This is a genomic window from Streptomyces sp. NPDC001858 (genome assembly GCF_053594615.1).
On the sequence record NZ_JBSFEV010000040.1, the window covers coordinates 1 to 55,430 of the forward strand.

General features: G+C 69.7%; 64 protein-coding genes and 2 pseudogenes (1 of these 66 running past the window's edge). 51 read left to right on the forward strand and 15 right to left on the reverse strand.

Translation table 11 applies throughout. The annotated features are described in order from the left end of the window. Positions 1-260 precede the first annotated feature (260 nt). The 3 genes and pseudogenes from ACWCPF_RS37120 to ACWCPF_RS37130 all read right to left on the reverse strand — a co-directional run. Positions 261-425 (reverse strand): annotated as a pseudogene (locus tag ACWCPF_RS37120) (IS110 family transposase); the annotation flags it as partial. Positions 426-670: 245 nt separating this feature from the next. After that, positions 671-994: pseudogene (locus ACWCPF_RS37125) on the reverse strand (IS110 family transposase); the annotation flags it as partial. Next, positions 991-1,158, reverse strand: coding sequence for a hypothetical protein (locus ACWCPF_RS37130; protein ID WP_451049536.1), 168 nt, complete (start codon positions 1,156-1,158; stop codon positions 991-993). The gene ACWCPF_RS37130 and the pseudogene ACWCPF_RS37125, both read right to left, overlap by 4 nt. A 158-nt stretch (positions 1,159-1,316) precedes the next feature. On the opposite strand from ACWCPF_RS37130, the gene ACWCPF_RS37135 reads away from it, so the two are divergent. Together ACWCPF_RS37135 and ACWCPF_RS37140 are read left to right on the forward strand one after the other, a co-directional pair. Further along, positions 1,317-1,655 carry a PadR family transcriptional regulator gene (locus ACWCPF_RS37135; protein WP_451049537.1) on the forward strand — a complete coding sequence of 113 codons (339 nt, stop codon included), beginning with the start codon at positions 1,317-1,319 and terminating at the stop codon, positions 1,653-1,655. Between the two features lie 5 nt (positions 1,656-1,660). Beyond that, positions 1,661-2,293: a hypothetical protein gene (locus tag ACWCPF_RS37140; protein WP_451049538.1), complete on the forward strand. Its 633-nt coding sequence runs from the start codon at positions 1,661-1,663 to the stop codon at positions 2,291-2,293. A 491-nt stretch (positions 2,294-2,784) separates the two neighbouring features. On the opposite strand, the gene ACWCPF_RS37145 is transcribed toward ACWCPF_RS37140, so the two are convergent. Together ACWCPF_RS37145 and ACWCPF_RS37150 are read right to left on the reverse strand one after the other, a co-directional pair. Continuing rightward, positions 2,785-3,759: a hypothetical protein gene (locus ACWCPF_RS37145; RefSeq protein WP_451049539.1), complete on the reverse strand. Its 975-nt coding sequence runs from the start codon at positions 3,757-3,759 to the stop codon at positions 2,785-2,787. 58 nt (positions 3,760-3,817) lie between these two features. After that, complete coding sequence (locus ACWCPF_RS37150) at positions 3,818-3,973, reverse strand: hypothetical protein (protein WP_451049540.1); 156 nt, start codon at positions 3,971-3,973, stop codon at positions 3,818-3,820. Positions 3,974-5,196: 1,223 nt separating this feature from the next. Here ACWCPF_RS37150 and ACWCPF_RS37155 point away from each other — a divergent pair. The 4 genes from ACWCPF_RS37155 (at position 5,197) to ACWCPF_RS37170 (ending at position 8,537) form a co-directional block, all read left to right on the forward strand. Then, positions 5,197-5,535, forward strand: coding sequence for a hypothetical protein (locus ACWCPF_RS37155; protein WP_451049541.1), 339 nt, complete (start codon positions 5,197-5,199; stop codon positions 5,533-5,535). After that, the gene (locus ACWCPF_RS37160) at positions 5,525-6,472 is read left to right on the forward strand and encodes a hypothetical protein (protein WP_451049542.1); all 948 of its coding nucleotides are present in this window, start codon (positions 5,525-5,527) and stop codon (positions 6,470-6,472) included. The genes ACWCPF_RS37155 and ACWCPF_RS37160 overlap by 11 nt, the downstream gene beginning before the upstream one ends. Before the next feature lie 238 nt (positions 6,473-6,710). Next, positions 6,711-7,694, forward strand: coding sequence for an endonuclease/exonuclease/phosphatase family protein (locus ACWCPF_RS37165; protein WP_451049543.1), 984 nt, complete (start codon positions 6,711-6,713; stop codon positions 7,692-7,694). A 348-nt stretch (positions 7,695-8,042) separates the two neighbouring features. Beyond that, on the forward strand, positions 8,043-8,537 hold the full coding sequence (locus tag ACWCPF_RS37170) for a lamin tail domain-containing protein (protein ID WP_451049544.1): 495 nt from the start codon (positions 8,043-8,045) through the stop codon (positions 8,535-8,537). Positions 8,538-8,814: 277 nt separating this feature from the next. On the opposite strand, the gene ACWCPF_RS37175 is transcribed toward ACWCPF_RS37170, so the two are convergent. Next, entirely contained in the window at positions 8,815-9,540 is a 726-nt protein-coding gene (locus tag ACWCPF_RS37175) for a hypothetical protein (RefSeq protein ID WP_451049545.1), read from the reverse strand. Between the two features lie 116 nt (positions 9,541-9,656). On the opposite strand from ACWCPF_RS37175, the gene ACWCPF_RS37180 reads away from it, so the two are divergent. Beyond that, positions 9,657-9,965, forward strand: coding sequence for a sigma-70 family RNA polymerase sigma factor (locus tag ACWCPF_RS37180; protein WP_451049546.1), 309 nt, complete (start codon positions 9,657-9,659; stop codon positions 9,963-9,965). A gap of 451 nt (positions 9,966-10,416) precedes the next feature. Next, entirely contained in the window at positions 10,417-11,523 is a 1,107-nt protein-coding gene (tcmP, locus tag ACWCPF_RS37185) for a three-Cys-motif partner protein TcmP (protein ID WP_451049547.1), read from the forward strand. On the opposite strand, the gene ACWCPF_RS37190 is transcribed toward tcmP, so the two are convergent. The 3 genes from ACWCPF_RS37190 to ACWCPF_RS37200 all read right to left on the reverse strand — a co-directional run bounded on the left by ACWCPF_RS37190 (position 11,520) and on the right by ACWCPF_RS37200 (position 15,534). Next, positions 11,520-12,278, reverse strand: a complete 759-nt coding sequence (locus ACWCPF_RS37190; RefSeq protein ID WP_451049548.1) for a DUF5131 family protein — start codon at positions 12,276-12,278, stop codon at positions 11,520-11,522. The genes tcmP and ACWCPF_RS37190 overlap by 4 nt on opposite strands. Positions 12,279-12,508: 230 nt before the next feature. Continuing rightward, positions 12,509-13,339, reverse strand: a complete 831-nt coding sequence (locus tag ACWCPF_RS37195; RefSeq protein ID WP_451049549.1) for a DUF721 domain-containing protein — start codon at positions 13,337-13,339, stop codon at positions 12,509-12,511. After that, positions 13,336-15,534, reverse strand: coding sequence for a hypothetical protein (locus ACWCPF_RS37200; RefSeq protein WP_451049550.1), 2,199 nt, complete (start codon positions 15,532-15,534; stop codon positions 13,336-13,338). Before ACWCPF_RS37200 ends, ACWCPF_RS37195 begins: the two co-directional genes overlap by 4 nt. A gap of 1,167 nt (positions 15,535-16,701) precedes the next feature. On the opposite strand from ACWCPF_RS37200, the gene ACWCPF_RS37205 reads away from it, so the two are divergent. Beyond that, complete coding sequence (locus ACWCPF_RS37205) at positions 16,702-17,352, forward strand: HAD family hydrolase (protein ID WP_451049551.1); 651 nt, start codon at positions 16,702-16,704, stop codon at positions 17,350-17,352. A 4-nt stretch (positions 17,353-17,356) separates the two neighbouring features. After that, on the forward strand, positions 17,357-18,199 hold the full coding sequence (locus ACWCPF_RS37210) for a DUF1932 domain-containing protein (protein WP_451049552.1): 843 nt from the start codon (positions 17,357-17,359) through the stop codon (positions 18,197-18,199). A 7-nt stretch (positions 18,200-18,206) separates the two neighbouring features. On the opposite strand, the gene ACWCPF_RS37215 is transcribed toward ACWCPF_RS37210, so the two are convergent. The 3 genes from ACWCPF_RS37215 to ACWCPF_RS37225 all read right to left on the reverse strand — a co-directional run bounded on the left by ACWCPF_RS37215 (position 18,207) and on the right by ACWCPF_RS37225 (position 20,750). Then, entirely contained in the window at positions 18,207-18,776 is a 570-nt protein-coding gene (locus ACWCPF_RS37215) for a guanylate kinase (RefSeq protein WP_451049553.1), read from the reverse strand. Then, positions 18,773-19,807, reverse strand: coding sequence for an AAA family ATPase (locus tag ACWCPF_RS37220; protein ID WP_451049554.1), 1,035 nt, complete (start codon positions 19,805-19,807; stop codon positions 18,773-18,775). The genes ACWCPF_RS37215 and ACWCPF_RS37220 overlap by 4 nt, the downstream gene beginning before the upstream one ends. Positions 19,808-19,994: 187 nt before the next feature. After that, positions 19,995-20,750, reverse strand: a complete 756-nt coding sequence (locus ACWCPF_RS37225; protein WP_451049555.1) for a GntR family transcriptional regulator — start codon at positions 20,748-20,750, stop codon at positions 19,995-19,997. A gap of 201 nt (positions 20,751-20,951) precedes the next feature. On the opposite strand from ACWCPF_RS37225, the gene ACWCPF_RS37230 reads away from it, so the two are divergent. From ACWCPF_RS37230 to ACWCPF_RS37315, 18 genes are all read left to right on the forward strand, one after another. Beyond that, positions 20,952-21,371, forward strand: a complete 420-nt coding sequence (locus tag ACWCPF_RS37230; protein WP_451049556.1) for a hypothetical protein — start codon at positions 20,952-20,954, stop codon at positions 21,369-21,371. 43 nt (positions 21,372-21,414) lie between these two features. Continuing rightward, a complete protein-coding gene (locus ACWCPF_RS37235) occupies positions 21,415-21,726 on the forward strand; it encodes a hypothetical protein (RefSeq protein ID WP_451049557.1) in 312 nt (103 codons plus the stop codon). A gap of 267 nt (positions 21,727-21,993) precedes the next feature. Then, positions 21,994-22,740, forward strand: a complete 747-nt coding sequence (locus ACWCPF_RS37240; protein ID WP_451049558.1) for a hypothetical protein — start codon at positions 21,994-21,996, stop codon at positions 22,738-22,740. Between the two features lie 265 nt (positions 22,741-23,005). Continuing rightward, complete coding sequence (locus ACWCPF_RS37245; protein WP_451049559.1) at positions 23,006-23,140, forward strand: hypothetical protein; 135 nt, start codon at positions 23,006-23,008, stop codon at positions 23,138-23,140. A gap of 276 nt (positions 23,141-23,416) precedes the next feature. After that, the gene (locus tag ACWCPF_RS37250; protein ID WP_451049560.1) at positions 23,417-23,737 is read left to right on the forward strand and encodes a hypothetical protein; all 321 of its coding nucleotides are present in this window, start codon (positions 23,417-23,419) and stop codon (positions 23,735-23,737) included. Beyond that, entirely contained in the window at positions 23,737-24,006 is a 270-nt protein-coding gene (locus tag ACWCPF_RS37255; RefSeq protein WP_451049561.1) for a WhiB family transcriptional regulator, read from the forward strand. The genes ACWCPF_RS37250 and ACWCPF_RS37255 overlap by 1 nt, the downstream gene beginning before the upstream one ends. Before the next feature lie 508 nt (positions 24,007-24,514). Continuing rightward, positions 24,515-26,284, forward strand: coding sequence for a DUF2637 domain-containing protein (locus ACWCPF_RS37260; RefSeq protein ID WP_451049562.1), 1,770 nt, complete (start codon positions 24,515-24,517; stop codon positions 26,282-26,284). Between the two features lie 147 nt (positions 26,285-26,431). Next, positions 26,432-26,704 (forward strand): hypothetical protein, encoded by a 273-nt coding sequence (locus ACWCPF_RS37265; RefSeq protein ID WP_451049563.1) that lies wholly within the window; start codon positions 26,432-26,434, stop codon positions 26,702-26,704. Between the two features lie 183 nt (positions 26,705-26,887). Continuing rightward, positions 26,888-27,355, forward strand: a complete 468-nt coding sequence (locus tag ACWCPF_RS37270; protein ID WP_451049564.1) for a hypothetical protein — start codon at positions 26,888-26,890, stop codon at positions 27,353-27,355. A 17-nt stretch (positions 27,356-27,372) separates the two neighbouring features. Then, positions 27,373-28,656: a hypothetical protein gene (locus tag ACWCPF_RS37275; RefSeq protein ID WP_451049565.1), complete on the forward strand. Its 1,284-nt coding sequence runs from the start codon at positions 27,373-27,375 to the stop codon at positions 28,654-28,656. Continuing rightward, positions 28,653-29,378 (forward strand): hypothetical protein, encoded by a 726-nt coding sequence (locus tag ACWCPF_RS37280; RefSeq protein WP_451049566.1) that lies wholly within the window; start codon positions 28,653-28,655, stop codon positions 29,376-29,378. Before ACWCPF_RS37275 ends, ACWCPF_RS37280 begins: the two co-directional genes overlap by 4 nt. Positions 29,379-29,550: 172 nt before the next feature. After that, positions 29,551-31,626, forward strand: a complete 2,076-nt coding sequence (locus ACWCPF_RS37285; RefSeq protein ID WP_451049567.1) for a hypothetical protein — start codon at positions 29,551-29,553, stop codon at positions 31,624-31,626. Positions 31,627-31,726: 100 nt separating this feature from the next. Beyond that, a complete protein-coding gene (locus ACWCPF_RS37290) occupies positions 31,727-32,332 on the forward strand; it encodes a hypothetical protein (protein ID WP_451049568.1) in 606 nt (201 codons plus the stop codon). A 126-nt stretch (positions 32,333-32,458) separates the two neighbouring features. Next, positions 32,459-32,668, forward strand: coding sequence for a hypothetical protein (locus tag ACWCPF_RS37295; RefSeq protein ID WP_451049569.1), 210 nt, complete (start codon positions 32,459-32,461; stop codon positions 32,666-32,668). Positions 32,669-32,775: 107 nt separating this feature from the next. Then, positions 32,776-33,303, forward strand: a complete 528-nt coding sequence (locus ACWCPF_RS37300; protein WP_451049570.1) for a hypothetical protein — start codon at positions 32,776-32,778, stop codon at positions 33,301-33,303. Continuing rightward, on the forward strand, positions 33,300-33,587 hold the full coding sequence (locus ACWCPF_RS37305) for a hypothetical protein (protein ID WP_451049571.1): 288 nt from the start codon (positions 33,300-33,302) through the stop codon (positions 33,585-33,587). Before ACWCPF_RS37300 ends, ACWCPF_RS37305 begins: the two co-directional genes overlap by 4 nt. A gap of 134 nt (positions 33,588-33,721) precedes the next feature. After that, positions 33,722-33,937, forward strand: a complete 216-nt coding sequence (locus ACWCPF_RS37310) for a hypothetical protein (protein ID WP_451049572.1) — start codon at positions 33,722-33,724, stop codon at positions 33,935-33,937. A gap of 20 nt (positions 33,938-33,957) precedes the next feature. Next, positions 33,958-34,692, forward strand: coding sequence for a hypothetical protein (locus ACWCPF_RS37315; RefSeq protein WP_451049573.1), 735 nt, complete (start codon positions 33,958-33,960; stop codon positions 34,690-34,692). A 183-nt stretch (positions 34,693-34,875) separates the two neighbouring features. On the opposite strand, the gene ACWCPF_RS37320 is transcribed toward ACWCPF_RS37315, so the two are convergent. Next, positions 34,876-35,319, reverse strand: coding sequence for a GIY-YIG nuclease family protein (locus tag ACWCPF_RS37320; RefSeq protein ID WP_451049574.1), 444 nt, complete (start codon positions 35,317-35,319; stop codon positions 34,876-34,878). Positions 35,320-35,329: 10 nt separating this feature from the next. Continuing rightward, the gene (locus tag ACWCPF_RS37325; RefSeq protein WP_451049575.1) at positions 35,330-35,560 is read right to left on the reverse strand and encodes a hypothetical protein; all 231 of its coding nucleotides are present in this window, start codon (positions 35,558-35,560) and stop codon (positions 35,330-35,332) included. A 99-nt stretch (positions 35,561-35,659) separates the two neighbouring features. Here ACWCPF_RS37325 and ACWCPF_RS37330 point away from each other — a divergent pair, with 99 nt between their 5' ends. From ACWCPF_RS37330 to ACWCPF_RS37430, 21 genes are all read left to right on the forward strand, one after another. Beyond that, positions 35,660-36,094, forward strand: a complete 435-nt coding sequence (locus tag ACWCPF_RS37330; RefSeq protein ID WP_451049576.1) for an RRQRL motif-containing zinc-binding protein — start codon at positions 35,660-35,662, stop codon at positions 36,092-36,094. 50 nt (positions 36,095-36,144) lie between these two features. Continuing rightward, positions 36,145-37,344, forward strand: coding sequence for a hypothetical protein (locus ACWCPF_RS37335; RefSeq protein ID WP_451049577.1), 1,200 nt, complete (start codon positions 36,145-36,147; stop codon positions 37,342-37,344). A gap of 168 nt (positions 37,345-37,512) precedes the next feature. Continuing rightward, positions 37,513-38,439, forward strand: coding sequence for a DUF6919 domain-containing protein (locus ACWCPF_RS37340; protein WP_451049578.1), 927 nt, complete (start codon positions 37,513-37,515; stop codon positions 38,437-38,439). A gap of 17 nt (positions 38,440-38,456) precedes the next feature. Then, entirely contained in the window at positions 38,457-38,852 is a 396-nt protein-coding gene (locus ACWCPF_RS37345) for a RapZ C-terminal domain-containing protein (protein WP_451049579.1), read from the forward strand. Positions 38,853-38,952: 100 nt separating this feature from the next. Then, entirely contained in the window at positions 38,953-39,741 is a 789-nt protein-coding gene (locus tag ACWCPF_RS37350; RefSeq protein WP_451049580.1) for a hypothetical protein, read from the forward strand. A gap of 97 nt (positions 39,742-39,838) precedes the next feature. Beyond that, positions 39,839-40,729 carry a hypothetical protein gene (locus tag ACWCPF_RS37355; RefSeq protein ID WP_451049581.1) on the forward strand — a complete coding sequence of 297 codons (891 nt, stop codon included), beginning with the start codon at positions 39,839-39,841 and terminating at the stop codon, positions 40,727-40,729. Positions 40,730-40,865: 136 nt separating this feature from the next. After that, the gene (locus tag ACWCPF_RS37360) at positions 40,866-41,363 is read left to right on the forward strand and encodes a hypothetical protein (protein ID WP_451049582.1); all 498 of its coding nucleotides are present in this window, start codon (positions 40,866-40,868) and stop codon (positions 41,361-41,363) included. 94 nt (positions 41,364-41,457) lie between these two features. Further along, positions 41,458-41,913, forward strand: coding sequence for a transcriptional regulator (locus ACWCPF_RS37365; RefSeq protein ID WP_451049583.1), 456 nt, complete (start codon positions 41,458-41,460; stop codon positions 41,911-41,913). Between the two features lie 56 nt (positions 41,914-41,969). Continuing rightward, positions 41,970-43,001: an AAA family ATPase gene (locus tag ACWCPF_RS37370; RefSeq protein WP_451049584.1), complete on the forward strand. Its 1,032-nt coding sequence runs from the start codon at positions 41,970-41,972 to the stop codon at positions 42,999-43,001. Beyond that, positions 42,998-43,384: a hypothetical protein gene (locus ACWCPF_RS37375; protein ID WP_451049585.1), complete on the forward strand. Its 387-nt coding sequence runs from the start codon at positions 42,998-43,000 to the stop codon at positions 43,382-43,384. Before ACWCPF_RS37370 ends, ACWCPF_RS37375 begins: the two co-directional genes overlap by 4 nt. Continuing rightward, a complete protein-coding gene (locus ACWCPF_RS37380; RefSeq protein WP_451049586.1) occupies positions 43,381-43,710 on the forward strand; it encodes a hypothetical protein in 330 nt (109 codons plus the stop codon). The genes ACWCPF_RS37375 and ACWCPF_RS37380 overlap by 4 nt, the downstream gene beginning before the upstream one ends. After that, entirely contained in the window at positions 43,707-44,129 is a 423-nt protein-coding gene (locus ACWCPF_RS37385; RefSeq protein WP_451049587.1) for a hypothetical protein, read from the forward strand. The genes ACWCPF_RS37380 and ACWCPF_RS37385 overlap by 4 nt, the downstream gene beginning before the upstream one ends. Before the next feature lie 110 nt (positions 44,130-44,239). Then, positions 44,240-44,815, forward strand: coding sequence for a hypothetical protein (locus tag ACWCPF_RS37390; protein ID WP_451049588.1), 576 nt, complete (start codon positions 44,240-44,242; stop codon positions 44,813-44,815). Positions 44,816-44,909: 94 nt separating this feature from the next. Further along, complete coding sequence (locus ACWCPF_RS37395; protein WP_451049589.1) at positions 44,910-45,203, forward strand: hypothetical protein; 294 nt, start codon at positions 44,910-44,912, stop codon at positions 45,201-45,203. After that, the gene (locus ACWCPF_RS37400) at positions 45,200-45,832 is read left to right on the forward strand and encodes a hypothetical protein (protein ID WP_451049590.1); all 633 of its coding nucleotides are present in this window, start codon (positions 45,200-45,202) and stop codon (positions 45,830-45,832) included. The genes ACWCPF_RS37395 and ACWCPF_RS37400 overlap by 4 nt, the downstream gene beginning before the upstream one ends. 102 nt (positions 45,833-45,934) lie before the next feature. After that, entirely contained in the window at positions 45,935-47,059 is a 1,125-nt protein-coding gene (gene dnaN / locus ACWCPF_RS37405) for a DNA polymerase III subunit beta (protein ID WP_451049591.1), read from the forward strand. A gap of 149 nt (positions 47,060-47,208) precedes the next feature. Then, positions 47,209-47,931: an NUDIX domain-containing protein gene (locus ACWCPF_RS37410; RefSeq protein ID WP_451049592.1), complete on the forward strand. Its 723-nt coding sequence runs from the start codon at positions 47,209-47,211 to the stop codon at positions 47,929-47,931. A 146-nt stretch (positions 47,932-48,077) separates the two neighbouring features. Further along, a complete protein-coding gene (locus ACWCPF_RS37415; protein WP_451049593.1) occupies positions 48,078-48,752 on the forward strand; it encodes a hypothetical protein in 675 nt (224 codons plus the stop codon). Positions 48,753-48,827: 75 nt separating this feature from the next. Further along, a complete protein-coding gene (locus ACWCPF_RS37420) occupies positions 48,828-49,193 on the forward strand; it encodes a hypothetical protein (RefSeq protein ID WP_451049594.1) in 366 nt (121 codons plus the stop codon). After that, positions 49,186-50,382 carry a DUF5131 family protein gene (locus ACWCPF_RS37425; protein ID WP_451049595.1) on the forward strand — a complete coding sequence of 399 codons (1,197 nt, stop codon included), beginning with the start codon at positions 49,186-49,188 and terminating at the stop codon, positions 50,380-50,382. The genes ACWCPF_RS37420 and ACWCPF_RS37425 overlap by 8 nt, the downstream gene beginning before the upstream one ends. Beyond that, on the forward strand, positions 50,382-50,663 hold the full coding sequence (locus tag ACWCPF_RS37430) for a hypothetical protein (protein WP_451049596.1): 282 nt from the start codon (positions 50,382-50,384) through the stop codon (positions 50,661-50,663). Before ACWCPF_RS37425 ends, ACWCPF_RS37430 begins: the two co-directional genes overlap by 1 nt. Positions 50,664-50,694: 31 nt before the next feature. On the opposite strand, the gene ACWCPF_RS37435 is transcribed toward ACWCPF_RS37430, so the two are convergent. After that, complete coding sequence (locus tag ACWCPF_RS37435; protein ID WP_451049597.1) at positions 50,695-51,630, reverse strand: alpha/beta fold hydrolase; 936 nt, start codon at positions 51,628-51,630, stop codon at positions 50,695-50,697. 129 nt (positions 51,631-51,759) lie between these two features. Here ACWCPF_RS37435 and ACWCPF_RS37440 point away from each other — a divergent pair, with 129 nt between their 5' ends. Beyond that, positions 51,760-54,573 carry a tetratricopeptide repeat protein gene (locus ACWCPF_RS37440; protein WP_451049598.1) on the forward strand — a complete coding sequence of 938 codons (2,814 nt, stop codon included), beginning with the start codon at positions 51,760-51,762 and terminating at the stop codon, positions 54,571-54,573. 614 nt (positions 54,574-55,187) lie between these two features. Continuing rightward, a protein-coding gene (locus ACWCPF_RS37445) for a ParA family protein (protein WP_451049599.1) crosses the window boundary here: on the forward strand, positions 55,188-55,430 show its start. 1,020 nt of this gene lie beyond the right edge of the window; the window shows 243 of its 1,263 coding nt (coding positions 1-243); the start codon lies at positions 55,188-55,190; its stop codon lies off the right edge, out of view.

Consider the following 55,430-nt stretch of genomic DNA (forward strand, 5'->3'; position numbering starts at 1 on the left):
CACGGCAGAGGGCAACTCTTCAGGTCTCACGAATCCATCCCTGTCTGGTTGATGTAAAGAACCAGTGATCGATTCGCAAAGTAGTCCGGGACGCAACACCGCCAAGATCACTTAACGGCCGCTACCGGACACCCCCGACCCCACCCCCGCAGATGACCTTGATCACATGACGTAGCGTCACAAATACGGAAAGACACATTCCACACCCGGCGGCAAGCCACAGCGCTCCTGTTTGCGCCTCGACGGCCAACGCCAAGGTCGGGGTAGTACTCCCGCAGCAGGGAGCGGAGCTGGTTGGCGATCTGCTGGCGGTTCCAGGTCGCGTCCTGCTGGGCACGGGCCAGGACCGCGATGGCACGGGCGAGATCGGTGCCGGCCGACGGCGGGCGGTGCATGGGCATGTCGGTCCGCAGGATGTTGGCCAGTGTCCGGTCTCCGTGATGTCCGGGCAGTCCCAAAGATCTCCGGGCATCAGGCCGGGCGTCCCACACGATTTCGGGCACCTTTCGGCATTCGCGCCGGTCGCGAGCGCAGCGACTCTTCCGACCCGACCCGCCGCACGGACGACTGCCCGGACTCCTCCGGGACGCAGGGTGCGCTGGGTGTCTCACTCAGGTTTGGGCACCGCAGGTCGAAGAGGGGTCGTACCCGGAGATATCTGCGACCAGACAGCCAGCACGAAGGCGTCACCGGGGTCGGACTTCTTGCGGCAGACACCGTGCCGGTCACGGTAGCGGGCGGCGGCCATCGGGTTGACCGCGAAGACATGCCGCTTGCCCGACCGCAGTATGGCAACCAGGAGACGGCGGCTGGTTTTGATGGCGACCGGAATGGGTGTCTCCTCGGTGCCGCCGTACTCGGCGAGGAGCTCCAGCAGCAGCCGGTAGCCGGACACGTCGTTGCTGATGCGGCGTTCGGCGTGCAGCTGCCCCGTGTTGTCGACCAGAGCGACGTCGTGCTGCTTCTCGGCCCAGTCGATCCCGCAATAGATCACGGTCTTCCTTCCCCTTCCCTCCAGGTGGCGTTGGTGTAGGCGGCGTGCAAACGGGTGCGCTCGTTGCTGCCCAGCGGGCGTATCAGGTGGTCGGCCAGGGAGCTCAGGCCGGCCAGGTTGCCGTACTCGGGCAGATCGGGGTCGTCGAGTTTCCTGGGCGCCACGGCGTCGGCAACTTCGCGGACCCCGTGGCGATGAGGATCTCTGGAAACTTAAAGAGCGTGGACGGTCTCGGAACGCTCAGCACCTCAACCCTATGTCGGGCAACGACAATGCTGATGAAAGCTATATCGAGCACCGTCGCAAGGTGTAGCTTCAGCGCATGGACTTCAAACTGACGCCCGCCGTGGTGAGGATCCTCCAGGCGTTCCTCACCGCGCCGCAGACTCCCCGCTACGGCATGCAGTTGATGGAGGAAGCCAAGGTCTCCAGCGGCTCGCTCTATCCGGCGCTGACCCGGCTGGAGCGGGCTGGATGGATTGTCGGCGCCGACGAGGACATCGACCCCAGAACCGAAGGGCGTCCCGCTCGCCGCTACTACACGATGACCGGCGAGGGCGCGCGCACCGCCCGCCTCGAACTCGCCGAGCTCAGCGAGCAGATGCGCCCGCCGGCCCCGGCGTCGGACTGGACTGCTGGTACCGATCCGCAGGGGGCCTGAAGTCCGTGGACACGTTAGCGACGGCGAGCCGACTTCTCGCGTCGGCGGCTGAGGGCGAAACGCTGTTCCTCGGCGAGGACCTTGTGGGATGGCGTACGGCGCTCATCGCAGCCGTAGCCGCTGCGGTCGCCTACGAGCTGGCCATGACCGTGACGCGGCGCGTCACCTTGCGCCTGCCGTTCCTGATTCTCTATCTCACCCGGATCGGCATGTCTCACGATGTGTGGAAGTCCCTCCACCGCGAGTGGGTGGCCGAACTTCACTCGGTGCTCGGCGACCGCGGCACCCCCTGGATCAAGCAGTTCCTCGACGGCCTGCGCTTCGCCGTCCCCCTGGCACTCGGAGGCGCCCGCCGCACCGGCCAGGCCGACGCAGAGACATCGGCCAGGCGCCGCCTCGCCGCGCAGCCGCAGCCGGACCATGCGTTCGCGCGCCTGGGAGGAATAGTCTGTGGGTGCACACTGACTCTGACGATGGGGTCACTGCCGCTGTCGGCTCCGACCCGGGGAAGTCTCCTGATCGGCTTCGGCCTCTCCGTCCTCCTCGGGCTGGGATCCTGGTACGCAGTGCTGCGGTTCAGGCTCAGGCGGCGCTTCCGCGTCCCCGACACTCGCCGCGAGCCGGAACGAAGCGCTTAGCTGCGACTGTGTGAGTTCGCATTTCAGCAGCCCGTGGCGTCAGCGTCATGCCGTCGACGCTACGGATGGCCAAGGTGGCTGAGTCGATCCTGCGGCAGCGCCGGCAGCACATCGTCGTGACCCTGAACGAACGCGACGGCATCAGCTACACCGACATGGCACCTCACCTCAAGGTCAAGCCGTAATGGGTCAGCAGCATCGCCCGGGGACACAGCCGCTCACCACGCAAGAAGGGGACTGCAGCACCGACGGAGCCCGAGGCGACGTAGCCCGATGCCTCCATTACGTCGGCACACCTCGTGCGAAACGGGAGCTGGCGGCACGGTCTGTACGCCAGCCCGTACCGGACTTGCCCGCCATCACGTACGGCAACGATCGTTCGGCTGCAGTCCCCTTATGGAGCCTTCCGCCGCAAGGCGCCCGCCCCGGCCGGTCTCCCTCGTCCAGCCGGGGCGTCGTGCCCTGGGGTGCACGGCCCTCGTGGTGAGTGGTCAGTAGTCCTCAGGTGCGCGGGGGGCCGCCGAGCCGGCCTGGTCGTAGAGTCCGCGGATCACGTCCACGAGGTCCTGGTGGTCGCTGAGGTCGACGTTGTCGCTGTCGATGGCGTAGCCGACGAGGCTGAACATCTGGTGGATCAGCCGGGCGTGCTTGACCGGTGTCATCGGTGCGGGCGCGGGTGCTGGAGGGTCTTGGCCTGGGGCGGTGGGAAGTTCCCGCAGGGCTGCTTCGGCCTTGCGGTGGGCGTCCTCTGCGGCGACCGTTTCGATGAGCTTGTCCGGCCACGGCGTGCGCACGGGGGCCGGGTCGCTCTCGTCGCCGTTGCGGCGTGCATGCAGGATGGCGACCTGGTTGGCGCGGGCGACCTTGGGGCAGGAGTCGGCCCGCTGCTGAAGGTCGGGAAGGGCGGCCAGGCGCCGGGCCGCCTCGGTAATCTCGGGGGCGTGATCGGCAGCCCAGCGCTGTTCGGCCCTGCGGTCGCGCTGGGTTCGGGCGGCTTCGACCCGGTCGCTCTGGGTGAGAGCGTGGCCGACGATGCCGTCGATGTCCTGGCGCAGTTGCAGATAGCGGCGTTCGGCCGACTGCCGACTGCGTACCTCCATGGCCGGGGCGAGGCGTGACCAGGTGATGTTCTTGCGGCGCGCGGCGGCGATCAGGCGTGGTTCGTCGATCTGGAGCTTGTCCCGCAGGGCGCGCTGGACGAGGAGGGCCGCGAGGATCTTGGTCTCGCTGAGGTCCTCCAGAGCGCCGAACTCGATGCTCTCGAGGATCTGGTCGTACTTGGCCGCGATCTCCCTCAAGGTGCCGGTGTGGTTCAGGGGTCGGGGAATCTTGGCGAGTTCGCCCAGCCAGGTGTCCGGGTCGACTAACGCGGGTTCTTTCAGGTAATTCCAGGCGTCGATTCGATGCGTTTCCGCTTCCGGATGCCTTGATGTCGTCTTGCGGACGACTTTTTTTGTCGTCTGCAAGACGACGTTATGGGATTCAAGCACAGGAAACCTCCGGTGAAATCAGGGTCAGGGAAAGTCACTCGCTGCTGTCGGCAACGGTTTCGCGGTCCTGTCGAAGCCGTCTGCGTCGGCGCCAGGCCCTGGCCAGTGCGCTGGTTGCCGCACCGGTGGCCAGGACCAGCACGCCGGCGATGTACTCGGGCCAGGCCTCGGTCATGAGTTCGTTCAACATGGCAGTTCAGCGCGCCTGCGGGTGCGCCCGCTCCTTTGCTGGGTCGAGGGAGAGCGTCGCGCTTCCCTAGCGGTCAGGCAGGCCCACCCCGTTCTTTTTGTCGGAGTCCCGCCAGGGAATTACCCGATGCAGGCGGAGCGGAGCCGGTGCCGCCGAACATTCTTAGGCCACGGGCAAGTGCCTCACTGCTGGTTGCCAGAGAATGAAGGGGTGGCGAACGGTGGCGAATAGCGAGGCTGTACAGAAAAGACGCATAACGCCCGGTATGGATTTTCCGGAACCCATCAAACGGAATTGGCCATTCAATTCCGCCCCGTGTCGAGGGCGGCCCAGTTGGCACGCAGCACGACATCGCCACCGATCCCCAACAGGCATGCCCGATCCGGGGCCAGCCGCCGGCCCTGCCCTGGATCCCCGGCCAGACCCTCTGGACCTCGGCAGCGACGACCTCAAAGACGGCTGGACCGACCAGCTTGCCGCTACGGATGATGGCGGCTCTGACTCTCGTCGCCCGGTCGGTGCTTCGCAGGATCACCGAGATGGGAGGCACCTCCACGCGCTCCAGCAGCACTTCGCCAACTACCCGACCACCCCGATCCCGCTAAGGGCTGGGCCGTAAACGTTGCCTTCGCCGCTGCGGTCCTTGTTCTCCAGCAGCGCGGTTGCGCCAGCCAAGGACCTGCTCGCAGGGCAGGTTCTGGGACGACGTCGGCCTCCGGCCGCGGTGCGGGAGCAGCGGTTCCGGGCGCGGCGCGGGCAGCGCGTTATCTGCCTCGGCTGCCACCACGCCCAGCCCAAGAAGAATGCCGCACCCACCTTCCGCCGCATGATCGCCAGCCATATCCGTGCCCTGCTACGCGCCCACGACAGCGGCGAACTTGCTGGCCAGATCGCAGTTGCCGCGGAGTCGGTCTCCCTCCGCGGACCAGGGGCCGTCCGGGTGCGGTGCCGACGTGATCTGCGTCGGTCGCGTCCATTGGCGGTGACGCGGAACGGAGCGGCGGAGAAACCTGGAATATTTCGTCGCGTATGCGGTGAGCTGCGGAAAAGCCGAAATCTGCACGACTCCTGCGTGGGGTTAATGTTCCAGGTTTGTGAGTGATGTGGTCATGTGTGCTTCGCGCGCTAGATCCTTGTGATGCGTTCCCCGACGGCTTCGGTGGGCGCCCGGGAGGTCCTCTTCTCGGCCTGGGCCACGTCAGATCCGCTTCCTGGAGGCATCGGTGACTGAGCGTTACAAGCTGATCGTTATAGGGGTGTCGCTGGCGATCCTGGCAGGGGTGGCCGTGGTTCTTCTGGCGATGGGCCAGGCCGTAGCAGTGGTTGTTCCTCTGATTCCTCCGTTTCTTCTGGGAGTTGAGCGGATTGCCCAGGTACTGAAGCCTTCTGCCCGTAGTGCCGGCCGTCCGAACGTTGTCAGGCCGGAGCTTGCTGCGGCTGAGGCTCAAGGGGGCGAGAGTGGGCTGGCCGGGACGGCGGACGGCACCCAGGTCTTCCTCTCCGCCCCCGACTCCACCGTCGCCGACGATGTGGGGCGCCACAGGGAGCGTCATGAGCGCTGACGTTCCACCGCGAGACGACTCCGAGGACACGGCAGCGGCCAGGTCCAGCGGGGTGCCTGAGCACCCGAAGGGTGGCTATTACAGCACCATCGGTGCCATCTGGGACGGCCGGCGGTGGCTTGACACAGCCGAGAGGGGGGCGAAACGCGGCCCGAGGCCCGGGGAGATCGAGCCGTGGGTCAAAGAAGCTCACCGGGCATGGCTCGAGCCGCTGAACCGTGCCTACCGCGCCAGCGGCATGAGCCTGCAGGCGATCGTCGACATCTCCGAGATTACCCAGCCGACGCACCTGTCCTACCTCCTGCGCGGGAAGAGCCCCTATCCGCGATGGGAGCGTGTCCGGTCGATCGCCGAAGCCTTGAAGGATCACCTGGACCTGACCGAGGAAGAGCTTCGACAGCTATGGGTCAACGGCGCCCGCGAGCGCGGCAAGAGTGAACGGTGGATCCACCAGAAACTGGGGGAACGGCAGCGGACATGGGGGCTCGGAGGAGGACTTGCGGTGGCCGTCGCCCTGGCCGGCTCACTCTTGAGTCTGCTCAGCGCTCCTGGAGGTGGGGAAGCGGCCCGCAGCCCGGTGGACCTGCCGCGCGCCGCACCGTCGTCGTCGGCTCACCCTGTGGCACCCGCGCCCACCTACGGCCCGGGTGATCCGCAGACCTCTCCGCGGCTTCCCCGCTACATTCCGGCGGATACCCGTACGTCCGCGCTCACGGTCGCTTTCAAGCGCGACACGGATGTGCTCACGCCCAGGGATTCGTCGGGCATGACACCGGTAGGCACTCTCCCCCGCCGTACCCCGGTCGGTGTCGAGTGCGCGACAGCTGACGGAGACGGTACCGAGTACCTGAAGATCGCCAACGAGCCCAGGAACTACTACGTCCCGGAGAACGGATTCCGGTTCACCGTGACGCTTGAGGGCCTTGACGACTGCTGACCGCACGTCGTCCCGCCCGGCAAGTGAAGCCATCGGGAGGGGCACAGGATGGTGCCCCTCTTTGTCATATCGGCCCCCGCCCGCCCTCCTCGTCGGAGACCAGGTGCCGTGGTGCCGCAGCGAGACGGGTGGGCGCCGGGGTTGGGCTGGATGGGGCAGGTCACCAGAATGGGTCTTGTTCCCTACCAGGGCGGTCTTGGAGGCTCGTAAGACCCCGCCCCCGTGTCGAGGAGGATCCATGCCGTCCGAACCCGACATTCTGGCGCCGCCGCCACGGGTGAGCGAACGCATCGCCCGCTGGGAGACATTCCTCAACGGGGCGGTGCCGACGAAGAAGGACGACGTCGGCGCCAACCTCCTGATCTCGACATGGAACCTGCGCGCCTTCTCCGACCTCACCAAGGCCTGGACCACCCCGGACGGCGCCTCACCGAAGCGGAACTTCACCGACGTCCACCTGATCGCGTCGGTGATCCGACGCTTCGACGTGGTCGCGGTGCAGGAAACGCGCGGAAACCTGCGGGCCCTGCGCCACCTCCTCAAAGTCCTCGGAGACGACTGGGCGTTCATCCTCACCGACGTCACCCTGGGCAAGGAAGGCAACGGGGAGCGGCTGGCGTTCCTGTTCGACACCCGCCGGGTGAAGCCGTCCGGCCTGGCCTGCGAACTGGTCGTCCCCATCGAACAGGACGCGGGCGTGAGCGCCAGGGACCTGGAGCGGCAGTTCGCCCGCACCCCGTACGCGGTCAGCTTCCTCTCCCAGGGCCAGACCTTCACCCTGGTCACCCTGCACGTCCTGTTCGGGGAGAACGCCGCCGGCCGGGTCCCGGAACTGAAGGCCATCGCAGAGTGGCTGGCCACGTGGGCGGAGCGGGAGTTCGGCTGGGACCACAACCTCATCGCGCTGGGCGACTTCAACATCGACCGTGCCGGAGACCCTCTGTTCGAGGCGTTCACCTCCACCGGCCTGGTCCCCGCACCCCACCTCGCCGGACTGGCACGCACAATCTTCGACGACCCCGGCGCGGAGCACTTCTACGACCAGATCGCCTGGTTCACCAAGGGACAGAAACACCGCCCCGTGCTGACCTTGGAAGCCACTGCCGGCGGTCACATCGACTTCGTGCCCGACCTGAAGGGAGAACGCACCCTGACGGAGCTGTCCTGGCACATCTCCGACCACTACCCGCTCTGGGTGGAATTCGCGATTCCCGGACCATGACGTGTCCAACGCCGCGTTGCCTCGCCCGACCTTGCGGACCAGGTCGGACAGGGAACGCCGCCTCGGCACGGCTGTGCCGGGCGAGCAGGCGCGGGTAGGACACGAGCGCCATCGGGTGTCCGGCCTCCATGCGGACCCGGGTGATCTCGTCCGGCGTGCAGCTCCACCACGTCGATTTCGAAGTCTCACCCCGCAGGCGCAGGTGCCGCGTATGTCGGGGGCGCGGCACGAGGGGAGCCACTTACGACACCCTCACCTTTCACGATCCATACGCACTGTCCGCACGCTGTGATCACGTTCGGTATGCTCCAGGCGTTCCAATTCGCACCACTGAGGGGGGATTTCCTCATGCGTTTGCGCCACGCGCTCGTCGCTGTCGCCGGGGCGGGCATGGTCGCCGCCGTCACCACCGTTCCGGCCCAAGCCGCCGAGTACTCGTCCGCGCTGAAGGTGAAGGGCGTCCAGTACGACGCCCCCGGCACTGACTCCAACCGGTGCTCCGGCGGAAACACCAAGAACGAGTACCTGACGATCAAGAACTACTCGAGGACCGCGAAGGTCAACCTCAAGGGCTACGTCGTCAAGGATGCCGCCGGCAACAAGTACACCTTCACCGCCAACCACACCCTCGAGCCCGGCGACTACGTGACCCTGCGCGGCGGCCGCGGCACCGACTCCGACGCCGGCAACGTGGCTTACCGCCAGAACTGCAACTTCATCTGGAACAACGACAAGGACACCATCTACCTGCTCAAGCCGGGCGGGGCCAAGGCCGACGTCCACTCCTACACGAAGCGCGCCAACGACGCTGACGGCAACGGCTACATCAACTACCACAGCTGAACATGAGACACCCCGCAGCGGCGCGTCGGGCCCCGAGCAGACGTCGGACGCGCCGCTGACTCGTGCGGCCACGCCGGGCGGCAGCAGCATCAGCAACACGCCGACTGACCTGGTCACAGGGCACGTGCCGGCCATCGAGGAACCCTTGGAGGCCTGTACGTGCACGCCCGGCGGGATAAGGCTCTGCACGCTGGCATGCCGAACCCCCCCAGCGCGCGGCCGGGGGTTCGAGGCGCGGGGCTACCAGGATCTCGGGGCGTACTTCTCGATCAGGCCGTCAGCCACTCGGGCGTGGCCTCCACGTCGAAGGGGCTCGTGCTGCGCAGCGTGATGCTGGCGGCGTCCATGTCGACCACGCCGTTGCCCAGGACGCGATAGCGGAGACGGCGGCCTCCCAGGTGTGCTCCGAGGCGCTGGCCTCCAGGCGATACGTCCATACAGAGTACGGAGCGATCGTCGTGCGGAGGCCGTCGCTCAGGTGAGGCTGGTCCGCCAGGCGCAGGACCTCGACGTGCTGCTGCGCGAGCCGCTCGACGGGCAGATCCTCGGGCCGGACCCGGTCCGCGGTGGTGACGCGGGTGGCGAGCTCGCAGAAGAACCTGTCCTGCGCCTTGCCGGTCCTCGCGCCGGCCACCATCAGCTCGCCCAGGAACTGGCAGAACGCCCACGGGCTGAGGTTCTGCACGTATTCCAGGGCGGCATCGGTGGCCTGCTCGCGGTAGATGAACCGGCGCCAGGCGCAGACGGCGGTGAAGCTGGCCGCGAAGGCAACGTCGCCGTCCAGCGGCGCCTGGTCCTGGACGCGTCCGTGGGCGAGGCGGATGAGGTGGTCGGCACGGAGGTGCTGGTCGTGGCCACGGTGGAAGCGGGGCGTGGCGGGGGTCAGCATGAGCAGGTCCCGCAGCCGGTCCGCGAATGTCTCAGCGGTCTCCCGGTCGGCGGCGCGGGCCGCTTCGTTGATGACGGCGGGCGTCTTCTCCGGGGTCTCGATTGCGTTCTGCACGGTCTCTCTCCACTTCGCGGGACGGGGTTGACGCCTCAAAAATTAGTGGGTACCCATCAATTCGGTCAAGTGGGTACCCACTGGATTTTTTAGCGGGTACCCACTACGGTGGTCGCATGGACGAACTCCCCGAACTCCCCGACGTCTTCAAGCCGCTGGCCAGCCTGATCGAAGGACCCGAGACCATCGATCAGGCCGCGCTGCTCAGCGTCGCCCTCCTGGCGATCCCCGACCTGCAGAAGGCCCTGCGGCAGCGCCGGCAACACGTCGTCGTGACCCTGAACGAACGCGACGGCATCAGCTACACCGACATGGCACCTCACCTCAAGGTCAAGCCGGAACGCGTCAGCGGCATCGCCCGGGGACACAGCCGTTCACCGCGCAAGAAGGGGACCGCAGCACCGACGGAGCCCGAGGCGACGTAGCCCAGGCGACGACGGCGGCGCACGCGGCGCGAGCAGCATGTGGTGAGGCTGCGCACCCGGGGCACCCGTGTCCCTGCCTGACGTTGGAGAGAGGGAACCGGCCGACGAGACCGCAGGTCACGCACTGGGCGGTCCACGGTGCCGTGACAGAGTGGGCCGGACAGTCGGCCACACGATGGCCGACTCGATGCCCAACGCGCAGGCGCCCCCCTGTGAGGCTGAACGAGTCAGTGCCCTCCCTGGGCGTCGTCAGCTCAGGGAGGGCTGCCCACCCGAACGGAGTAGTGCCGGAACCGGGATCGGCGCCCTTGCTCTCTCCTGCCGCGCGGCCGAAGGCCGTGCGCCGGGTCCAGCCGTGCTTGATGAAGATGGCTGATCCGGTGTTATAGACAACAAGTCCCACAGCAGTGACGCTGGGTGTCCAACCGGTGTGGGGTCAGGGGGAGGGACCATGCGGCGAGTGGAGGAACTGCGGGAGCGGACTGTCTGGAGGAGCGATCCGCACACGCAGGTCAAGCACCTCGTGTACCGGCACTACCTGCAGTGTTGGATGGGCAAGATCCTCCAGACGTTCCCCGAGGCCACCATCGTCGACGCCTTCGCGGGCCCGGGCGTCTACACCGACGGCCCGCCAGGCTCCCCCATCGTGGTCGCCAAGACCTTCCTCGAGCACACCGCGTACCGGCGCTTCAACAAGCTCAACCTAGTCTGCCTCGAAGAACGCCCCGACCGGGTGGAGGAGCTGCGGCGGCAGTTCGCCAAGCTGCCCCCGTCGCCGCAGTTGAAGATTAGCGTGCAACCGCCCGGCGTCTTCGCCGAACAGCAGCCCCGGCTGTCCAAGCTCGCCCACCGCGGCCGTGCCGAGACTCCAGTGCTGTGGCTGATCGACCCGTTCGACCTGAAGAGCGCACCGTTTTCACTGATCAGGCAGTGCCTCGCCGGACCCCGTGACGAGGTGCTGTTCACCCTCTTCACGAACGAGCTGCACCGCTTCTGCCAGCGCGAAGGCTTCGACAAGACCATGAGCGCCTACTTCGGCGGGGACCACTGGCAGGCGGCGAAAACCGAGCGGCGCGGCCGCAGAGAGGCCTTCGCGACGGCCTATCAGCACGGCCTGAAAGCCCAGGGCCTGTTCACCGGCGGCTTCGGCATCAAGGTCAGTAACCAGAGCGCCCGCTACCACCTGGTCCTGGCCACCCACAGCGAAGCAGGCCTGAAGTGCTGGGCTCCCGTGACCTGGAAACTGGACCACTACAGCGGCCAGGGCGCATCGGCCGAGACGGCAGGCGCCCTGTCGCTGTTCGACGAGACCTCGGTTGTGGACCGGCTGGACGTCGCACTGCGCGCCTATGCCGGCACCGAGCAACGGTGGGAGACGCTGTCCAGCCAGGCAGCCCGGCTGAATCACATGGACAAGCACCTGCGCCAGGTCCTGGACAATCTCGCCGCCCAAGGCCTGGCTTTCCGCGTCGACCCGGTCCGCGCGCGCACCGCCTGGCCGGAAGGGTGCACCGTGCGCTTCTACGCCCCCGAGGACGTCGCCGACGAAGCCTCCTAGCCTGAGGGAAGCACCAACTGGCGCTCCGGCATGTCATCCCAGGTGCGGCCGTCCAGCTCGCGGCCGCCGGCCTTCGGCGTGCGGCCGCCCCACTGCTTGAAGAAGAAGGACACCTCAGCCTCCTGGCAGATGTCCCGGATCTGCGTCACCCAAGCCCCATCCATCGGCCGGTGCCCGGGACCGGACTCGCCTCCGGCGATGACCCAGTCGACCCCCGTCAGTTCCAGCCCGTCCAGCGGCCCCAGCAGCGGCTCGCACGACAGGAACTTCACCGCCGCCGGCACCTGCCGCAGGTCGTCGACGCGCGGCAGCTCCTTCGCGCTCTCCACGGACACGCCCATCCACAGATTCGCTGGCCACTCCAGCCGGTCGGCGACCTGCCGCAGGCGCCGCGCCCGCTTGGTGAGCACCTGGTAGGTGTGCTGCGGGGTCTCCGCGATCACGTCGAAGACACGGCGCACGTAGTCGAGCGGCACCCGCGCGTGGAACAGGTCGCTCATGGAGTTCACGAACACCGTCCGCGGGCTCTTCCACCCGTATGGCACGAGCAGGGCGTCCGGATGCACCGTCAGCCCGAACCCGGGCCCGGACGTGCGCGGGTCACCGTCGGCCTGGTACTTCGGTGATCCCATCGCCTTCAGTCGCTTCGCCAGCGTCAGCGCGTAGCAGTTGTCGCACCCCTCGGAGACGCGGTCGCACCCCGTGGTCGGGTTCCACGTCGCCTCGGTCCACTCGATCGCACTGCGGTCACTCACCGGCCGGCCCTCCATCCCCTCGAACCGAGCCTCATCCCCGACGGCGCGGTCGCGGCCCGCTGCAACCCCAACGACCCGCCGCACCACCGGGTACTGGCATCCAACCATCCGACGTCCGCACCGTACTCACTACCCCAAAAATGAAACATATGTTCCCTTCCTTGTGATGGTCTACGTACTGCAAACCGGCCATCCTCTGGGCGCTGGCCTGCTGCCAGTCCCCGCCCTGTTCACGCTGTGGGCCGCAGTGCCGCCGATCCCGGCACTGCGGCAGCCATCCCGGAATCCCGTCCTGCTCGTTCCGCGCGGGCCCGGCGCAGGGCGGCGGCCTCGGTGGCAGCTGCTGCGCGGCGCCGCTGAGCGCGGGTCACCTCGATCAAGGGCGGCGCGTCGTCAGGGACGACTTCAGGTTCGGGGAACGCGCGGCGGCTGAGTTCGCGCATCGCCCGGGTCTGCCGCTCCGCCGCTTCCCCGATGTCCGGGTCCACGCGGCGTGGCAGCGCGGCCTCCTGGTGCGCGGCGAGCGTTCGGCGGTAGCCGTCGCACGCCGTCTCCCTGGTCCTTGCCGGGCCCGTGGGCGGGGCCGGGACTTCCGGGGCGGCGTCGTCCGGGGTGAGCGTGGGCACGGAGCCGGGCGTGAGGATCCGCAGGGAGCGTACGACCGTGCGGCCGGCCGACGTGTTGGCGGCCGCGATGATCCGGGTCTGTTCCAGCCGGGCCTTCGTCGCCCATGCCGCAGACTCCGGGCACACCGTGAGCCGGCCGAAGTCAGGGTCGTAGCCGACCGCCATGACGTGCCTGGCGAGTTCGGGGGCGATGGCCTCCCACTGCTGGCGCAGCGTGGCGCCGGCGGCCGGGAGTTCCCAGGCCTGCTCGGTCACCAGGGCGCCGATCGCCGCACCGAGTCCCATCGGCTCGCGGCCGTCGCGCCGGACCACCGACGTCGTCCGGGGCTTCGGCTTCGGCGTACGGGTGTTGCCGCCGTTCTTGCGTGCCGTCTCCAGCGCGGCGCGCAGCGCGACCCTGGCCAGGTCGACGCCCGACAGCTCGCCGCCGCTCATGACCGCTCCCAGGTGGTGTAGCCGAGGTTCAGGTGCCCGAGGCGGGACAGGCGCTGTACGTCCGTGACGAAGGCCCTGGTGAACAGCCGCTGTGCCGACGTCTCGCCGTACCGGTCGATGTGGTCGAACACGACCCGGTGGTCGCGGGCGGCGCGGGTGCGCCAGTCCAGGACCTGCTCGCGGGTCAGGTCCTCGAGGACCAGGTCTTGGTCGACGTCGTCGGCTGCCGGCTGCGGTGCGGGCACGGCGGGGGCCGGGCGAGGGGCGGGCAGCACGACCGGAGCCGGCGGCATGGCCAGCCCATCGTGGGCAGGGTGCGCGGCTGCGACGCGGGCCTTAGCTACCACCTGCCGGGCCCTGACCTGTTCCCACTCGTGTTCGCGTGCCCACGCCCGGGCGGTCACGGTCTCGTGCAGCTGCCGGTCGACCGCTGTACGGCGCTCCGTCTCGGAGGCGTATGGCATCGCGTCGTCGACGGCGGCCGCGACCGCATGGCGCAGGGCACGGCTGGCGGCCCGCCGGTCTTCGCACCGCGGGCAATCCCGGCCGGAGTCGAGCAGCATGCGGTCGTCGCACAGCCGTTCGCCGCACTCCTGGCGCTGCGGCAAAGCCTTGCCGATCAGCCAGCCCACCGGGTCCTGGATCGGACCACCGAGGCACAGCTGATCGGCAAGGCGTCGGGCGAGCCGGTCGGTGAGGACCTGCGGCGCGTCGATCCGGCCGACGAACCCGCTCACCGTGACCAACTCGGAGCGGGCGGCGGCCTCCACCAGACGGCGGGCGGCGGGACGCTTCAGACGCGCCCAAACAAGCCGCACCGGCTCCAAGATCACCTGCAGGTCATCCGCCGGCATGACCACCCTCCCCCGCTGCTGCCTGCTCTGACCGGCACCGTCCACGACCCGCACCGGCAGGCTGGCCAACGGCCCGCGGCCGCCCATCTTGCTGCTCGACGACGGGGACTTCTTCGGCTGTTCCCCGCGCAGCGGGCCGTCCTCGCCGTCGACCAGGCGCAGCCCGTCGAGAGCATCTGTATCCACGGGCTGGCCCTCGCGCTCGCGTGCGTACTCCGGCCGAAGGCCTTCCCCATGACGGCCTTCGCCGGAAAACCCGCCAGAGAGCGAGAGAGAAGTGACGGAAGTACCCACAGGAGGGTGATCAGTGTGAAGGGCTGCCGCAAGCGCGGGGTTTGTCACCCCAGCCTCGTCCACCACGCGTACACCGCTGACCTGCGGATCTGTTTCCGACTTGGAGGCCTCACTACCCCCTGCCGCAAGCGCGGGGTCTGAAAGCTCGGGCTCGGCAGCTTCCAAACGGTCGTCCCGGGCGTCGGCGACTCCATCCTGGCCGTGCGCGGCAGCGACCGCTGGCACCACCAGCCGCGTCCGGTGACGCAGCTTCGACGCGGTCCGCACACGGACCCGCGCCACCAGGTCGCGGTCCTCCAGGCGCTCCAGCACCCGCTCACCCGCCGACGCCTTGCAGCCCAGCAGCCGGGCCACCGTCGCCGCCGCGCGGCCGCGCTTGGTGTCCACCGTGCCGCCGCACTGCCGCACCCGGCCGTTCTCCCGCGCCTCGAGCACCAGCAGCAGCAGTGCCAGCCGGTCCGTCGCCGCTGCCCGGCCCGTACGTGACCCGAGCAGGCCGGCCGGAGTCACCGATCCGTCCCGGTGTACCCAGCCCGGCGCCATCACGGCCTCCAGCAGCCGTAGCAACGTCGCGAGCTCCTTCTTCGCCAGGGCCAGCGGGTGTCCGACCGTGCCGTGCGCGGCCCACATCGGTAGCACCTTGCACTCCAGCCCGACGTCCTGGCCGAACTCGCCCTCCGCCGTGGCGACGTCGACGACGCCCGAGCGACGCAGCGCCGGCACGACGTCCGAGGCGACGTACGACGCCGACAGCCCCAGCCACCGACCGAGCTCCGGCGTACGGATCTCCACCACACCCGACTCCGACGGCGTACGCGACGCCAGCACGATTACCGCGAGACGGACCGCGTCCGACATGCCGTCCAGTCCGGGGATGTTCAGTAGCGCGCGCACTGCACCACCCAGCCGGGCACGGGCATCCCGCCCCAACGCGAGCGGATGCGCCGGACCGCGCACCGGCGCCGGGCCGGCCTGCGCGGGCACCGACCGCAGCCGACGACGCGGCACACCGTTGTTCGCGGTGGCCGACGCTGCCACCGCGATCACCGGGCACCCCGGAAGGACGTCAGGACATGATCCATCCGGCGACCATGGACCAGGTCACCTGTGGACAGAGTCTGGCGAGCTGCAGCAGGCCTGTGGATGACGGTTCCGGACGCGGGCGCGACGGGAGCCGGGAAAGAGAGGTGCACACCTTCTAGGGGTGTTGCGATCGAGTCCCGTGTGACACCGGACGGGCGCGAGATCGGAAAGGCATCCTGAATAGCGGGATGTACCAGGCAAATCAGTCTGTGAGATTGAGCCAGACCGGACGTTGCGGGCGGGCAAAAGTGCATGAAACAGGCATAAGCGGGCTGGCGAAAGCCCGCGCGGTCGTGCAGAATGACGACGTCCTCCTTCTATGAAGGTGGGTACGACGAAGCCCCTAGTGGTGCTTCGTGGTTCGGTGAGAACCAGGAGTTGAACCGTTCGGCCGGGTGCGAACCGGTCGGGCGATCCCTTCGGAGGGCCTGCGAAGCTCTCCGGTGGCAGATGGGGTGCCAGCCGAGGTGACTGCGAATCACCTGGGGGCTGGTCCCCGGCGGCGACGCCGCCTCTCGACTAACTCACACCGCTCCCCTCAACCGGGGGACTGACGGCTGTGCGCAGCACAAACGCCCCGTCGAAGGGCCAGCGGTCGCTCATGCGCTGCTGGCACCACGGCGGGGTGCTGTGTGTCTGGGGCAGGGTACGGGTACCCTGGATCATGTCGATCACCTTGGACTCGCTGAAAAGGACGGGTGGTCGGCTGGCCGTCGGACTCCTTCCACAAAGTCCCTCGGCTCGCCCCCTCGACTTGCTGAAGGTCGTGGGGGCCATTTTTTTATTGATCAAGCTCGGGGACACGATACTCCCCTGCCTCTCCGATACGGGCCCCAGGGGCTCACGTGTCGCACGGCCCCACGCTTGATGTCGGCCTGTCAAAGGCCCCACGTCCTTCGCAAAATGAAGCACCTCCAGGTGCAGGAACGCCCTGATGAACAGGCGAGTTCCATTGATTCGAGCATAATCTGATTGCACATCAAAAGCCCTTTGAACAGGCTGATCTGGCAATCCCGCCTGGCGGTCATTTTTATGCCCGCGCGTCCCGTGCCACGGGATGCGGTTCGGCTCAAGCCCGCCGAAGGCACGTCCAGACAGAGGCGATGCCGCGTCGCGGATAGGGTCACTTTCGTGCAACAACGACTGGCGCTCTTCGACCTCGATGGCACGCTGGTCGACCGGCAGTCGGCCGTGACCGGTGCCGTGACAGCCCTGTGCCGAACCCACGGATTCAATCCCACAGTCGAACAGTGGCTGCTCGCCAGGCTGGCCGACCGAGCGAACGCGAGTGACTTCGCCCAGCTGCGCGCTGTCTTCGGCCTGCACGAGCCAACCGCGGAACTGTGGCACGAGTACGTCGACCTGATGGCAGCCACGGTCTCGTGCCGTCCACCCGTTCTCACGGGCCTGGCCCGACTCCGGGAAACGGGATGGACGATCGGCATCGCTACCAACGGTGCCTCCGAGATCCAGCGTGCAAAGCTTGCAGCGGCTGGCATCAGCGACCTGGTCGACGGCGTTGCCGCCTCCGGCGACCAGGAGATTCGAAAGCCCGACCGGCGCCTCTTCGAACTCGCTGCCTCCCGCTGCGGCGTGAGCCTTGCACGTGGTGGCTGGATGATCGGCGACAACCCGGCCGGCGACATCGGCGGCGGCCACCAAGCCGGCCTGCACACCATCTGGCTGCGCGGCCGTCCCTGGCCCAATGGCCTCGCCGCCGCGGACCACAGCGTCGGCGATGTCACCGACGCCATTACCATCCTGCTCAACGAGACGGAGTAGAGCCATGCTCACCCAGTCCACCGTCGGCATGCTCCACCCCGGCAGCATGGGTGCCGCCGTCGCTGCCTGCGCCGCGCCCAACGCGGCCGTCGTCCTGTGGTGCACAGAAGGGCGCAGCCCGGCGAGCATCGCTCGAGCCGAGCGGTTCGGCCTGGAGCCGGTGCCCACGCTGCAGGAGCTGCTCGACCGGTGCGACATGGTCATCAGCCTCTGCCCGCCGGCCGCAGCCGAGGATCTTGCCCGTGAGGTCGCGGCGCACCGGTTCGAGGGCGTGTATGTCGAGGCGAACGCCATCAACCCCGAACGATCTGTACGGATCGCGCGATTGCTCGAAGGGACAGCGACCGTCGTGGACGGCGGCGTCGTCGGCTCCCCGCCAATGGGAGGCAGGACGCCAACGCTGTACCTGTCCGGGCCAGCTGGCGCGACGGCCTGTGTGGAGGAGCTCTTTGCGGGCACCGACGTCCTGACCAAGGTGCTGGGCACCGACGTGGGCCAGGCATCCGCGCTGAAGCTGGCGTACGCCTCGTTCCAGAAGACGAGCCGCGTGCTGGTGGCCCTCTCGGTGGGGTTGGCGCGCGAGCACGGCGTCGACCAGGAACTCATCGACGTCGCCTCACGGCGCACCGACTCGTACCTCTCTGAGCCGGAATACATCGCCAAGACGGCGGCGCGCGCCTGGCGCTGGGGCCCCGAGCTGGAGGAAGCAGCCGACACGCTTGCGGCCGCCGGCCTTCCTCCCGAGATGCTGCGTGCGGCGGCGTCGACGCTGGCACGGTGGAACGACTCCAAGGACGACGGCGAGCTCACGCTCACCGACGCCCTCAACCGGCTCGCCCGGCTGTAGCCCGCTCTCATGCCGTTGCCGCCCCTGCCCGCTGCGTCAGCAGCTGGTCGATGAGCAGGGCTGACTCCTCCGGTGCCGTGACCAGGGTGTCCACCGTGAGGTCCCAGTTCAGGTCCGGGTGCCCGTCCAGGTCGTCGCGGGTCGTCCGCCACGCGGCGAGCCGGGCCGCGGTGTCACTGTCGCCGCGGCCGACGGACCGCTGTGCGGTCACCTCCTGCGAGCACCACAGCAGCACCACAGCCCAGCCAGCCGCATAGCCCTCGACCAGGGCGCCGATGCCGTCGACCTGGCCAAGGTGCACCACCGGCACTCCAGCCGAGAACGCGGCGTCCAGACTGGGGCGGTCGATGACGTACGTGTTGCCGTACCGGCTGTTCGTGTAGATGATGTCGTCCGCGGCTTCAAGGACGCGCAGCTGCTCTGCCGTGCCCATCCGGTAGCCGACGCTCTTACCGGCGCCGATCTTGAGTCGCGCGAACGGCCGGTACCGCGAGTCGAGCGCGGTGAGCGCGGTGGTGACGGTGTCCTTGCCCGACGCTGGCGGGCCGTACAGGATCACGCCTTGCTTCAGGTTCATACGGACATCACGCCCAGCGCCTGGCGGGCCTGGTCTGCGAGCGAGACCGCAGTGCCCAGCCTGTTGTCGACGACCAAGTGCGGTACCGACGGGCGTAGTTCCAGGTCGATCGTGGCCATGTACTCATCCCATCGCTGCAGCTTCCAAGCGTCACGGGCCGCGGAGCGGAAGCCGATGTACTCGCGCATCGACTCTTCATCGCAGCGGACCCAGACTGGGAAGACGTCGACCCCCATGGCGTTGCAGCGATTGGTCAGCCGTTGCATCCAGCCCGCGTTCGTCATCTCAGCAATGAATGGCGCGGTCAACACGGTGGAAATGCCGCATTTGATGTTGGCCATGGCGGACTGCATCAGGCAGTCGTACTCCAGCGGCCGGACCTTATCCCGGTAGATGTCGGTGTGCCGGTCGTTGGCGTCCGCGCCCAACGCGACCAGAAGCCGCTCCACCAGAGGACGGGTAAGCGGGTCCTTGTCGAGCAGCGGCCAACCGGTGAGCTGGACGAAGAACCTGGCGAGCTCCGTCTTGCCGCTGCCGGCGTATCCGCCGACCAGGATCAGGACGGGCCGGTGCGGATCGCCGCCGGTGTGCCTACGCTTCCAGGCGTCGATGATCCGCTGCTGCAGAGCGAAGTGGTCGGCAGACTCGGTTCCGGGGCCGATGCGGTGGATAGCCCGTTCCACAGCCAGGACATGGGCACCGTTGACCCGATCGTCCGTCGGCGTGAGTTTGAACGAGGTCTCCTCACCCGGCAGGGCACTGCGAAAGCCGAGATCAGGCTCGGTGGCTCTGTAGAGCAGGCAATAGGCACGACGGTAGTGGGGACCGGGGTAGACCTCTCCCTGCTCGTGTTGCCACAGGGTTTGAGGGTTTGCCGCGGGAACCCCCTTGAGCTTTGCCTTCTCGGCAACAGCTCGAACGCGCTCCCCCGCCTGCTCCAGCGTCAGCCCGTGCGCTTCGCGATGCTCGCGTAGCTGCTCGGGGCGCCAGCCGACATGGTTCTTCCCCACCCTCTGATCCTCCGTCGTCATGATCCGGAGCCTAGGACCAGACCCCGAATTCCCATGTGTACGCGGATGTTGAAAACCCGTGAACGAGCAGGTGAACGAGCTTCGACAACCGTTCGTGATGTTGCGCTGAAGCTACGGCCGGTGTGATGGCCCCCACAAGACGAACAGTCAGGAGGGAGCCACGGTGCGTGCAGGCCGCAGAGCTGATTTAGGCATTGCTGCTGTGCCACATGCCTGGCCGAAGGATGTCCTCCCAGACCTCCAGCGGCCCGTCATCGTCGGAGTAGAGGGAGCGCAAGACCAGTACAGGTACTGGCACGTCGGGTGGTACCTCGATGCCGAACTCTGCGAGTTCGTTGTCGGACGCGAGGCGCGCGGTGCTCTGTTCAGGGCCAGCCGTGATGACCTTCCCAGTGCGCTCGGCATACAAGTCGTGGCGGAACTTTTCCATCGGCCCCTCATGGAGCAACTCGGGGAGAGCGATCAGTGCCCGCATGTGGATGACGTTCAAGGCAAGCACGGTGGGCTTGTCGTCGCGTACGAAGGTCCGGCTTCTGAGCACGACCTCGTCATACAGGTCGATACCGAGAAGATTCGCGACCTGTGGGTCTGCACACGACCGAAGCACGGAGCGCGAATTTACGTAGGTCTCCCGGAAGGCGAGAGGTCTGCCGGTCCGTCGCAGACGCTCAAGTCGTGCGGCGCCGGTCAGGATGCTCGAGGGCATGCTGTCGGGCCCCAAGACCGTTGTGCCACTCCCCTGAGCTGTGCTTACGAGTCCTTCCGCTTCCAGCGCCTGATAGGCGCGGTGGACGGTCGCCGTTGCCCCCTTCCCTTGCCTGACCAGGGCTTGCACAGAGGGAAGCCGGTCACCGGGTGCGTACACCCCCTCGGTGATCTGAGCTGCGATGTCGTCTGCGAGCTGGCGCCACTTTGGTGGTCGCTTGGGGACTTGGGGAGACAAGGCGGCGACTCCTTCCTGGTCGGGCCCTGCCCAGTCAACTTCATTCTAGAAGGGTTGACAAGTCTTCTAGAAGACTCCATCGTCTACTTGTCACCGCTCCGGAGGGACGAGCCGCCGGAAGGCGCCTGCTTGGCCTGCTCGAACGCACCTGATCGTCGTGTTCCGCCTCTGTGGCGGACTCCACCGAGAGGAAGCCACCCCATGAACGTCACCGGCCGCCCCATCGCCAGCCTCGCCACCGAGTCCTTTGATTGCGAGACCCTCGCGCTCCTGGACGAGCTGGAGGTGGAGCTCCCGGAGTTCGGCAACGTCGACCTGGACGTGGCGTTCGGGACGCCGCTGGAGATGCACGAGCTGTGGGCGACCCCGCAGGAGCTGGCCCGCTTTGAGGCCGGAGCGGGCCTCAAGGACGAGGCGGAGCGGGTGCGGGAGCTGTGGGCCGACTTCCTGGCGAGGCGGCACGCGGCGTTGGACATCGTTGCAGTCGACCCGTCGGTCACCGCCCTGGTCCGCGAGCGCCTGATCGACGTTCTCCTCCCGTACGCCTCCGAGCTCAACCCCGCGAACACGGACGTGTCCGCTCTCCACGGCGCCGTGACCGCCGCCCCGCTCGCCGCCTGAACCCCGCCGATCCGCCGATCAACACCGAGAGGACCTGATTGCGATGCAGACTCCGGACTCCTTCCGCGCCGCGCACGGCGATGTCACCACCTGGTCCACCGCCGAGATCGAGGGCTACGAGCACACGGTCGAGGCCGCGAGCCCGGCCTTCGCCGAGGCCATCGCCACCAACCGGTTCGTCCTCGGCCGTCACGCCGAGGGCGGTCAGGTCGTCGTGGACCTTGCCACCGCCGAGGACCTGGCCCAGCGCCGCGACGCCGGCATGCTCCACCCGCTCATCGGCGGCACCTCGCGCAGCGGCAAGACCAGCGCGGCCGCGCTCCACCAGGCGCAGTTGGAGCACCTCGCCAGCTGAACCCTGCCCGGAGGCCTTCTATCAGGACCGCGCCCTGCTCGGTCCTGGTGGTGGGAAGCCGGACCCACGGTCTGATCCCAATCAACTTCATATGTCTGGCTGTCCGTGCTTACACGCCGGCCTTTGGTGACGAGTTCGACGCGGTCCCTTGGAGCCACAGCCAGATGAGCCATCCGCAGCTATTGCGCTGCCCGCCGGTCAGGAAGCTCGGGCCCGCCCGACTCCTGGCTGAAGGAGAACGCAATCGCTATCCCTGGGAGTCACTCAATGCGCCACAACGGCCGCGCCGCCATCAAGGCCAGCAGCCTTCGTCCCGAGCACCTCAACCTCCGTGAGGGCGAGACCCGCAGGGTCGTCTGCCCAGACTGCAAGACCTGGCACCGCATGACCCGGTCGATGATCCACCCCCACCGCGACGGCGTTGCCCAGCCGAAGCCCGAAGGCCGCCGCTACCGCGACGCCTCCGTCAAGGACAAGCCGTCCAACGGCCGCCGCTGCCCCGGCAGCGCGCAGCGCATCGAGATCGACATCACCCCCGAGCAGTGGACCGAGCGGCTGCTCGCCGCCGAGGGCACGGCGTCCAGCCGACGCACCACCAGCCCGGTTCGCAAGCCCCGTCCTCAGGCCGCGCCCGCGACCGCGCAGATGAACGCTGCTGCCCGCGGCCCGCGCGAGCAGCTTGCCGAGCACCTCCAAGACGACTGCTCGCAGTGCCGGCTCGGGCACTGTGCCCGGGTGATCGAGCTGCGCAAGCTGATCAGCCGCATCGCCCGCGCCGAGGTTCCCGAGCTGTACGGGCAGCTGCGCACTGCGCTGCAGCAGCACCGCGCCAACTGCTCGCGGTGCGAGGCGGACACGCCGTGCGAGGCGGGTCGTCGGCTTGCTGCTCGGATGTCCGGGCTCGCCCAGGAGCAGATGCGCAGCACGCGCCCCGACCTGTACCGGACCGTCCGTCAGGTCCCGACGGTCCACATGACGCGCGAGGGCTTCGTCGTCCGGACCGCGACTTCCTGATCACGAAGCCCAAGAACACTACGAACGACCACGGCCGCCGCCCTCCTGACATACGGGGAGGGCGGCGGCCGTGGCTGCTCGTACGGCAGTTGACCGTCGACCAGAGAGGAGCCCCGCCGTGGGCCTGTTCACCCCGAAGTATCCGACCAGCGACACCCGCAACGCCACCGGCCAGCCCGTAGAGCGCACTCGCCGATCCAGGCGAACCTCCGGTTCCGGGAGTACCTCCGTGGCCTCTGGCCTGACCGCTGATCAGATCCGTGGCTTGTCGTCCCAGCCCGGCGTCACCGTGGACATCCGAGGAAACACCGCCAAGATCACGGTCGATGAGTGGGACACCCACGCCCGAATCACCAGCCAGGTCTACACCCGGCAGTCCGACGGCACCTGGACCTGCTGATCCTCGCTGTCCAGCAGCCAGCCGGACTGGTATCTCGCTCGGAACGGCGCCCTGGCAGTCCGCCGTCCTGCTTGCCCGTGCTCAGCGCCCGCGTGACGAGCCGCGGGCGCTGAGCACGCGCACGAACGACCACGGCCGCCGCCCTCCCTGACGAACACGGGAGGGCGGCGGCCGTGGCTGCTCGTACGGCAGCCGACCGAAAAGGCGACAGCCCCCGGGGGCCACCGGGGGCTGTTCGAACGGACCTATCTGGAGGCCCTGTTGCACACCCTCAGCATGACACACCCGCTCCCCCCGCCTGCGGCCGCGAGCGGTGAGACGACGACCCTCGAAGCCCTGCGCCGGGTCGTCGACGAGCAGATCGGTCCCCGCGACATGGGCGCGATCTACCAGAACAGCGACGGCGCCTTCGAGGTGCTCGCCGTGGTCCGCGACCCGCAGCGGGCCCGCGAGCTGCTCAAGCGCCGCTGCGCCCAGTGGGCGCTGATCGTGAAGGACGTGCTCCGCCCCGGCGGCGAGCCCTTCGCGATCGGCACCGTATGGACGGCGTCGGACCACCTGGTCCGCGAGGCCGGCGTGGACGGAGGCGCGAAGTAATGGACTGGCGGTTCCGCGCTCAGTGCGCCAACGAGGACCCGGAGCTGTTCTTCCCGATCGGCAACACCGGCCCGGCCCTGATCCAAATCGAAGAGGCCAAATCGGTCTGCCGTCGCTGCCCCGTCATGGAGACCTGTCTCCAGTGGGCGTTGGAGTCCGGCCAGGACTCCGGCGTGTGGGGCGGCCTGTCCGAGGCCGAGCGGCGCTCGCTCAAGCGGCGCGCAGCCCGCAACCGCGCCAGCCAGGCCAAGAAGGGGGCGACGGCATGAGCGACGCCGAGCGCCAGCGCCTGGAGGACGCGCTCCGCCGCACCAACTCCGATCACGACTTCGGCCGTCGCGCGCATGGCTGACGACCTGTACCAGCGGTACATGGCCGCCGACCGGGCGCTCCGCGAACACGCCGACACCTGCACGGCCTGCACGCCTGAGTCCCTCTGAGGGGCCGGGGCCCGGCTGGTCGAGTCGTTCGGCCGGCTGCAGGACGCCTACCTCAACCGCAACAAGGGCTGAACCTCCCCGAGTTGCCTGTCGCCCCCGCCCTGCGGCGGGGACGGCAGGGAGCGCACGGGGCCTCCCCGATTCCGCTCCGCTGGCTCCCGCCGGCCGGGAGTGGCACCCAACTTCGCGCCCGCCGACCGGGCCTTCGGACAGCAGCCCGCCCGCACCACGGGCCGACGCCCTGTCCTCGCCCGCCAGGTCGGGCAGGCCACCGGGGCTGAGCGACCCCCACCCGCCATCCCCCGCCGCCCCGGCACGACCGATCAAGGAGCACAAGATGACGATCCCCGCGGACCTGGTCCGCTCCGACCCCGAACCGGCGACCGACCACTTCCCCGCCCCCGACACCCCGCCCGCCCTGCGGGCCGACATCCACCTCGAGCCCGGCCTGAATGCCGAGACCGACGACGTTCCGCAGACCACGGAATCCGAGCCGGACGGCGACCCGCGCACCATGCGGCTGCTCGCCACTATCGCCGGAGTCGGCGGCCTGGTACTCGCCTCGATCGGCTTCACCGGCTCGTACAACACCCTGCGCCACCTCGCGGAGGGCAAGGGCTTCGGCCTTTTCTCCTACGCGTTTCCCATCGGGATCGACGCGGGCATCCTCGTGCTCCTGGCGCTCGATCTCTACATGATGCGCAAGCGGATGCCGCTGCCGATCCTGCGATGGGCCGCCCACGGCCTGACCACCGCCACGGTGGCGTTCAACGCGGCCGCCCCGCCCGGGCCGGTGTCGGCCGACCCGCTCGCGGCGTCCATGCACGGCGTGATCCCGGTGCTGTTCATCATCGCCGTGGAGGCCGCCCGGCACTACATCGGCCGGATGGCCGACCTCCTGGCCGGCGCCACCCCGCTCGGCTCGGTCCCGCTGACCCGGTGGATCCTCGCCCCGCTGTCCACGCCGCGCCTGGCCCGCCGGATGCGGCTCTACAACCTCCCGTACAAGGCGGTCGCCGCCCAGCACCAGCAGCTGCGGATCTACCGCGAGGGCCTGCGCCAGAAGTACGAGGACGACGAGAAGTCCTGGCGCAAGGCGGCGTCGGCGAACGAGATGCTGCCGTTCAAGCTGGCGCCCTTCGGGTTCAGCGTGGAGCGCGCCCTCGGGGTGCCGCTGGTGGAGGAGACCAAGCGGATCGAGAGGGAGGCCGAGGCCGCTGTTCAGCGTGCCGAGGCCCAGATTCAGCGAGTGAAGACCGATGTTCAACTCGGGGCCGCTCGCATTCAGGCGGAGGTCGACAAGATCCGCGCCGAGGGGCAGCTGAAGATCGCCCGAGCCGAAGCGGAACGCGAGGCTCAGGCGGAGATTCAACGAGCCGAGGCGGACTTTCAACTCCGTGAGGCCAAGCGTCAGCACGCGCTCAAGCTCACTGAGGACCAGGCCGCCGCCGAGGCGCAGGAGCTCGCCGACGAGACCGAGAAGCGCCGCACCCTCGCCCAGATCGAGCGGGAGAAGGTGCAGGCCAGCTGGGGTCTGGAGAAGCAGCAGATGGCCACGCAGGCCACCGAGGACGAGCGCCGGATCCAGGCTGATGCCGCCGCCCGCGCCCAGCAGGACGAGCTCGCCCGCCAGGCCGGGATCGCCCAGGAGCAGCAGCGCCTGGCCGAGGCCGAAGCGGCCCGGGCGAAGGCCCTCGAAGAGGCAGCTGAACACGAGCGGAAGGAGGCTGAACACCGCGCCGCGACAGTGAACACGGCCAAGCAGGAGCAGCTCGACAACGAGGAGATCGCCGCTTCCGCCGCCCGCCAGGAGGCCGCGAAGGAGGAGGCCGCTGAACTCCGCGCCCGCGCCGCTGAACACGAGGCGCGTGCGGTTGAAGCCGCCGCCCTGGCGCGCATGAGCCAGGTCGACTGGGACACGCACCGGGTCGCCGCGATGATCCAGGCCCGAGGCGAGAGCGCGGTCACCGTCCGCGTCATCTCCGAGGAGCTGGGCATCTCCACCGGCTCCGCCCAGGACCGCAAGCAGCGCGCGCTCCAGCTGCTGGACGAGCAGGACGGCGGTCAGACCGACGTCCTGCAGCCGGGACAGGCTCAGGCGGCCTGAAAGGGCCGCCTGACCTGCGAAGACGAGCTATTCGACGGCTCCACCGGCCCCCGAGCTGCTGCTGACAACTCGGGGACGCGGTGAAGGCGCCGAAGCGCCGGCCCCAACCCTGCCACGAAAACGCCCTGGAAGGAGGCAAAACCGCAGGTGAGCGACACCAACGAAACCGCCCCGTGGAACAACCCGCCGCAGCGGAAGAAGACGCTGCGGCGCAAGCGGGCCGAGAAGCAGGCCCGGCGCGCGCAGCACTGGGGACAGCGCCTGGAGGAAGCCCGCCAGGAGGGCCCGGACATGGTCGCCGCGGTCACCTTCGACCGCCTCCGAGGCGTCCTCGACAAGCTCCCTGCGGACGCTCGCGCCCGCGCCTACGAGGCCGTCACACAGGCCCTCGAGCACATCCGCGAGACGCACGCACAGTGACCGCCCGGCTGTGACACGAGCTGTGACGAGACCTGTGACAAGCCGCTGTGACAGCCGAAACAGACCCCACCCGTACGGCCGCGCGCACCCACGCGCACAGGCGCGCCAGTGCGCGCGCGAGAGTACGACGCTCTGTAACGCCCTGTCAAACCCCCACCGAGTCCAGGAAGGACACCCAAAACCATGATCGACGCCGCTGTCAGCGCCGCCGCCGGCGGGGCCTGCGCCGGGTCCGCCGCGCTCCTCTACTACGCGGAGAAGCTGCCCGGACTGAACAAGGTCACCAACAAGCTCCACACCGACCGCGCCCAGGCCGTCCTGATCGCCACCGCCTCAGCCGCCATGGTGGCCACCCCGGCCGGCCAGTGGTGGAACGAGACCGTCAGCACGGTCAACGACTGGTCGACCAGCTCGATCGGCGAGTGGACCGGCCTGATCGTCACCGGCTTCCCCGCCCTGTTCGTGACCGCCGTGTTCGTCAACGACCTGGTCACCAAGAAGGTGGAGATGCGCACCCGCATCCTGGGCGCCGTCCTGCCGGTCCTCGCCTCCACCATCCCCGGCCCCATCGGCGAGTTCATCCAGACCTCCCTGGCCTGGGTCATCACGACCGTCGGCCACCTGGTCGCCGGCGCCTTCGGCCTGGCCTGAGCAGGAGGTATCGAGTCGTGTTCGAACTCATCCTGCTGATCGCCATCGCCTACGCCGGAGCCCGCGGCGTGGAGAAGGTGGCCGGCACCGACGACCGCCGCTACGACACAGCGGAGTCCCGCAAGACCGTCGAGAAGGTCGCCGCCAGCGGCCCGAACGACGGCTCCACCACCGTGGTGAAGAAGCCCGCACCGGCCGAGCCGGGCGGCACCTTCAGCGCCGCAGCCCCGCGCAGCGCGAAGATCGGCGGCAAGGCGGCGGTCCCGCTCGCGGTCATCACCGAGACCGGCTCCACCATGTGGAAGGCCGTCGGTGAGGGCTACCGCGAACGCTGGCCGGAGATCCGCGAAGAGCACCGCCGCAAGATGGCCGAGAAGGCCGAAGCGCGGCGGAAGAAGAAGGAAGAGACCGAGGCGAAGAAGAAGGCGGAGGAAGCCGCGGCCAAGGCCGGGCCCCCGCCGCCCTACCCGCCGATGCCCACCGACCCGCCGAAGACCGACGACCCGGACGCGAAGGACGGGACGGAGGAGGCCAAGGCCAAGCCGGACCCGAAAACCGCCCCGGCACCGGCCGACACCGATCCCGACGACACGGCACGGCCGAAGACCGAGGCCGAACTCGAGCGCGAGCGGGCCGAGCGCGAGAAGGCGCGGGCCGACCAGGCCGAAGCCGATCGCGACGCGGCGAAGAAGGAAGCCGAGGAGGCCCGCGACCGCGCTGCGCCGGACAAGGTCCTTGCCGCGCAGAAGGAAGCCCGCGAGGCCAAGGAGCGCGAGGAAGCGGCCGAGGAACGGGCCCGCGCTGCCGAAGCCAAGACCTCCGAGGCGAAGCCCGCCGACCCCGAATCCCCCGCAGGGCGCCGCCACCTGGCGGTGGTGCCCGACCCCGCACAGAACGGAGACCTCATGTCCTCACCCGCCACCGTCATCCCCGAGATCCGCACCCTGGACGGGCTGATGAACGCGCTGACCCTGACGAAGGCGATGTGCGAGATGCGCTCGGAGGAGGCCCTCGCGATCGCCGCCGACGACAAGGCCCTGTCCGACCGGCTGGACCAGATCGAGGCGGAGATGGCCGCCCTCGAGGTCGACGACAAGACCCGCGCGGAGGTCGACACGCTGCGCGAGTCCATCCACACCCAGTCCCGGGCCGCCGCGACGTACGGCGCCGCCGCCAAGGACGCCGGCGACTTCGCCGTCGCCGCCGCGGCCGCCGCCTACAAGTCCCACGGCGGCATAGCCGAGGCCGTCCAGTCCTCCCCGATCGAGCAGGCCGCCCAGGCCGGCTACTACGACCGGTGAGCGAGCCCCGGCGGGTCGAACCGTACGTGTGGACGTGGGAGGAAGACGGCATCTCCCGCCAGGTCAACGTCCACTACACGCGGATCGGCACCACCGTCATCTACGCCCCCCGCCACTCCGGCGACTGGCTGCCGTGGTTCGACGCCGACTACGAGTTCGAGAGCGACCGCGGCCGGTGGGCGGAGGAAGACATCGTCACCCTCGGCTCCCCCGACGATCCCGGCTACGGGCTGATCGACCCGGACGACGACATCGACGCCCCCGAGGACTTCAGCGGCGTCATCGAGGACGTCGCCTCCGATGAACACCCCGAACAGGAAGGAACCCGACCTATGGCGATCACGAAGATCGGCGACGTCGTCAACCACAGCGCCCTCCTCAACGCGCTCAACACGATCCGTGCGGAAGTCGAATCCCGCCAGGAGGACGTCGACAACCTCGCCGCCTGGTCCGGCGAGATGGCCGAGCGGATGAACGGCGTCGCCGAGGAGCTGAAGGCGCTCAAGGTCGACAACTACACCGTCGGCAACATGAACATGCTCGGTGACCTGATCACCGGGCAGAAGACCGCCGCCGACGCGTACAAGAACGCCACCGACATCTCCGTCAACCAGGCCGAGGTCGCCGCGCGCACCGCGCACCGCCACCACGGCCGCATCCAGGACGCCGTCGACGACGCCGACGTCCCGATGGCGCAGAACACCTTCTACAACGCCGACTAGGCAACCCACCCGCACCCTGCCAGCCCCCGGGCCCGCCAACTGGCGGGCCCGGCCCCTGTGTTGCCCAGGCGCCCCCGACCCGCGCCCCAGCCGGGCTCGGTTCGGAGGCGGTGGGGAGCACCGGGCTCCCGACCCCGTCCTCCAACGCCCCGAGCATGAAGGGAATACCGCCGTGCGTGCCCCGAAGGAACACAGCCCCCAGTACCTGAAAGGCGTTGTCGACTTCGCCTCCTTTGTCGCTGCGCAGAACAACGAGAACCTGGCCCAGGCGGCGACCGGCAAGAAGCAGTCCCGCACCCTCTCGGAGTGGGCGCTCGACAACCGCGGCCGCCTCACCCTCGCCGCCACCGCCGCCAGCATGGGCCCGGCCGGCGAACTGCTGTCCGCCACGCCCGACGGCTGGAAGACCGCTCTCACCCTCGGGTTCGCCGGGGCCGCGGCCGCCGGGGCCTGGGGCTGGGCGCCCGGCCTGGTCAAGTGGAAGGGCGTGTGGCGGCCCGCCCGCACCCTGCCCGCCGAACACGACCGCTACATCGGCCTGTCCATGCCCCTGACCGGCTCTGCCCTGCTTACCACGATGGCGAGCGTGGGCGGGCCCGAGTGGGGTGACAACCCCTGGTGGGGTTTCTCGCTGGTCTGGTCGTTCGGCTACGGAGCCTGGACCTGGCAGCGCTGGGGACGGCGCCCGGCGGCGAAGACCCCGGGGCTCACCCGGCAGATGCTGGACTGGATGGAGTACGCCTCTGTCTCCGACGGCCCGTACCCCAAGAGCAAGCTCGTCTCGCCGGTCGCCCTGCCCAAGGGCGGCTGGTCGGCGGAGGTCCTCGTCCCCCGCGGCAAGAAGTTCGAGCTGCGGCTGGTGGAGACCGCCTCCTCCCTCGACATCGACGACCTCGACCTGATCACGATGGAGCCGCTCGGCCCCCGCCGCGGCCGCATCAGCGTGTTCACCGAGAACCCGCTGAAGAAGGGCACCCTGTTCGGCCCCCAGCACGTGCTGGACCCGGAGACCGGACTCGCCCCGATCGGCATCTACTACGACGGCGAGCAGGCCCACTACCGGTTCTTCCTGCCGGGCTCCGGCGCCGTGCACTCCTTCGTGACCGGCACCACCGGCTCCGGCAAGTCCCGCCTGCTGGACGGGCTGCTCGGCATCGAACGGCGCAGCCCCCTGGTCTGCTCGATCGTCATCGACCCGCAGTCCGGCCTGTCCCTGCCGGACTGGCCCGACGGCGTGGCCGTGTTCGCCCCCGGCAACGCGTTCGGCATCGTCGTCCTGCGCGCCATCCACGCCCTGATGAAGGAACGCGGCCAGCGCTACAACCGCATGAAGTGGGTCGACGACAAGGGCCGCACCCGCGTCGGCCGAGCCTTCTTCGTGCCGGGCGAGCCTGACCCGCTGGTGTCCATCACCCTCGACGAGGCGCACGACCTGCTCAACGACCCCGAGCACGGCGAGGAAGCCGTAAAGATCATCGGGGACCTCGCGAAGGAAGCCCGGAAGGTCGGCATCAAGTTCCGCCTCGCCAACCAGTCGCCGAACGCGAGCGAGCTCGGCGGCGAAACCCTGATCCGCGACCTGCTGCAGGGCGGCAACAACGCCGTCCTGCGCTCCGGTTCGTCCGCGACCGGCAAGCGGGCCGCAGGCAGCGCCCTGGCCGGGGTCGACCCGGGCGCCATCCCGAAGGAGTTCAACGACGGCACCACCACCGGCGGCCTCGGCTACCTCGCCGGACCCGACAACCGGGCCGCGATGTGGCGCGCCCCGTACGTCGAAGACCCCTTCGGCCTGGCCCACGAGGGCGAAACGACCGGCATCGAGCAGGACAGCATCGACGCCCTGCCGATCCTCCGGCACATCCTCGAAGAGCACGCCCTGATGCTCGCCCTGCGCAACGCGGGCGAGCAGTACACCTACGACCCGGACCGGTTCACCGACACGGCGCCGGCCCCGGCGAAGAAGCCGGGGAGGACGGCCGTCCCCGCGCCGTCCATGGAGAAGGCGCCCGACGCCGTGCAGCCCGATGCGGCGAAGTCCGACACCACGCGGAAGATCGTCGCCTTCCTCCACAAACACGGCAAGCCCGCACCCCCGGCGATCATCGCCAGGTCCCTGCAGATGACCGGCCCGCAGGTGCGCACCGCGCTGAAGCGGATGAAGGACGACCCGACGGTGCCGGTCGTCAACATCGGCCACGGCGCCTGGATCCACAAGGAGCACGCCGACGGCTACATGGCCGCCGCCTGACCCGACGACCTGCAGCCACCACCCCGCCCCACCACCGAGGCCGGTCCCTTCTCCCCCGAGGGGCCGGCCCCGGCCGTATCCGACTCCCCTGGAGCGCCCGATGAACACCGAGCAGCACCTGGTCGACCAGGAAGTCGGCCCCTACTCCCCCGCCGTGCCCACCGCGATCTGGCAGCCCGCCCCCCAGCACCACCAGGTCGTCGTACAGCAGGCCCCCGCCCCGGCCCTGACCCTGTACCAGGTGCCGGTGCCCGGCTCCGTCCAGGTCCAGCTCCCCGACGGCCGCATCGCCTGGGGCCGCCCCGTGGAGCACCGCCTGGACCCGGTCCCCGTCGCCACGCAGCGCGAGCCGATGCCCTCCTGGGCGAAGGCGATCGGCATGGTCGCCGGAAGCATCACCGCTCTCGCCCTCGGAGGCGCCGTCGCCCTCCGTATCGCCGCACCCGCCCTGGGAGGCCTCGTGGACGTGCTCGACATGCTCTGGAAGGTCGCCCTGGTGCTCGCCGTCATCCTGTTCGGCGGCGGGGCCGTCGCCCGCTCCCTGTTCGCCAAGGCCGCAGGCCACACCCGCAGCGACCACGGCACCGGCAGCGAGCCGTCGACCGTCGTCTTCGCCCCGCAGATCGACACCGGCGGCAACCGGCTCATCGGCCGCGGCGGCGACGTGAACATCCAGTGGGGCGACGGCAACCGCAACAAGCAGTAACCCCACCCCCCTGTCCTGCCGACCTGCCTGGTCCTCGGCCCGCCGCACGGCGGCCCCGAGGACCGGCCAGGCCGACCGGCCTGCCCGCGCCTCCCTCCCTTCTGCCTCGCCAAGGAGCGATCCGCCATGCCCAAGCAGCAGCCCGGACCCGTCCTCACCCTCCAGCCCGCGCCCCAGCCCGGCTGGTGGCAGACCAACCGCCACAAGGTCCTCGCCGTCCTCGCGTTGATCGTCGGCTTCCTGCTCGGCCAGAACAGCACCGACGCCCCGGCCGCCACCAGCACGCCGCCCGCGCACACCGCGCCCGCCGACAGCGCTACCCCGTCCCCGCCGTGACCCGGACCGCCCGCCCGGCTCTCGCCCCCGCCGCCCCGCGCGGCAGCACAGGGCGAGGACCGGACAGGCCGCCCGGCCCACACCAACCCGCCTGCAAGGAGCCTTCGTTGACCACCGCCCCCCTCAGCCCCACCGAGATCCGGTACTGCCAGCACGCCGCCAGAGTCGTCCGCATCGAAGCGCCCGTCGTCACCGAGCTGGTCGCGGCCATGGCCCACCTGGACCAGGCCCTCGAGGCCGACCCCCAGGACAGCACCGCCCACTACGCGCCCCGCAGCCAGGAGCACCTGGTCCCCGACTGGATCCGCGCCAACGCCGACAAGATCCGCGCGCAGCTGGACGCCCTCGTCAACCGCTACACCGACCCCGGCAGCGGCCTGCTCAGCCAAGTCACCGACCAGCCCGGCATGTGGACCGACCCGGCCACCGGCCGCACCTTCGACCTGGACGCCGACTACGTGCCCGCCATCGACGACGGCCGCCGCCCCGGCGTCGTGTGGCGCTACCGCGGCATGCACGCCGCCAGCGGAGCTCCGATCCTCCACCCCCACCACCTGCCCGACCGCACCCCGTGCGCCGGACCCTGCTGGCCCGTCGGTGCCGTCCCGACCATCGCCGTCGGCAGCGGCGCATGAACCATCCCGCCGTCACCGCCTTCACCGAGACCGCCGCCCTGTACGCCGTCATGAACGAGGACCAGCCGGGCGCCCGCCGCATCGTCGGCGACATGCTGCCCGGCGAACGCGCCCAGCTCGCCCAGCAACTGGACCAACTGCGCGAGCTGCTCGGCCCCCGCTGCGACGGCTGCGACGCCCTCACCCCCATCGGCACGAGCGTCCTCACCGACCCGCTGAGCCCCAAACGGCAGTACCTGTGCCGCGACTGCGCCGCCGCTCCCACTCCCGCGCCAGCGCCCTGACCCGGCCTGCCCGCCCGGCCTCCGGCGCCCCGCCTCTCGCGGCGGCTCCGGGGGCCGGACAGGCCGACCGGCCTCCCCAACACCTCGTCCCGCGCAGCCGTGCCCACGGACAACCCACAAGGAGAGCAGTCGCTTTGGCGAAAGCGCCCGCCGTCATAGGTGTCCTCACCGAGCCCGCCCCGCCCTCCTGGTGGAAGGCCGACCGGCACAAGGTCTTCCTCGTCCTCGGCCTGATCGGCGGCTTCTGCATCGGCACCCACAGCAGCGACGCCGCGACCAAAACCGACCCGCCCTGGCCGGCGCACACCGCGCCCGCCGACCCCAGCGCCAGCTCAAGCCCGTCCCGCTGACCACGAGAGGCGACACCACCATGAGCGTCACCCCGTTCCCCCACTCCCGCGCCGACCGCAAGCAGGAGCCCACCCCCCAGGCCCGGGCCTACGGCTGGTGGAAGCAGTTCAGCAGCGAACACGGCTGGCTCGGCCGCCGCCGCCACGACATCCGGATGGCCCCCACCCACGGCTGGCGGCTCATGGCTGGATGGATCAAGACCGTCATCGTCCTCGCCGTCGCCGCGGCCGCGTTCTTCTCGCTGTACGGCATCGGGGCCACGGTGATCGGCGCGGCGCGGGCCCTGCCGTGGTCCACCCCGACCGGCGACGACCACACCGGTCTGCTCGCCACCATCGACCAGCCGGTCCGGTCCTACCTCGCCACGCGCACGCAGGCGCTGCCCGTCGACGCCACCACCGCCTACAGCGTCTGGCAGGCGGTCGGCGTCGTCGCGTTCCTCCTTGGCTACCTCCGCAACGGCGGAGCCCGCCTCACCTGGACTGTGTGGGGCGCGGTCACCGTCGCCATGGTGTGGATCGGCACCCCCGGCCCCGGCCGCGAGGTAGCCGCCGGCATCGCGGTCCTGGCCTGGGCGGCCCTGTCCGTCCTGGCGCTGCGCGGCATCAGCCTCTCCCCGGCCGCCTTCATCGAGGTCGACGTGCACAACCAGACACCGCCCGCCCCCGAGGTCCGTGCCGAGATCCACTGCCACCACCCGGAGCCGAAGTCCTCCTACCAGCCGTACGACCCGCAGCCGCCGTCGCTGAACTGACCCTGACCGCTGCCTGTCCGGCCCGCGCCCCGCGCGCGGACCGGGCGGAGAACGGCCAGGACCATCAGAAACACCGCTGCGCCGCACGGAACGTCCGTGCGGCGCAGCGGTTGTTGGCCCGCCCTACATCGAGCGTGCCTCCCTGTCGCGCTTCCACTTGGGCACGCGATCCCAGGTCGCGGCCTACAGCTTGACTGCGTTGAGGTCCCAGGATGCGGGACCAGGGCGATCGAGACGTGGAGGGAAGTCCCGCCGCTTGCTCAGCGTGGTGATGCGCTGGGGCGAGACGCCGAGGAATTCGGCCACCCCGCGGGCGCTCGCAACATCCATGTCGTCGGTGACGGGGGCCAACGGTCGTTCGCCGGCGAACTTCGAGGTGTACGAACGGCGCTCGTTGCGCAGAGGCAGCTCAGCGTGCAGGGCTTCGTACTCGGCCTTCTCGGCACGTGGCCGGTCCGGAAACCACTCCAGGGTCAGTTTGGCGACGTCCTCCTCCCACCAGTCCTTCTCCCGGTGGTGGGTGCGGAAGCGGTCGTAGGGCTCACTCGAGATTCCCACGTACAGAAGCTCATCGCTCTCACTGAAAGCCCGGTATAACGCGGTCCGAGCGGTGGGGTCAGCAGCCATTGCCCCTCCTCTACTTGCTGCTCTTGGGACCAGGCTTCGCGGGCTCAATGCCGTTCTCGCGGGCGATCCGCCGCACGTACGCCGCCGTGAACGGAGATCGCTCCGTCACGTCGGTCGGCCGCATCCCGCCCTTCAGCGCCGCAACGACGGCTGCGACGGCGGCCTTTCGCGCCTCGTCGTGGGCTTCCTCGGTTTCTCTGTACTTCCGAGTGGCCTGATCCAGTGCCTGCTCAACATCCATGCGCAACAGGGTATCGCTACACGGTTGCGCATCGCTTCTCTGTATCGCTACTTTGTATCGCAACGGCGGATCGGTAATCCGGGCGAAGGGAGACAACCCGTGCGTGCAGGCGACTTCGACCCGCAAGAGAACGACGACCTGGTCGACGCCGACCCGTACGCCCCTGCCGAGCCCCAGGCGACCATCCCGGTCTACAAGCGCAACCAGGCCCCCGAAGGCCTCGCCACCAAACGGCAGTTGCGCGCCATGGGCCTCAGCAACGGCGGACTGGAAGTGGTCGCCGAAGTCGAGACCCGCGGTCCGAAGAACGGCTACCTCTACGAGATCGCCAAGGCGAGGCCGGTCCGGCCGATGACGCTCGCCCAGGAGTACGCGCTCGACAAGGCCATGGCCGCCCGCCAGACCTGCCCCGAGTGTCGCCGTCGCTTTTACGGCTGCCTGAGGACCTCGCTCGGCATCTGCCTGGAGTGCCACGACGGCACCCCCGCCCACCCCAGCTCCTACATCCCGCCGGCCTCCCCGAAGGCCGCCTGAGCGCTCTGCGCGACGACCACACCCAAAACATCCAACCGGGGGGAGAACCCGTGTTCAGCAAGGACCAGCTCGCCAGCCTCACCGGCGCCGACCGTGACGAACTCATCCGCGACTTCACGGCCGAGTACGGCGTCAGCGAGCCCACGGCCGCCATGGCGACCAACCTGTTCATCACCATCGCGTCCGCCATGCCCAAGGATCAGGCGCAGGAGGAGTTCCAGCAGGCCGTCACGCAGATGGTTGCGCAGGGCGAATCGTGGGCGCAGGAGCTCATCCAGGCGATGTTCAACAAGCGGCTGCCGGGCTTCCGCGCCACCTACCAGCGCGCCATCACCGCCGGCCAGGACCCCGCCGCCCATCTGGTGCGCGAGCACGCGGTGCCCGCCGCGGCCGCGGCCGAGCTCGTCACCCTGCTCAAGCGCGAGACCGGCGTGGCGACCACAAAGCCTGCCGACGAGCAGAACCGGCAGGAGGCGCCCGCCGGGCGGCCGTACCTCGCCGACGTCACCTGCCCGTCCGGCACGGTCAAGGTGACCGTCGACCCGACCGCCACGGCCCCCAGCGCGAGGGTGCGCACCGACGACGAGACCGGTCCCGCCGCGGACGCCGTGCGACGCAGCACCGTCTCCCTCGACGGCGACCGGCTCACCGTCCGCGTCCCGGAGCTCGAGGGCGTGGGCGGCGTCACTCAGATCATCAACACCGGCCGCGGCGCGCGGATCTATCAGAGTGTTGGCGGCGTGTACGGCTCCGTCACCGGCGTCACGATCGACGGCAACGGCAACATGACCATCGGCGGTGTCTCCGGCGGCGTCGCATCCAGCCCGATCGAGGTCCTCGTCACCCTCCCGGCCGGGTCCGGCGTCAAGGTGAAGTCGCACAACGCCCACCTCGAGGTCGACGGTCCGCTGGCCGCCTTGCGCATGGACACGCACAACGGGCACGTCCGTGCCGGAGTTGTCGGCCGGGCGAAGATCGACGGCCACAACGGCAACTACACCTTCGAGGCCATCCAGGAGTCGGTCGACATCGACTCCCACAACGGCCACACCATGATCGGCAGCTACAGCGGCAGCGACGCCAGCGTGACCACGCACAACGGCACCGTGAACCTTGCCGCCACCCCCCGTGCCACCGGCGGGATCGTGGCCCGCACCCACAACGGCTCGATCACCCTGCGCGGTGTGCGCGGCCGCCAGGACCTGGACGTCCGCACCAGCACCCACAACGGCAGCGTCCACAAGATCTGACCCGGCCCGCTTCTGCCGGCCCCGGCTCACCGCGCTTGGCGGTGAGCCGGGGCCGACGGTGGCCGACCGGCCAGCACCGCCCCGCCCGGGCGCGCCCGTGATCGTGCCCGGGCCGGGTCACCACTTCGGACCACCACCCCTTGGGGGAACCGTATGAGGCGCTTATGGATGAGCCGCGCCGACCGTGCCCGATGGCAGGCCACCCGCACCCTGACCGACCTCGGCAAGGTCACCGCCGCCTGGTGGGAGGGCACCGTGCGCAGCCTCCCCGGCCACCGCGCGAACCACCGCCCCCACCCCGCCCTCGCAGAGCACACCACGGCCCTGGCCACTGCCAACCGCGCCGGATTCCTCATCCCAGCCGCGCAGGCCGGCTTCGTCGACGGGCGGCTGCAGCAGCGCGCCGCGGTGCAGGGCTTCGCCACCGACCCGGCCCTCATCCGCCGCCTGGTCGACGCCGCAGAAGAGGCCGGACTCGAGATTGTCCTCAACGACCGGTACGACGCCTTCTACTTCTACGACGGGCCCGGCACCGGGATCGCCATCACCACAGGCGACGGCGCCGACAACCTCTTCGGCCAGGCCCTCGGCCTCCCGGAATTGAAGGCGATGTGGCCGAAGCTCCCGTACGCCGTGGACGCCGTCGCTTCCGCTCTTCAGATCACCCTCGCCGACCCGCGGTTCGGCCCCAGCACCCTCCTGTGGGACACCCTCACCGCCGCCATGCCGGCCGAACCCTCCCCCGCTCCGAAGATCATGTGCCGGGAGTGCGGCTGCACCTTCCGTAGCAACTGTGCTGACGGCTGCATCGGCGGCGTATGGGACCAGGCCGACGGCCGTTGCCCCGCCTGCATCGACCCCAGCATCGTCATCGACTGGTCGAAGAACTGCGACGGCGAGGAGAAGGAATGCGCTCTGTGCGGCGCCCCCTTCTTTCACGCCGGGTCGTACTGCTCCCTGGGCTGTGAGGCCGCCGACGGCTACAGCGAAGAGGACGACGAGAACGACGAGGAAGCGGCTGGGCAGCCGTCCCCCGCAGCCGCCCGCCCGTCCGGCAGCGACGTCGACGACCCGTGGGCCACCGGCCCGTCCTGAGCCCGGAGGCCACCCCCATGGACATCCGCATCACCTCGTTCGGGCACTTGCACGGCCCTCGGCCCGCCGGCGCGCACATCGTCCTCGACCTGCGCCAGCACTTCCGAGACCCGCACTTCGACCCGAGCCTGCGCACCCTGACCGCCCGCCACCGCAAGGTCATCCGGGCCGTGAAGCGCACCCCCGGCATCGAGCAGCTGCTCGCCGCCACCGTCGCCCTGGCTCAGGCCTACGCCCGCGGCCCCAGTGCCGGACAGTACCCGCTGCACATCGCGGTCGGCTGCGCGGGAGGCAGGCACCGCGCCGGTGTCACGGCCTACCTGCTGGCCCGGCGTCTGCGCCGCCGCGGCCACCAGGTCGCCCTCCACCACCGCGACCTGCACCGCCCCGTCGTCGAACGCGCCGCAGCCTGACGGTTCCCCGTGCCGCCCCAACCCGCCGACGCGGGTGGGGCGTTGCGGAGGACCGGGACAGCCCGGCCCCACACCGCAGACACCCTCTTGGAGGCCATCCGTGACCAAGACGCCTGTCCACTACATGGTGACCATGCCCGACGGCACCGTCCCGCCCACCGCCGGGCCCAGCAACGAGTACGCGACCGTCAACCTCGCCGAGCACGTGGGCCAGGTCGTCGACCACCCCAACCCCGGCAAGAAGTGGTACGACGTGAGCGCGTTCTCCTACTTCCGCACCTACACCCAGCGCGGCATCGGTGAGGTCCTCGAGCGCCGCGGCGAGTGGCCCCTCCAGTGGCCGGTCCGGCTATGGATCGTCGGACCGCTCGGGGAGACGGGTAACTGGGGCGGCAGGCACTACCCGTACTGGGTCCTGTGCCACCAGTTGAAGGTCGTAGAGGAGACCGAGATCTGGAGGGCCTTCGGGTACCGCGGCCCGCAGGTCTTCGACCTCATCGACCGCCAGCTCCCCGACCTGGCCCGGCAGTGGGCCGAAGAGTGGCAGAGCGACCCCGACTCGACCCGCCAGCGCTATGACGCCTGGAACGAGCGCCTGAGCGACACGCACGCGGTGTGCTGCTGGGTGCGCAACAAGGCGGATTCCTCGCGGCGGGAGGCGGCCAAGGAGGTGGCGCAGGAACTCGCCTCGGCCGCCGCCGAGCAGGCCGCGATCGCCGGTGGTGCCGCCGAGGACGCCGTCGCCGCGATCAGCCGCCGCGCCCGGTGCCTCGCGGCCGGTCAGCTGCTGCACGACCGCATCTGCCGAGGCGACTACGAGAAGAGCATCCGCGCGATCTTGCTCGGTGCCGGTCTCGACACGAACGCCCTCGCCCTCGCGAGCGCCTGAGCCTGACGGCCCCCTGTGCCGCCCCAACCCGCCCACAGGGCTGGGGCGGTGCGGAGGACCGGACAAGCCCCGGCCCCCAACCCTGCAAGGAGTGTTCGTGAACCTCTCCACCTCCACCGCGCGCACCTTCGGCGCGAACCTGCTCGACAGCATGGGCGTGGTCGGCGGCGTGGTCGTCGGCGCCACGGTCGGGCGCATCGCACACGCCCACACCACCGACCGGCACGGCTTCGCCAGCCGCCTCGCCGCCGGTGTCGCCGCCGGCCTGGCGGCCGCGATCGTCACCGACAGCCTGCTGAACACCGCCACCGGCACCTGGCGCAGCACCCTGAACGGCACCGCCCCCCAAGCCCCGGCCACGAGCTACGACCAGGCCCGGCCCCGGATCGCGGCACAGGCCGCCACCGACGCCGCACACAAGGCCAAGTCCCGCTGGTACTGGAGCGACCTGCGCACCCCCGCACCGAGCGACGCGCTGTGGCACGGCTACGAGGACGGCACCGCCACCTACTACCTGGCCCCCGGCCTGTACCTGCGCTACCAGCCCGACCACCGCAATCTCGGCATCAAACGGTCAGTGGGCTGGACGGAGCAGTACAGCCTGGAGACCGGCGAGGGCACCACGGTCCTGACCGGACCGGCCCACCTGCTGGAACTGCTGGACTCCCGCCACACGATGCCCGTTCCGGCAGCCGAGCGTGCCGAGCGGCTCGCCCGCATCGTCGATGCGGCCCTCGCCGAACAGCCCGAGGACAACCTGACGTGCGCGAGCGTCACCGGCGAGGCCATCCAGAGGCAGGCGGCCGCTCACGACATCGTCGACGTCTCGTACAAGGAGGCCGTCGACCTCATCGACGAGCGCCTGCACCAGCTCAGGGTCCGCCTCGAGCCCGGCAGCGCCGCCGACCAGGACCTGGAGGCGGGCGTGGACGCGCAGCAGACCGAGACCGACTCGGCCTCCACGGCAGTCACCGAGCCTGCGGCCTGAGACCGGCACGTCCTCGGATCACCGAGGCGATCCCGCGTTCTGACGGATCCCTGTGCCGCCCCAACCCGCCGCAGGGCTGGGGCGGCGCGGAGGACCGGGCAGCCGGCCCGTTCCCCGGACACACCCAGGAGACCTTGTGACCGACATCCTCGAAGCGGCCGTCGTTCCAGCGCTGGACGACGCCTCCCCGCTGGCCCGCCTGTTCGCGATGGTCAGCGAACTCGACACCTACACCGAGGCCGAGCAGCGCGACGACGCCGAAACCGCCGCCGCCCACCACGTCTACAACCAGTACGGCGCGACCATCGGTCAGGTCCTGGACGGCGACGACGACTGGACCGGCCAGATCGCCGTGAAGGACAACCGGCTGGAGGCGAGCGCGGTCGCCTGGCTGGAGGGCGGCCTGTGGCTGCACCACACCCTCCACATCAGCGAGGACGACGATGCCCGCGGCGTCCTCACCCTGATCGCGCCCTGCTCCTGCGGCTCCGGCTACATCGACTTCCAGCTGGAGAACGAGGAAGACCTGCTGGAGATCCTCACCGACCTGCGCCGCACCGGGGGCCGCGTACCGCACCAGCACGACGACGACTGCGCCAGCGTCCCCGACCCGCACGCGCCCACCACGAAGTAACTGCCCGGGGGCGGCCGCCGCATCCGACCAGAACGCTCACGGCCGCCCCCGGCTTCTCCCGCACCCAACCAGTCAGATGAGGAGCACCTCCAGCATGACCGATCACAGCACCCGAGCCACCCGTTTCGCCGCCGCTTACGCTCTGCTGCGCATGGCCGCGGATCTGGGCGACCACTGGTTCCAGTCCGACCACCAGGCCGTCACCAAGGGCCAGCACGACGAGAACGACGGCCAGTCCAGCCGGGCCGGCCGCCTCGCCTGCACCGCACACGTGGCCACCTACACCGCCACCCAGGCCGCCGTTTTGTACGCCGGCTCCCGCGTCCTCGGTCTGCGCCTGAAGCCCGGCCGGGTCGCCGCGGCGCTCGCCCTGTCCGCCGGCACCCACTGGTGGGCCGACCGGCGCATCCACCTCAAGGCGGTCGCGGACGCCACCGGCAAGGGCAACCTCTACACCCTGGGCGGCCCGATGGGCGGCGCGTACGCCCTGGACCAGGCGTTCCACCACGCCGTGGAAACCGTCGCGGCCGCCATCGCGGCCTCCGAGTGAGCCCCGCCGACCGTCCCGCGCCCACCCAGCGCCTCGTTCCTGCAGGGGGCCCGCCCATGAACTACCTCGACCTCGACTTCCCCGACCCGTGCGTCGTCGTCCTCATCGGCCCGGCCGGCTCGGGCAAGTCCAGCCTGGCCAGCACCTGGGAGCCCACCCAGGTCCTCAGCCTCGACCACTACAGGGCCCTGGTCTCGGACTCCGCCGGCGACCAGTCCGCCACCGGCGACGCCGTCTTCGCCCTCCTCCGCGTCCTCGAGGCCCGCCTGCGCCGCGGGCTGACCTCTGTCATCGACGCCACCTCCACCAACTCCGACGACCGCGCCACGCTCCTGGCCACGGCCCGCCGCTACGGGTTTCCCACCGCCGCCGTGATCGTGCCCACGCCGCTGGAGGTGTGCCTGGCACGCAACGCCGCCCGCACCGGCGACCGTCACGTTCCCGAGGACGCCATCCGCGCCCAGCACCAGGCGATGATCTCCACCGCGTCCCCCGCCCGCCTGCGACAGGAAGGCTTCGACTACGCCGAATTCGCCCCCAGTCTCCAGCGCCTGAACCGGCTCGGCGTGCTGCTGCGTCGCGTCAGCGACACCCGCAGGCGAGAACTCGGCCTGGACGGCAGCGACAGCCTCGGCGACGACGAACGCCTCCTGCGCCGCTTCTTCGGCCCCGAGATCGCCCACCTGGCCACCTGGAAAGACGGCTCCGGCCTCGTCACCGGCGAAGACCGCGTCGTCGTCCTGGAAGTCGCCGGCGACTACCGCACCCTGGCCTTCCGGCGCGACGCCGACGGCGAGGGCAACTACGGCTTCGACGTCCTGGTGCCCTGCCCAACCGACGCCGACGCCGACGGCGAAGACGAGCGGTGCGGCGGCCCGGCCTGGCTGCCCGCCTACAGCGCCACCGACCTCCTGCGCGCCTACGAGGGCCAGCACAAGATCTGCGACGGTCTGGTCTGCGAAGGCTGCGGCTACGAGAGCGAGACCGACCACGAGGCCGCCGACTGGGAGGCCGGAGCCGACCAGGACGACGACCCCGAGGGCCGCGCCGACCTGCAGACGCAATACGTGGAGGCGGTGCGGCCATGACCACGACCCCCATCGAACCGCCCCTGGATCCGGTCGAACGCCTCGCCGTCACCCTGCGCGCGGGACTCGGGGACGTGTGGGAGCCGACCATGGGCCCCGGTGCTCCGGCCGCGATCCTCACGAACGCGGCCGCGGGCCGGTCCGTCGGCGCCGACCCCGACCCGGAGACGTGCCGCATCACCCTCCAGGCGTGGATCGACGGCGGCGACGGGACCACGCCGGCCGCGATCTACACCGCGGACATCTCCGGGCACCGCGACCTCGCCCACTGGCTGTCCTGCGGCAACCTCACCGAACCCGCCGTGGTGATGGCACAGACCCTGCGTCTGCTGCTCGCCCAACTCCCCTCCCACCCCGACTCGCAGGACGGGAGCGGCACATGAGCACCACCCGGGCCTCGTCCCCCAACACGGCAGAACAGGGCTTGGACCACGCGGTCTTCCGATGCGGCCGGTGCGGCGCCGACCGCACGGTCACCACGGAGGCCGACTACCTCAAGGCCGTCGGCGCCCACCGCGACGCGCACGCCGTCTGGGACCGCCTCAACTCGATCGAACGCGACGGCCTCGCCTCGATCCTGCGCGTGGTCCTGGCCGACCCCGACCTCGGCCTGGAATTCCTCGCCCTGGCCGACCACCAGGGCCGGCTCGCCACGCACCCCGCCCGCCCCTCCGAACCGCACGACTCACAGGAAGGAGGCGCCGCGTGAGCCTCATCGGCAAGGACGAAGGCATCGAGCACGGCAGCATGCGCGGCTTCCGCCAGCACACCCGACGGAAGGTCCCCGCGACCGAAGCGTGCGGCTGCCTGCAGGCCAAGAGAGAGCACGAAGCCGCCAAATCCGAGGCGCGGCAGTCCGGTCTCGCACCCCACGCCGCCGGGCAGCACAAATGGAACGGCGGGAAGTACACCGCCGGCACCTCCCGCCCGGAGGCGAACACCGCCCTACGGGCCGCCTGCCCCACCGACAGCTGCGGCCAGGAGGCCGCCAGCCGCTCCCCCCAACAGCGCGGCTGGGTCCGCATCCACGTCACCGGATCGACCGAGCCCACCCGCGACTACTGCTCCGGATCCTGCGCGACGTACGGCATCGCACTCGCCGAACTCCGCATGGACAGCGCCGCCTGAGCTGACGGCCGCCCGTGCCGCCCCAACCCGCGTGCCGGGCTGGGGCGGTGCGGAGGACCGGACAGACCCGCCCGGCCCTGCGCTGCCCCCCGGAGAGGAGAACCACCCACGTGACCGTTCTTCAACTTGCCCCCGCCCGCCAGGACCGGGACGACCACCCGCACCACGACGAAGGCACCAGTCCGGTGCCGATCGTCGCCCTGCACCAGCGGGTGCAGGCCTTCGACCTGGCCCAGCGCGAGCAGGAGCGCGACGAGGAACACGCCTTCCAGGCCGTGCTCCACGCCGACGCCGTGCTCACCGGCACCTTCCCCGACACCCTCGACACCGTGGTGCAGGCCATGTCCTGGACCGGGAACCCGCCCGTGCCGGACCGGCAGCTGATGGCCTCCGCCGTTACCTACCTCGGCTCCGCCGACGGGCAGCGCGGCTGGTGGCTCCACTACACCCGCCGCGAGGAAGGCGTCGGCGAGGACGGCGACCTGGCCCACGTCCTCACCCTCATCGCCCCCTGCTCCTGCGGCACCTACCTCGCCGTGGAACTGGCCGACGAAGACCACCTGATCGTCCTGCTGGACGAACTCGACACCGCCCCCGGCGCACCCGTCGACTGCGACTACCGCCTGCGGATCCGCGCCAGCAGCTACGCCGACCCCGCGCACTCCAGCATCGAGCCGCCCTTCTGAACCCACCCCGGGACGGCCGCCCTTCGGCCTGAGAAACCAGCCGGCCGTCCCGGGCCACACCAACCCGCCCGCAGGCGAGAGGAGCACCCTCATCATGCCGTTTCGACCCCGCCCCGCTCACTCCCCCACCCGCAAAGCCCGCCAGGCCGCGGCCGCCACCATGCGCGCCATCGGCCTGGGACGCCGCCGCCCCCTGCCCCGTCGCGGTCCCAGCTTCCTGTGCGGACCCTGCAACGTCGCCTGGGCCGGCGCGGAAGCCGACTGCTTCTCCTGCGGCCTGCCCGCCACCCAGGAGCACAGCCACCCCGGCGCCGCCCTCCAGATCCTGCTGACCGTTGTCGGCCGCACCCCCGTCTTCAAGTCGGACCAGCCGGAGGAGTCCCGGTGACCGTCACCATCGCGGACGCCTACGACGCCCGCCTCTACGCCCGGGCCCGTCACGAGGCCGAACCCACCGGCGCACTCTTCACCGCTCCCCAACGGCCGGCGCCGCTCACGGCCGAGCAGCAGCGCCTGAACTTCGAAATGCTCGGGCAGGGCATCAGCTCCCGCCACCAGGCCGCACCCACGGAACCAGCACTCACCGCGATCCGCGCGCTCACCATCCAACCGCCCTGGTCGGACCTGATCGCCCTCGTGAACGAGGCGATCGCCAAGCGCATCGAGAACCGCGTGTGGACCACCAACTGGCGCGGCACCCTCCTCATCCACGGCGGCCTCACCATCGACAAGCGGGCCCTGGCCCTGCCAGCAGTACGCGAGGCACTGCCCGACGACTACGAGCCGGTGCCCGGACACGTCGTCGCCGTCGCCGACCTCGCACGCATCCACGCAGACGACGGCACATGCACCCGCTGGTCCGAGCCCGGCTGCTTCCACTGGGAACTCCGCAACATGCAGCCCCTGCAGAAACCGGTCCACGCCACCGGCTCGCAGCGCCTGTGGAAGCCCAGCCACCTGCTCCTGGACCAGATCACGACCGCCAACCCGGCACTCACGACGCGGCTCACCGGATAGCACCCGCCCCACCCGCACTCCGGCCCGGCCGCCACCACGGCGGCCGGCTGCCAGCCCCCGCCAGATCCGCCCACCCGATCACCGACGAGACAGGACCCGTTCGTGAAGTTCACCGTGGACCACGCCGACCTCGCCGCCGCCGTCAGCTACGCCGCCCGCAGCCTCCCCGCCCGGCCGCCCGCCCCCGTCCTCGCCGGGCTCCTCCTGCACGCCGGCACCGGCACCCTGCGCGTCAGCAGCTTCGACTACGACACCTCCGCCGACACCGTCGTCCCCGCCGCCGTCACCGAGGACGGGCGCGCCGTCATCTCCGGACGGCTCCTGGCCGACATCGTCGCCCGCGTCCGCGGCATCGTTGACCTCGAACTCACCGGCCCCCGCCTGGTACTGCGCGCCGGGTCTGCACGCTTCACCCTGCCCACCCTGCCCCTGGAGGAGTACCCGGCGCTGCCCGAGGCCGGCCCGACCTCCGGCACGCTGCCCGGCCCGGCCTTCGCCGAAGCTGTCGCCCAAGTCGCCTGTGCAGTCGGCAAGGACGACACGCTGCCCGTCCTCACCGGCATCCAGCTCCGCCACCACCAAGAGGACAGCACCATCACCCTGGCCGCCACCGACCGCTACCGGTTCGCCCTCCGCACCATCGCCTGGAAGAACTGCGACCTCACCGCCGACCGCACCGCGCTCGCGCCCGGAAAGCCCTTCCTCGACGCCGTCAAAGCCGCCGACGACGACACCACCATCGACCTCGCCCTCCCCGACGCCTCCGGGTCCAACGGCCTGTTCACGCTGCGCACCGACCACAGCACCACCACGCTCCGCGGCCTGGAAGGCGACCTGCCCAAGTACCAGAGCCTGTTCCCCAGCGAGTTCAACCACACCGCCACCGTGGAGATCGCCGCGCTCAAGGACGCCGTCCAACGCGTCGCCCTGGTCGCCACCAAGGAATCCCCGCTCAGGCTCACCTTCGCCGCCGACAACACGCTCGTCCTCGAGGCCGGCACCAGCGACGAAGCCCAAGCCGTCGACAACGTCGACACCAACCTCGACGGCGACGAACTCACCGTGGCCTTCAACCCCAGCTTCCTCCTCGACGGCCTGAACGCCCTCACCGCCGAATCCGTCGACTTCCACTTCACCACCAGCACGAAGCCCGCCGTCCTGCGTGGCCACGGCAGCGACGACCAGGCATTGCGCTACCTCCTCATGCCGATCCGCCTCACCAACTGAAAACCACCGACCAGGCACTTCTCCGGCACCACCCCGGGGCCTGCGGGGCGGCCGTCGACACGACTCCGGCCGCCCCGCAGCACCACCGGCTCCAGCCGACGCCACCAGTGCCCTGTTTCTGACCCCAACACGAGACCAGGAGAGCCACCATGAGCGAGATCACCGCGACCATCCCCGCCGGAATGCGCTGCTGGTCAGCGAGCTGGCCGGAGTACACGCCCGCGGACATCACGCCGCCTGAGCTGCGGCCGTCGGCTCTGGCCCGGTGCGTGCCCGGCTGGGCTGAGGGGGCTCCCGCTCCGACCGACGTACAGGACTGGCCCCAGCGACAGGCTGACGCGCTGGTGCCGTTCGAACTGGACGAACGGGGCTGGCCCCTGCACCCGCAGGGCCGCACCGGCCGAACCGGCCGCAACCTCGGCCGCTGGGGAGAGAACCAGGCTGCCGACCCGATCGTCGTCGCAGGCAGCGGCCAGGAGCGCCGGATACTGCTGATCACCCGGGACGACATTCACGTGGAGGCGATCCCGGGCGGCATGGTCGACCTCGGCGAGACCGCCCCGGCAGCCCTCGTCCGCGAGCTCCGTGAAGAGACCGGCGTCGATCTCTCCGACCACCGCCCGATCATCCTCGGCCAGGACCTCGTGGACGACTGGCGCAACTCGGATAACGCCTGGGTCGCATCCACCAGCGCGCTCTACCAACTGCCCGCCACCGTGACCGCGATCGCGGCCGACGACGCCCTCGACGCCAACTGGTACCCCTTCGGCTCGCTCGGCCAGCTCGACGCCGCGATCACCGCCGCCGGACGCACCCTCTACGCCGCGCACAAGCCGCTCCTACAGCGCGCCCTCGACCACCTCGCCCAGTAACCCACCCAACCCAGCAGAGCTCACCGTCACCGACAACTGACACCCGCCGCCGATTCGGGGGCGGGGTTCAGGCGCTCACCCTCGAAGGAGCACCCTCTTCATGACGAACAGCACCACCACCCCAACTCACCCGCCTGCGTACCCGCATGTTGGCCACGGCGTACAGCAACGCCGACTTCTGGATCCAGCGCACGACCTTCCTCACCGACCAGGCCGTAGCCGCGCTCGCCCGCCGCGACCCCGCCGCGGCCGAAGCCCTCGCCGCCTCGCTGATGAGCACGGAGCCCCTCCACGACACCCAGATCCTGGGCGCCGCAGTGGAAGCCGGAATCGACACCAGCACGTGGGAGCAGCGCCGCGAGAAGATCCGGACCTACGCCCGCGACGCCTACGAACTGTCCCCGAAGTCCGACCCGGACACCGAGGCCAAGCGGATCTGGGCGTCGCTCTACGACAACTACCCGCAGATCGCGGCCGCCCTGGCCGCCTTCCTCCGCGAGATGCCGGCCACCTGGCACGAGGACCTGTTCACCACCAGCCCCCACTCCCCCGCAGCCCGCCGGACGGCCTCGGAGCTCCCCGGACCGGATACCGCACCGTACGACCCGCTGTACTGGGAAGACTGCCCGGCCTGCGCCGAAGCACAGGACCAGTGCCGCTACCACCGCGGCGTCTTCGCCGGCATGGAGTACCAGCGCGACCTGATCAACACGGCCCTGACCGATCACGCGGCCATCGACCAGCTCCAGCAGCGCCACGCCGAACTCGAGACAAAAGCTGCCCAGTCGGCCGCCGCCGACGCGAGCACGCCCACCACCTAGCGAAGCCCGGGGCGGCCGCAGGCCTCCGAGCACGGCCGCCCTATCGCCCCGCCACACACCTACGGAAGGACCGCTGTGCCCCGCCAGACCGTCACCACCACCCGCCCGCCGATCGTCGCGTTGTGCGGGTCGACCCGGCACTGGGACGCACTCGCCGAAGCCAACCTCTACGAGACCGCCGCCGGCCGCATCGTCCTCGCCCCCGGCTGCAACATGAAGCAGCCGCACCCGCTGTGGGAGGACCCGGACCGGGCCGACCGGCTCAAGCAGCAACTGGACGAACTGCACCGCCGAAAGATCGACCTGGCCGACGAAGTCCTCATCGTCAACCCCGGCGGCTACATCGGTGAGAGCACCAGCCGTGAGATCGACTACGCCCGCAGCCTCGGCAAGTCCATCCGCTACACCCACCCCGTGGACGGCGGGGGCGGTCGTGGCTGACAGCACGTCGATCGAATGGACCGACAGCACCTGGAATCCTGACGGCTGTACCAAGGTCAGCCCCGGCTGCGACAACTGCTACGCGGAAACCTTCGCCGAACGGTGGCGCGGCACCGCCGGCCACCACTTCGAGAACCTCATGTCTCAGAACACAGAGATCACCCACGCGTCTCTGGACGCTCTGTCTCAGGACTACAACACGACCCATCACTTCCGAAAGCTCTTGGTGGCGACCGGCGTCCTGCCGGAGCGAAACGAGAATCTCGCCCGCCTGGAACTGTGGTCTACCGGTGTTCTGGCGCGCCTTCCACAGCATCAGATGAAGATCATCCGTCCGTTCGCTGAGTGGCACATCATCCGCGACGCACGACGCCGGTCATCCCGCGGCCGATACACCGTCGGCGCCGCCACCAGCGATCGCAAGGACATCCGTGCCGCGATCGACTTCCTGAACTGGCTCGATGAGAACCAACTCGACCTGGCCGCGGCCGGCCAGGAGGACCTGGACCTCTGGCTCACCACTCACCCCACACGCCGAAGGTCCATCGGATCCTTCATCCGATGGACCAGGTCCCGACGACTCACCAACAAGATGGCCATCACGGCAGAGAGAGCTGGCCTCCCAACCCGGTTCATCACCGAAACCGCACTGAACGAACAACTGAAGCGCTGCCTGAATGACGACCAACTGCCGCTCGACGTTCGCATCGCAGGTGGGCTGGTCGGGCTCTATGCCCTGCCCGTCGTTCGCCTGGTCGAACTGACCACCGACAAGTTCGAACGCACTGGGGACGACACCTACCTCACCATCGAACGGAACCCCGTCCTGCTGCCGCCCAAGCTGGCACTACTCATCGAGGAACAGATCACACGACCGACGGTCCGCTCTATGCTCCGGCCGCCACAGGACGGTCGCCCCACCTACCTGCTTCCGGGCTCCCCCGCCCACCGTCCGATCACGGCGCAGAGGATCGTGAACAAGCTGCGGGAACACGGCCTGGAAGTCATCAGCGCCCGCAATACCGCCATGCTCGAAGCCGTGGCCGACCTTCCACCCATCGTGATCAGTGACCTCTTCGGCGTCAGCGCTACCAGCGCCCACAGGTGGGCTCGGTTCGCCCAGGACAGCTGGACGGACTACCTCGCTGCTTGCACGAACGACGACGCAGATCCGCCGGAGGGATCTTGATGGCCTACCTGGACACCGTGGACCACCTGAACGACCTGACCAACCGCCACGCGGTGGTGGCCGAGCATCAGCTGGGCGGCAGCACGCTCAAGGTGCTCACCGAGCGTGGCTGGGAGGACTACCTGCGGGCCGCTGGCTACTCGGCCGTCCGGGCGGGTCGCCCGCTCTGTACACGGTGTTGGCCGCCGACGATGTCCGCGCCCTGCCCGGCCCCCTGCAAACCCAGCTCGCCCGCGTCGGCCCGCCCGGACCGAACCCGCCCGTGGCGTTCCTGCCTTTGACCTCTGCACTGTTGTTCCGCTCATCGGTTGATCACAATGGTCCGTCTGCCCCACTTTGGTTGATCGCGTCGGCGACGGCCTGGCCGGTGGTGGGCTTGGTGAGGTAGAAGCCGGGGCGATGGGGGTGGGCTCCGTTGTCGACGGTGTAGGTGCTGTCGAATCGGGCCGTGGGTGGGCGGTTTACGTCGAAGACAGCGGTCAGGTGGGGGCGGGCGGCGACGATGTCGTCGCGGTCGGCCAGGTTGACCCAGCGGGTCAGACAAGATGGGAAGGCTGGGGGCTGCTGGAGTCGGCGGTTGACGGCCTCCAGTCCGAGGGGACTGCCGAGGGTGATCAGAAGGGGCAGCGGTTGCTGGTGAGTGCGGATGGCTTCATAGGCGACGACCGAGCCGAGGCTGTGGCCGATGACGACCCGGGTGTCGACGTCGAGGTGCTGGTGGACCTGGCCGATGGCATGGGCGCGGATGTCGGGTTCGGTGAGGTAGCGCACGACCTGGGCGAGGGTCTTGTTGATGCGGGTGAGTCCGGCCAGGCCGGCTTGGCTGAGCCACGGGATGTGGTCGAGCGCTTCGATGATGCGGCCGCCTACGGCGCCGATTCCTTGAGGATCTGCGCGGTCGCGCTGCAGTGCCTGCACCTCAAGCCGGGCGCTGCCGGCGTCTTTCGGCCGGGTGGAGCTCAGAGCGTTGGTCAGCCATTCGAAGGCGATCTCGTCGGCCGACTCCAGCTGTTCGGCGCTGAGCTCGGTATCGGAACCTTGCTGATCTGGGGTGAGGAAGAGGTTGCCGTAGAAGGCCATGCGAGCAAGCCGCGGAACGTCGGGGCGGATGGGCCATAGTTGGTCGGCCAATGCTGGGTGCTGGGCGTTACCCACGCCGCCGGCGAGGGAGAGCAGCCACTCATCTTCCAGTTCGATGGCGGACCGCTGTTCCTGGGCGATGCCGTGGACCAGCACAATCAGGGCCATGGTCGGTCCTACCTTTCGTTACTCGGAGCTGCAGATCGGGCGGTTTAGAGTAAGTGTGGAGATATGTCCATCCAGCGGGCATCCCGACGAGCCCTGGTGATCGGATCACAGAGTGCGGCACTAGGAACTTTGCGGTTTCTGCCCAAGGCCGCCCAGGATCTGGCTGATCTCCTCACCGACCCGCGGTTGGGTGACTGCGACAGCGCGCTGGAGTCGGGGCCTCTACTCGTGGACCCCTCGCGCGACGAGATGATCACGGCGCTCAAGGACGCGTTCCGGGCCGCCGACGAGACCGGATCGACCCTGGTGCTGGCCATGATCGGCCACGGGATCGCGATCGACGAGGATTTCTACTTCCTGCCGCGCAACGGCGGCGGCCGGGGCGATCCCGACGAGGACGTGTTCCTGTCGCACTGGCTCAAGACCGAGCTGAGGAAGGCGGCCAACCTGGACGGGCTGCTGGTGCTGCTCGACACCTGCCATGCGGGGGTGGGCGCGGCCCAGGCCGCCGCGTGGCGGGAGGTGGGCCTGGGGCGCCATCGGCGCCGCTACGAGTTGCTGACGGCCAGCGCCGACCGGCCCGCCTACGGCGGCAAGGTCACCAGGACCCTGATCGACGTGCTGCGCCGCGGGATACCGTCGGCTGGCACCACGGTCGACTCCCGCTACCTGGGCGATCCGTTGCAGGAAGCAGCCGGGGACCAGTACCCCCAGCGCATCACCCACGACGGCGGCGGCTGGGCACAGACTGGCGACGAGGGCCTGTGGTGGGCCCACAACGCTGCCCATGACGTGACCGCCGAGGGATCCGGCGCCCGCGCCACGGTCAGGGACCGCATTATCGAACTGACCGCTCACCTGCAGCCCACCCCGGTGCTCAGCGAGCTGATCCATGCAACCGCCGGCACGGCGCGGGTGGCCCTCGTCGGCCCACGGGGCAGCGGCAAATCCACCCTCGCTGCCGCCCTGGCCCGAACCGAAGCCACCCAAGGGAAGGTCCCGGACCACTTCGTGCAGGCGATCGCGTTCGCCTCCCGTACCAGCACCCTCGCCGATCTCGCCGGAACACTCGCCGCCCAGCTCGCCGAGTCGGTGCCCGGATTCACCGATGCTGGCCACCGCTACCTGCGCCGACTTACCTCTCACGAGCGGCAAAGCCTCAACGCCCTGTACCAGCACGTGATCGGCCCGCTGAAGCTGGTCGACCCGCCACCCGCCGTGCGGCTGGTGATCGACGCGCTCGACGAGCTGCCCACCGCCACCCGCAGCAGCACGCTGCACGCTCTGGGTACGGCGGATGTCGGGCTGCACCTGGTGGTCACCGCCCGGCCAGACTCTCCACGCCCCGCGGGCAGCCACCTCCTCAGCGCCGAACGGGTCAGCGACGACACCATTACCGCATACCTGCGCGACCGCGGCGTCGCCCAGGAGCACCACCCGGCCCTGGTTCGCCAGGCCGCAGGCAACTGGCTCCACGCCCGCCTGCTCGCCGACCGTGCACTGCGGCCCGGCTTCGACCCGGCCGCAGTTCCCGATGACATTCGCCTGACCCTCACCGCGCTCTACGACGACGAGCTCCTCGCCGCTGGCGCCGACGACCCGGCCGTCTGGCAGGAAGGGCTACGGCCGGTCCTCGGCGTGCTCGCCGTGGCCAGCGCTGGCCCCGTCCTGCCGTTGCCCCTGCTCGTCGCTGCCACCCGACACCTGAGTGGCCCCGCTACCACCACCCAAGTGCGTGACGCACTCGTCCGCCTTTCCGGCCTGCTCGCCCGAACCCAACCGGGTCAGCCAACCGAACATGTCGGCCTGTTCCACGCCAGCCTTGCTGAGGACTACCTGCTGCGCCCCAGCGACGGTCAGTTCACCATCGAACCAGCCGAGTACCACGCTGCCATCGTCAAAGCCATCAACGACCTCGCCCCCCTCCAGACCCACAACCTCACTGACCCCCTGCACCGTTACGCCCTCCGAGCCGAAGCCCACCACCGCTGGCACGCTTCTCAGGACAGCGGCGCCGTTATCGAGAGCCTCCTCAATCGCTCCGCCGGGTCTGCTGCGGACGAGCGGGATAAATGGCAGCCCTGGCCTACCTTCCTTGCCGCAGATCTTGCTCCCGGTCCGGAGCACCCGCATGCTTGCTCCGCTCGATTCCATTTGGCCCGATGGACGGGGGAGGCGGGGGATCCGGTGGCCGCCCGCGACCAGTTCGCCGACCTGCTGCCAGTGGAGAGGAAGCTTGGTCCGGAGCGCCGCAACACGCTCATCATTCGATTGGAACTGGCCTCGTGGAGTGGGAAAGCGGGGGATCCGGTGGCCGCTCGCGACCAGCTTGCCGAGCTGCTGCCAGTGTGGGAGAAGGTGTCCGGTCCGGAGGACCAGGCCACCATCCACACCCGATCCGGCCTGGCGTACTGGACGGGGGAAGCGGGGGATCCGGTGGCCGCCCGCGACCAGCTTGCCGAGCTGCTGCCAGTGTGCGAGAAGGTGCTCGGCCCCGAGCACCGCACCACCGTCACCGTTCGATGCAACCTGGCCCGCTGTACTGGGTTGGCGGGGGATCCGGTGGCGGCCCGCGACCAGTTCGCCGAAGTGCTCCCGATGGATGCGATGAAGCACGGTCCGGAACACCCCGACACCCTTATCGACCGATCCAACCTGGCCCGATGGACGGGGGAGGCGGGGGATCCGGTGGCCGCTCGTGACCAGTTTGCCGAGTTGCTGCCGGTGTGCGAGAAGGTGTTCGGTCCAGAGCACCCCGACACTCTTATTGACAGAGACCGCCTCGCCCATTGGACGGGGGAGGCGGGGGATCCGGTGGCCGCTCGTGACCAGTTTGCCGAGCTGCTGCCGGTGTGCGAGAAGGTGCTCGGCCCGGAGCACCCCAGTGCCCTCACCACCCGGGCGAACCTCGCCTACTGGACCGAGGCGGCGGAATCTTCATAGGCCCTGTTGCCAATGACCGCCGCAGCTGCCGTCCCGGCTGCGACTGCCGCAACTGACCTTCCACCGATGCAGCGTGGGGAACAAGAGCAGGTCTGGGGAACAGCTTCACCGAATAGCGCAGGGTTGGAACACCGCCTCTTCCCCAGTCCGCCCACGGAGCCCGGGGCAGTCCCGGTCACCGCCATGCGGCACCCCGCTGCCCTGGCAACCGCCGCCGGCCTCCCCGACCCCGACCAGGGGGCGCCCGCCACCTGGGCACCCTGACGCACACGACTGAGCACGCAGAAGGGCCCGTACTCCCCGCGAAGAAGCGCTGCGGGGGAGTACGGGCCCTTCTGCGTTGCATGCCTCTGAAGGTCAGATCGCGCATCCCGGCCGCGGCATCACACGCCGTAATCGTTCGGATGGGCGGCCTGGGACTCCGAGCCGCACGCGGGAGTCAAGGGCCACCATGAGGCCCCTGGCGGCCCTGCCCCATTACGGAATAGCTTGCGGTCGTCTCGGGCCCGCCAGCTGCCGGCCATTACGGCGTAATAGTTCTGACGCCCCAACAGGTGATGCAAACTAACGCGTCGATGACGCAAAGGGTCTACGACGTTAGTAAGGTGTCCCGCATGAGTTCGCCAGCCACCTCCAGCGACCGCGAGAAGGTCGTCTCCAAGCTGCCGGGATGGCTCCGGCAGAACCTTAAGATCAGAGCTGCTCAACACGGCCTCGAGATTCAGGCCGCAGTCGAACAAGGCATCCGAGACTGGTGCAACCTCGCGTCCGCCACCGCAACCGTCGACACGGCGGGCGCCGACTCCTTCTCAACCCTGCTCCCGCTCGGCCAGTGGGAGGAGTTCCGCGAAGTCGCC

Coding starts and splice junctions, on each gene's coding strand:
- ACWCPF_RS37260 (WP_451049562.1), top strand. CDS start 24,515: ATGACGATCCCCGCGGACCTGGTCCGCTCCGACCCCGAACCGGCGACC.
- ACWCPF_RS37415 (WP_451049593.1), top strand. CDS start 48,078: ATGTTGGCCACGGCGTACAGCAACGCCGACTTCTGGATCCAGCGCACG.
- ACWCPF_RS37315 (WP_451049573.1), top strand. CDS start 33,958: ATGAGCGTCACCCCGTTCCCCCACTCCCGCGCCGACCGCAAGCAGGAG.
- ACWCPF_RS37150 (WP_451049540.1), bottom strand. CDS start 3,973: ATGTTGAACGAACTCATGACCGAGGCCTGGCCCGAGTACATCGCCGGC.
- ACWCPF_RS37255 (WP_451049561.1), top strand. CDS start 23,737: ATGGACTGGCGGTTCCGCGCTCAGTGCGCCAACGAGGACCCGGAGCTG.
- ACWCPF_RS37365 (WP_451049583.1), top strand. CDS start 41,458: ATGACCGATCACAGCACCCGAGCCACCCGTTTCGCCGCCGCTTACGCT.
- ACWCPF_RS37165 (WP_451049543.1), top strand. CDS start 6,711: ATGCCGTCCGAACCCGACATTCTGGCGCCGCCGCCACGGGTGAGCGAA.
- ACWCPF_RS37230 (WP_451049556.1), top strand. CDS start 20,952: ATGAACGTCACCGGCCGCCCCATCGCCAGCCTCGCCACCGAGTCCTTT.
- ACWCPF_RS37395 (WP_451049589.1), top strand. CDS start 44,910: ATGCCGTTTCGACCCCGCCCCGCTCACTCCCCCACCCGCAAAGCCCGC.
- ACWCPF_RS37305 (WP_451049571.1), top strand. CDS start 33,300: ATGAACCATCCCGCCGTCACCGCCTTCACCGAGACCGCCGCCCTGTAC.
- tcmP (WP_451049547.1), top strand. CDS start 10,417: ATGCGGCGAGTGGAGGAACTGCGGGAGCGGACTGTCTGGAGGAGCGAT.
- ACWCPF_RS37410 (WP_451049592.1), top strand. CDS start 47,209: ATGAGCGAGATCACCGCGACCATCCCCGCCGGAATGCGCTGCTGGTCA.
- ACWCPF_RS37380 (WP_451049586.1), top strand. CDS start 43,381: ATGAGCACCACCCGGGCCTCGTCCCCCAACACGGCAGAACAGGGCTTG.
- ACWCPF_RS37345 (WP_451049579.1), top strand. CDS start 38,457: ATGGACATCCGCATCACCTCGTTCGGGCACTTGCACGGCCCTCGGCCC.
- ACWCPF_RS37220 (WP_451049554.1), bottom strand. CDS start 19,807: ATGACGACGGAGGATCAGAGGGTGGGGAAGAACCATGTCGGCTGGCGC.
- ACWCPF_RS37435 (WP_451049597.1), bottom strand. CDS start 51,630: ATGGCCCTGATTGTGCTGGTCCACGGCATCGCCCAGGAACAGCGGTCC.
- ACWCPF_RS37375 (WP_451049585.1), top strand. CDS start 42,998: ATGACCACGACCCCCATCGAACCGCCCCTGGATCCGGTCGAACGCCTC.
- ACWCPF_RS37430 (WP_451049596.1), top strand. CDS start 50,382: ATGGCCTACCTGGACACCGTGGACCACCTGAACGACCTGACCAACCGC.
- ACWCPF_RS37290 (WP_451049568.1), top strand. CDS start 31,727: ATGAACACCGAGCAGCACCTGGTCGACCAGGAAGTCGGCCCCTACTCC.
- ACWCPF_RS37295 (WP_451049569.1), top strand. CDS start 32,459: ATGCCCAAGCAGCAGCCCGGACCCGTCCTCACCCTCCAGCCCGCGCCC.
- ACWCPF_RS37215 (WP_451049553.1), bottom strand. CDS start 18,776: ATGAACCTGAAGCAAGGCGTGATCCTGTACGGCCCGCCAGCGTCGGGC.
- ACWCPF_RS37325 (WP_451049575.1), bottom strand. CDS start 35,560: ATGGATGTTGAGCAGGCACTGGATCAGGCCACTCGGAAGTACAGAGAA.
- ACWCPF_RS37170 (WP_451049544.1), top strand. CDS start 8,043: ATGCGTTTGCGCCACGCGCTCGTCGCTGTCGCCGGGGCGGGCATGGTC.
- ACWCPF_RS37370 (WP_451049584.1), top strand. CDS start 41,970: ATGAACTACCTCGACCTCGACTTCCCCGACCCGTGCGTCGTCGTCCTC.
- ACWCPF_RS37270 (WP_451049564.1), top strand. CDS start 26,888: ATGATCGACGCCGCTGTCAGCGCCGCCGCCGGCGGGGCCTGCGCCGGG.
- ACWCPF_RS37210 (WP_451049552.1), top strand. CDS start 17,357: ATGCTCACCCAGTCCACCGTCGGCATGCTCCACCCCGGCAGCATGGGT.
- ACWCPF_RS37135 (WP_451049537.1), top strand. CDS start 1,317: ATGGACTTCAAACTGACGCCCGCCGTGGTGAGGATCCTCCAGGCGTTC.
- ACWCPF_RS37195 (WP_451049549.1), bottom strand. CDS start 13,339: ATGAGCGGCGGCGAGCTGTCGGGCGTCGACCTGGCCAGGGTCGCGCTG.
- ACWCPF_RS37250 (WP_451049560.1), top strand. CDS start 23,417: ATGACACACCCGCTCCCCCCGCCTGCGGCCGCGAGCGGTGAGACGACG.
- ACWCPF_RS37235 (WP_451049557.1), top strand. CDS start 21,415: ATGCAGACTCCGGACTCCTTCCGCGCCGCGCACGGCGATGTCACCACC.
- ACWCPF_RS37160 (WP_451049542.1), top strand. CDS start 5,525: ATGAGCGCTGACGTTCCACCGCGAGACGACTCCGAGGACACGGCAGCG.
- ACWCPF_RS37180 (WP_451049546.1), top strand. CDS start 9,657: ATGGACGAACTCCCCGAACTCCCCGACGTCTTCAAGCCGCTGGCCAGC.
- ACWCPF_RS37320 (WP_451049574.1), bottom strand. CDS start 35,319: ATGGCTGCTGACCCCACCGCTCGGACCGCGTTATACCGGGCTTTCAGT.
- ACWCPF_RS37340 (WP_451049578.1), top strand. CDS start 37,513: ATGAGCCGCGCCGACCGTGCCCGATGGCAGGCCACCCGCACCCTGACC.
- ACWCPF_RS37240 (WP_451049558.1), top strand. CDS start 21,994: ATGCGCCACAACGGCCGCGCCGCCATCAAGGCCAGCAGCCTTCGTCCC.